A 57671-nucleotide genomic window follows, 5' to 3' on the forward strand; every position below is an offset into this window, starting at 1 on the left:
TTGTTCAGTTTTCAAAGATCAAAGTCTTTTTCATCGTCGCCGTGTCTCTCGGTGACAACTTTTATATCTTATCATGTCGGCAATCATCTGTCAACAACTTTTTTTGAAGAAGTTTTTGATGATGATTCAGCACATGGTGCTGTGTGCTTTCATGATGACCGGCTATTTCTTGGCCGGAATTAGAGTATAGCATGTGCGTATTTTTATTGCAACACCTTTTTTGAATTAATTTTATACTCTCTATTTCTGACTCTTTTTCTGTTGATGATTCAGCTTTTAGAGCTGCTTCGTTTAGCTGTCAAAGCTGCTTCTTAAATAATAAGGCATTCATTTCCTGCATGTAATAAATCGGTTCGATGTCCAATATGGTTTTCACAGAAGAACTGTGTTACATAGACTCTACTCTCATTTGTTGGCTTGTACTCTATTATAATCTGCCTATCACCCTCGGTTTGCTTATACCACTCTTCTGCTGCATATCGCTGTAGTATTCTTTTATGGATTAGCTATGCAGCATTGTGCTTTCACTTCAGGGTGGCAAGCAAAATAGCAGTGAAGCTATTATTACATAGTAAGTTGTTATGACTACGCGATATAAGCGTATATAAAAAGATACATCCACTTTGCTCTTCCGGCAAATCAAAGTGGATGTATCTTTTTATTATTTCTATAATGCTAATTGACGGATAGCTCCCGTATTCCTTCTATATACTGTAATTCCATATTTCTTATTATCCATATTCTGCTCTCTATTGCTGTTCAACAATCAGGGGCAGAGTGATTTTGACTTTGGTGCCTTCTCCTTTTTTGCTGGAGATGGTGACGCCGTATTGTTCTCCATATAGAAGAGTGATGCGATGGTGTACATTCTGGATGCCGATTCCGGTAAACAGCTGGCGTTTGCTTTTCGGATTAGGCAGTACGCTTTGCTCGCCCTGTTCGAGGCCTTCCATGCCGTCTCCATTGTCGACCACTTCACAGACGAGCGTATCCTCCAGCCTGGAGACGAGGATATAGATCACTCCGGCACCTTTTTCATTAAAGGCATGGAAAAAGGCATTCTCGATAAACGGCTGGATAATCAGCTTGGGTACATGATACTCCATGCAATCCGGGGAGACAAAGTAATTGACCTGTACCTTGTTGCCATAGCGCACATGATTGATGAATACATAGTTCTTCATATTATTCAGTTCCTGCTCGATGGTGATCGTCTCGCTGACGTTGCTGATCGTATTCTGCAGCAGCGAGATTAGCGCGTTGATCGTCTCAGCGGCGGTATCCTTGTTGCCTTTTTGCACCAGCATCTTGATCGATGCCAGAGTATTGTACAGGAAATGAGGATTGATCTGCCGCTGCAGGGCAGCCAGCTCGGCATTGCGCTGTTCTTTCTGTGTCTGGAGCAGACGGGCAATATAATCGTTCAGTTCATCGAGCATATAATTAAATGCACGGCTCAGCTCCTGCACTTCATAGCTGCCGGTCACATGCACATAATTGCCAAAGTCCTTTTCCGTAATGGTCGACATCTGGCGTACCAGCCGGGTCAGTGACTGGGTGAGCCGTCTGGAGATCAGGAAGACGGTCAGCAGCGCCGCCATGACGATGCCGATACAGATCAGCGCAATATCCCGCACATTGACGATCTGACCGACAGCATACTCGCGGTCGATCATATTGACCAGGTAGATATTATAGGACGGGATATAGTTGGACAGGATGATATGATTTTTGCCCATCACGTCAGCATTTTTATAATTGAGCTTTTGCTTGTTAATTTCTTTGGCATAACCGAGCAGATCCGGGGAAAAGGTGCCTATCAGCTGCTCCTGATTGCTGGAGATGATCCGGCCATTGGCATCCAGGATCAGCACATCGCTGCCGGTACTCGTAAAGTTACTATAGAAGCGTTTGAATTCCTGCTCCTTGATCGCGATATAAATGGTACCGTACAGAAATCCGCTGGTGCGCTCCATTAAGGCTTTGGAGGCTACGATATATCTGTCCTTGAGCATTCGGGACTGAGCGGATTCTTCATCATACTGGTACATCAGCCGCTTTGGTTCGGCTATTGTGCGTTCGGTCAGCTTGCTTTTGGCCAGTTGCGCCGGATCGACCGGCCAGTAGGACCAGTCAGACGAGTAGCTGCGTCCATTGACACCGCTCACGATTATGCCTACATCATAAGCATCCACGTTTGACTTGATCTGCTTCATCTGCTGTCCCATGGCGAAATAGGAGCTGGACATGGTAATGGAGTCGCTCTCTCCGCTGGTCAGGTAATTTTTGACGGTGCCGTTCTGGGAGGCATGGCTTACTCCATTTACAATCGAATCGTTAAATGATTCCATGCTGCTCTTGATCTGATTAAGCACTTTGGAATTGGTAATGCTGAATGTCTCTGTGAACAATCGTTCCGACATTCGTATCGTCACCAGTGAGGTTAGCAGGCAGACGGCGATAATGCTGACAACCATCACGATAAACAATTTGAAAAATAATCCCTGCTGCTCAAACCGGAGCACATATTTCTTCCAATTCATCTGGCTTCACACTCATTTTCTGTTCGGGTATGCGACGGCAGGCGGCAGGTCAGCCACGTACATGTTGACGGCGGTACTGGCTCGGGGATAATCCAGTCCACTTTTTGAATACTTTGGTGAAATAGCTGTGATCCGAATAGCCGACCTTGCCGCTGATCTCGGAAATGGAATAACTGTCGGTGCGCAGCATCTCGGCAGCCTTTTCCACCCGGATCTTGTTGAGATGCTCGCTGAATCCTTCCTTGGTATGCGTCGTGAAGTAGCTCGACAGATATGACGGATTGAAATGAAAATGCTGTCCCAATCCGGTCAGGCTAAGCGGCTCTGCATAATGTTCCTCGATATACTCCAGCAGCATCTTCATATTGGCACTGCCATTCTGGGAGGAACGGGACTGAATCTGCAGACTCACCCGATCCAGAAACTCGTTCAATACCGCCACAGTGGCCTCTACATGAACAGCATCGTTAATTTCCCGGAAATAGTCATATTTCTCTTCATCCAGCTGCTTGACGTCATAATCCTGGTTGCCCAGCAGCGTAATAATATTAAATATAATGTTGCCGAGAAAGGATTTGAGCTCGAACGGTGTGGCTCGGTAATTGCCGGCCATCGCCTGGACATAGGTGCCCAGCTCGGTAAATGCCGACTCAAAGTTCTCGCGCCGCATCTCCTCGGCAAACTGCTTCAGATTAAACGCTCCCGGAAGCGATACAGGTTCACCCAGCTCCGCTTCGACCATAAGTATTCGCTCCGGAAAATAAAAACGATATTCCAGCAGTTTGACCAGCTGATGGTAAACGACTCCCAGCTGGTCAATACGGGTAAAGGCCTCGCCCATCGCCCAGGCTGTCTGCTGCTCCTCCGCTCCCTGCGCCTGGGCAAGCTCCCGAATCTGCGCAGTCATAAAGTTCTCGTCACCCGAATTCATATTTAATAGAAATATAATCAGTTGAGGATCAGCTGCTACCGGGCGAAAACTGACCGGTACACCGGCGGACTCGATACATTCAGCCAACCGGCCGCTAATGGCGGAGACATAGCTGCTTTTTTGCTGCAGGGTAAGTTCGCTGCCGGATGTACGCAGCTGCTGTGGCTGAATGCCGACCAGTGTATAGCTGTTATATGGAAAATGAATGGCGATCATCTCGGGGTCATAGTCCATCTCGTATCCGGCAACCAGCTTCTCGATAATATGATCGACAGTTACCTGCTCATCGTCGGCCGCTTCGTCATAGGCAATGGAAGGGATGCGCCGGGCAGTCTTTTGCAAAACCTGCAGCAGCTCCTGCGTCTCCAGCTTGGGCTTGAGAATATAGTCGGCTACCCCACTCTGGAACGTGGAGCGCACATAGCTGAATTCCCCATAGCTGCTGAGCACGATCACTTCAATCTCCGGGTAGTTCTGCTTGACGATCCGGGTGAACTCCTCGCCGTCCATAACCGGCATTACGATATCCGTAATGACAATGTGAGGCTGCAGCTCATCGATCAGATCCAGTGCTTCCCTACCGTTGGAAGCTTCGCCGATAATCTGAAATCCATATTGTTCCCATACCAGATAATGCTTGATTCCCTGACGGACCAGCACTTCATCATCTACGATCAATATTTTGCATAATTCTTTCATTCAGACACTCCCTATATCACCAGATGCCTCGGTTGTACGTTCGATTACGAGCATGCCGAAAATTCCTGTTTATCTGCGGATCGCTCTGTCTATATGTCTGCAGCACTCACTGTACTGCAGTGTAATATGCACTTCGTCATATTGATAGCGTTTACATTATAGCTGTATCCCAAATGTCTGATTTTGTCTTTTTATGCTATCACATAATTCATATTTACGGGACAAAATGTTTTGCGTAACCCGGTTATGGGCAGGCGAATATGCTGCATTCGCAGCTGCTGATTTCCATGAAATTTTCACCTCATTGAAGCTTGTCCTAGATAGAGCAGCAGTCTTTATGATCAATGCATTGTCATACAAATCCATTTTACGGTTAAACATAATCTATATATGTATTCAGCCGCCTTTACTTCGCTTATCATACCAGAATGGAAAGCTTCGGGAAAAGACGCCGTTATTACTATAACTAAGGAGCGATACGTATGCCTGATTCCTCTCACACCGAACCGGCCAACGAATCGAAATATACCCAGCAGCACCTGGCCAATGAACGAACCTATCTCGCCTGGATTCGCACCAGTCTCGCCATTCTCGGCATCGGCTTTCTCGCACCGGGACTGACCTTTCGCTCGGAAATGTTTGCGCACACCGGTCATCTGATCGCTTCGATCGGCGGGATCGGTGCCGTGCTGATGGGCGGCTGTGTCTTCGGCCTTGCGACACACAGCTATTTCCGCAAGCGGCGCGGTATTAACAACGGGAGCTTTCAATCAACCAGTGTGCTGATCTGGTTTGTCGTGGCGGCGCTGGGATTCATCATGATCCTGCTGATTATGCTCGTTATTCTGATGCTGCTGTAACGATATAGAGTATAGAGATGCAGCCAATGATCCGGCCTACATTACAAAACCGCCAGCATATCATACTCTGGCGGTCATCATGCTTATCTATGATCTTTGTAAAAGCGTACCTGTCCCCGGCCGCATCGCTTGGCATTATATAGCGCCTTGTCGGCATAACGCAGCAGCTCTTCCGCCTCTACTCCATCCTGCGGATACACCGCTACTCCGATTGAAGATCCTGTCACAACCGGCTGCGATTGAAGCATCCATGGCTGCTGAAGATGCCAGCATATCCGGTTGGCGATTTCTTCAATGCAGCTGCGTGTTGTAATCAACGGCAAAATAACCACAAATTCGTCGCCACCAATCCGGGCAATCGTGTCCATGGGTCCGAGCTCTCCAGCTATACGCTTCACCAGCTGTACAAGCAGCTCATCACCCGCTTCGTGTCCCAGCGTATCATTCACTTCTTTGAATCGGTCAATATCCAGATAAAGAACTCCCAGCAGGGTTCCATTATCAATTGTGGTCTGCATATCCTGATGCATCTGGCTCACCAGATAGCGGCGGTTGGGCACACCGGTCAGCGGGTCCATATAGGCAAGCGAGCGCAGCTGCTGCTCATGATTTTTACGCTCCATAATGTTACGGGATACGATTAGCACATAATCGGTATCTTCTCCGCTGCGGGCTACATAGGTCATATTCATTTCAAACCAGATATAATGCCCTGATGCATGACGGTAACGACATTCTTCCTTGAGGTGGGCAGCACGTTCAGCCACAACCTTTTCAAAAGAGGCAATAAAGCGGTCGAGATCCTCCGGGTGCAGCATCGAAAAGCGCTCCTGTTGATAAAACTCCTCAGGCGAATAGCCCAGCATCGACTCCAGCGAAGGGGAGACATACTGAAGCCGCCGCTCCGGGGTCATCATGGTAATGACATCCGACATATTCTCGGCGATCAGTCTGTACTGTTCCTGGCTGGCGAGCAGTGCTGCTTCTGCCTTTTTGCGTTCGGTTACGTCCCGGCTCACGATGACCAGCCGATGCCGATTGCCATATTCATCGAAAATGGGCGTCTTCATGACTTCCCATATGCGGTGTACACCGTCAGGAGCAACAAATGACTTTTCGACCAGCAGCGGTGAGCCTTTGGCCCAAGCCTGCTCATCCGTTTGATGATTGTATTCGAAAATCGCCGTATACTGCGGGCGGTAACGGGCGATCTCCAGATCGGTACGATTCAGATAATCTTCCAGCTCCAGACTGTAAATATCCATAACCAGCTTATTGCATACGAGCCAGCATCCCTGTCCGTCCTTGAGCACGATAAATTCGGGAATCAGATCGATCAAGGTACGCAGCTGGGACTGGTCGTTCAGGCTGGAAAGCAGCGACTGGTGAAAATCCATATGTTATCCTCCTTTCAGATGAGATAGCAAACAGGGATGCGGCACAATCATCGCCTTCCCTGGTGAACCCCTATCTTTCCGTATTATTTATCCATTACAAGATATATCGGCTTCAAAGGTGAATATTGAGAGAACAGCGCTAGTTTAGAAGGGATTTTGGCAAAATTTTATGATGTATATGTCACATTATGATCAAAATGGAATTCCACTGCTGCTCTCTGCCCTGTACAGCAGTCATATCAACGATACCCATTGAAGAACAATTACATATTTTTATCAGATCACACCAATTTCATAACTTTCCAATGATATAATAAGGGGATATTAATTCCGACTTTATTGCAGGAGAAATGAACCCTATGGAACCTAGAGATACAACACATACAGATGCCGCTTTGCATTCTGATGGACACTCCGTCTCTATCTGGCATCAGCAGATGCAAAAGCAGCTAATTCCGCTGGAAGACAATATTCGCAATGTTCACTATACCGAGCAGGCGCTGCAGTTGCTGCTGCAGCATCAGCCAGAGCTGTCACCGGCAGCACAAACCCTATACCGGCTCAATGTACTGCTGCTGATCTATCGCAGCGTCATGCTGCCTACCCACAAAATTACCGGCTCCACTCCGCTCTCGCTCGGCTACCATACCCGGCTCGCAGTGACCGAAATGCAGAACCTGCTGGAAGCCCAGCTCACCCAGCCGCTGCCTGCTCTGCAAAAAGAGCAGGATAATCGACTGCTCACCGATACACTCTCGTATATCCGGCGCGAAATGCTGGCGGAAGTTCGGGATTCGTATGCGCTGCTGTCCTGCTACTATCGGTTCTGGCGCAGCTGGGTTCTCCCGCTGGATCGTGGACAGCAGCTGCTCGGCGCGGAGCTCTCTGCACTGGAACAGTCTGTTCCTCAGGAAGAGCCGCAGATGGGTATACGAAGAGTCAGCAGTTCATTTGAAGCTACATTGCTGCTGGCGCAGAGCTATATTTATTTCCAGCTGGGACAGGACGATCAGGCACTGGAGACGCTGCAGCAGGCTGCAGATCGGCATGACTTTTATCCCGAACGGCTGCCGGATGTACTCGCAGAGCTGGAGCAGGACGAGCAGTGGCCGCGCATGGTCAAATGGCTCATCGCGCTCGCTCCGATTCTGCGGCGGCAGTACTCGGATCTGCACCGCTACGGCGACTACTGGGAACAGGCAATCCGCCATCAGCCGGAAGCGGAAGGCCACATGTGGACCGTACTGGAGAGTCTGCTGCCGCTTGGCGGACGCCTTTACGAAGATAAGCTGCTGGAATACGGCAAATGGCAGCAGTGGATGGATTATCAGCTCTCCTCGGGCAAGGACCCGGCGGGTTACAAGGTGACCGAGCTAAAGCCGCTGGAAATGAATGCCCCGGAAATGCTTCTGCCCTTTTACCATCAGGCGGTGGAGCGTCATATGGCCCAGAAAAACAGGGACGGCTACAAAGCGGCAGTGAAGCTGCTCAAACGCCTGTCCAAACTATACAAAAAAATCAAACAGGAAGAGCGCTGGGAACAGTTCATGGAGCAGTTCACCGGACGGCACAGCCGCCTGCGCGCTCTTCAGGAAGAATTACGGAAAGGAAAACTGATTCCATGAGCCATTATTTGCAAAATATCACGATACAGGCGGGGATCAGCGAATACGGCGATGCTCTGATCTACGGTTCCAAAGAAGCGTACGGATTCGTCCCGGCGATGTATCTCAAGCATCTGCTGTTTGCCTGGCACGAGCCTTCCTTTTACGGTACAGAGCTTCAGGTGGAACATACGCCGGAGGTGGAGTTGATCATTCTGCCTGCGGAGCAGGTGATCTCGTTCTTTGCCGATCAGAAGCTGCTGCATCATGTGAACTGGCAGTGGGAAGGCGATGCCGCCCAGCTGCGTATGCTGGCTCCCTATCTGCTCTCCAGCCTCGACAACAAAAAGTATATGCCGAGCCTGACCGCCTACCGCCGCGGCAAACTGCAGTGGCAGTGGGATACGGATGAAGTGATCAAATCCGCCGGACGGAACCGCCAAAAGGCTGAAATCCAGACGATACTGAAAGAAGCGGATAACAGCTTTCTGCAGGGATTGCAGGCGGCGTTCTCGGCATCGGTATTTGAACGTTATTACAATAATGAAGCGGAAGCCGCAGATCTGCGCCGGGAATATCCGCAGTTATTTGACCGGAATAACAGCACCGCCGGGCTGGATGAGAATACCTGGCTCGTATCGATCGGCTGGAAAAGCGATACAGCTCCTTTCCGTCCGGCACTGCAACTGCTGGAACCCGAGGATACGAACAGCGGCTGGCGGCTGCGATTGGTACTGCAGGACAAAGCGGACGAGACCCATCTGGTACCCGTACGGCTGGAAATGAACGGCCATGCGGAAGGCGATTGGCCGGCGGGATGGGAACATCATGTGCGTGATCGCTCTGCCGGCTGGCGAGAGCAGCTGCGTGCGGTTCTGCCAGTGACGCAGTTTGCGACATCCGATGATATGATCGGCCGAACGCTCAATAATGAACAGGCGTGGCGCTTCCTGTCCCAGTACAGCAATCGGCTGCTGCAATCCGGCTGGCTGGTGCTGCTGCCGGCGTGGTGGGAAGCTGCCCGGCGCAAGCGGCCGAAGCTCAAAGCCAAGGTCAGCGAGGACGAAGAGAAACGCACCGGCAAATCATTCTTTGGACTGGATGCGCTGATCGACTTTGACTGGCGGGTCTCGATTGGGGAGACCGAGCTGACCGAAGAAGAATTCGCCGAACTGGCGGAGAAACAGGAGCGTCTCGCCCTGTTCCGCGGCCAGTGGATTGTACTCGATCCGGAACTGCTGGAACAGATTCGCCGCGCGATGAATGGAATCGACCGGCGGCGCGGGCTGTCCTTTCAGGATGTACTGCAGCTGCATCTAATGCGGCAGAGCCGTGCTGCCAAAGAGGAAGAAGTCGAAGCGGAAGAAGAAGAGAACCAGCGGATCGAGATCGAAGTGGAGCTGAATGAACATCTCGCCGGACTGATCAGCCAGATCAGCCAGCAAAATGACATGCCTCTCATCCCGGTGCCTGCCAGTCTAAACGCCCAGCTGCGGCCGTATCAGCAGGAAGGATTCTCCTGGCTGTCGTTCCTGCGTCGGTTCGGACTCGGTGCCTGTCTCGCCGACGATATGGGTCTCGGCAAAACGATCCAGCTGATCACCTATCTGCTGCATATCAAGGAAGATGCCGCTTCCGAGACGCTGCGGCTGTCCCGTCTGCTGAGGGAGACGGCTGAAGAAGAAATGCGGCATACCCAGCTGGCAGCGGCAGCAGAAATCACGCCTGTCTCGGATGAAAAAGAGCTTATCAGCAAGATGACCGATGCCGAACCGGTAAACGCAGTCGGCAGCCAGCAGACCATGGATACAGACCCAGCTGCATCTGCTGCCATGCTTCAGGTCAGCCCGGCGGTATCCAATCCGACCTCACTGGTCGTCTGCCCGACATCGGTTCTCGGCAACTGGCAAAAGGAAATTATGCGCTTTGCCCCATCACTTAAGGTCGCACTGCACTATGGCAGTAAACGCTTGTCCGGTGAAGCCTTTCACCGATTGGTTAACGATCATGATGTAATCCTGACGTCATATGCCACCGCATCGCTCGATCAGGAGCTGCTGCAGGGGGTAACATGGGCAACCATCTGTCTGGATGAAGCGCAAAATATCAAAAATGCCCAGACCCGCCAGTCCCAGACGGTACGCAGTCTGTCGGCATTGCACCGTGTCGCACTGACCGGTACACCGATCGAGAATCGGTTGGCCGAATTGTGGTCGATCTATGACTTTATCACTCCCGGCTATCTGGGCAGCATGAAAGGATTCCAGGACCGGTTCGCCCAGGCCATTGAAAAAGAGCAGGACGAGCAGCGAACACTGGATCTGCAAAAGCTGGTCAAGCCGTTCATGCTGCGCCGGACGAAAAAGGACCCGAATATCCAGCTCAATCTGCCGGAGAAAAACGAAATGAAAACCTACATCAATCTTACGCCGGAGCAGGGTGTTATGTACGATCAGGCGGTCAACCAGCTGATGCAGCATATGAACGATCTGGAAGGCATGAAGCGCAAAGGCGCGATCCTGTCTGCACTGACCCAGCTCAAGCAGATCTGCGACCATCCGGCACTGCTGCACACCCGCGTCCAGACACCGGACCCCGATGCGCCGGAAGTAGAGGATGTACCGGAAGATCTGGATGCGCTGGTCAGCCGCTCCGCCAAGATGGAAAGGCTGCTGGAAATGGTGCGCGAGCTGCGCTCCAAAGACGAGAAATGCCTGATTTTCACCCAATATATCGGTATGGGGCAGATCATTCAGCGGGTACTCAGCGAAGATCTGGGCGAATCGGTACTGTACCTGAACGGCAGTACTTCCAAAACGGCACGCGACCGGATGATCGAGCAGTTCCAGTCTCCGGGCGAACCGAATATATTCATTCTGTCTCTCAAGGCAGGCGGCGTCGGCCTCAATCTAACCGCCGCCAATCACGTCTTCCACGTCGACCGCTGGTGGAACCCGGCCGTAGAGAATCAGGCGACCGACCGGGCATACCGAATGGGCCAGACCCGGGATGTACAGGTACACAAGTTCATCTCTCTCGGGACACTGGAGGAACGCATCGACGAGATGCTGGAAAGCAAACAGCAGCTCAGCAACAATATCATCTCCACATCGGAAGGCTGGATTACCGAGCTGTCCAATGACGAACTGCAGAGCCTGTTCAGTCTGCGGCGCGAGTGGGTTGAGGTATAAAAAGTTAAAGGCATCTACAATTGAGTTTGCAAAAACGAATATGCAAAAAGCGTGATTTGTTCAGGAGAACAAGCACGCTTTTTTTACTTTATACGCATAGCCCAAAATGAAGATGTATTTACTCCTGATTGTCAGTTCACCTTAATCTGACTGGCTACATAGAGTAGCTGCTCCATAGTCGCGTTGCCACCAGCATTGTTTACCGCATAAAAGTAATCGTTTGTAAAAAGGAACACTTGTCTGCGGATATGATTCGTTTCTTCCGTAAGCACATGATGACCGTTGATCTCCAACTCGGTAAGCACGGTTGCCGGATCGTCAAAGCCCTTTTTCCACGCTTCGATCGTTACCGGCTTGCCGTTGGTACCTTCATTAAAAGATTGACTGACACGTATCTCTGATTTACCGTCTTGAAGTCCGTATGTAATTGTTACTAGTTGATTATCCTTGCCGGTGATTCCTCCATGAGTGCGCTTGAGCACAGTAATCGGATTGTCAGGATCATCCTGATAAAGTGAGCTGTTTTCTGCAGAAGTTGATCCTTGCTTGTTTGCCAAATTTGTCGGAATATTCAGCTTATAATCGGCGGTCACATTAAAATATACCGGCAGCGGGACATTGGAATCAATCATATTCGGGTAACGATCCGACTTTACGACCGGTGCCGTATACGTCTCGACCTGCTGCCGCGGAGCATGTGTCACCTGCTGCATCTCGGCTGCAAATGAATGGGCATAGACAAATATCGTTATTCCGCTTATCACTATTCCTGAGGTGAGTGAAATGATCCATTTTTTATTTCTCATTAATTATTCTCCTTTATCTTCGATGTAGTCGTATTTCATGCGGCTATTGGCGTATAAGACAATTTGATTTTACCATAAAGTACCATTTTGGTATCGTTTTTCTATTACATTACATTTACAATAGGGATCAAAAAATGGCAGCTTTATTAAAGAAGGCTTTCTCTTTAAGCAACATCCATCATTGCATTAAGAAAAAGCCTTCTTTTATTTGTATTTGTTTATTTGCACTTAGTATTCACTTTTCGTTCAGTGATTCGGAAAGACGGGGATCACGAGGAAGTCCCTTTTATCGGCGCTTGATAGCTTTATAAGAAAACTCACCGTTCTTTCTTTTCCCATGCCTTAAATATCCACCACAGCCATCACACCAAAATGGTCCGACACCACTGCACCATTCACACCGTTAAGAGCGACATGCGAAGATTGCACCTGTACAGGGCGGTTGGCATAAATGTAGTCGATCCGCAGATTGCGCGCATTGCCTTCCCAGCCGGCGATGGATTTGACGACAGTGTGGCCATCGTCTTTGACGGATGCGGCTGTGTAGGTATCGTGCCAGATCTGCTTCATCATATAATCGTACCCTTCGCCGCGAATCTCGGCTACATTGTTGAAGTCTCCGAGGAAGAACAGCAGTTGATCCTGATACGGCTCCAGCAGCTTCTCGGCTTCATCCCACTGCTGGCGGAACGGCTCGATCTCATCATTCCACCAGCCAAAGTGACCGTTCACCAGCCAGACTGGCTGTCCGGACTGCTCGGTCTGCACAGCCAGGATTTTGCGGGTTTTGGAATTGTTGTAGTCCTGCAGCTGAGATACATGTCCATACATATGATCAGTCAGCGGTGTTCTCGACAGAATCGCCAGCCCCTCGTCCAGTTTGCGCTGGGAAGCGGAATGCACGGGAATCCAGGTCCAATAATAGTCCACATCCAGCTGCTGAAGCAGCACATACGCATAGTTATCCCTGCGAATAATCGTCTCGGGATCTGCGGTGTAATACCGTCCCAGATCATGCTCGGCTACCACTTCCTCGGCAGCCAGCTGGTTCACTTCCTGCATCGCAATGATGTCAAACTGCTGTTCATTAATAAAGGCAGCCAGCTGGCCGATCTTCTCCAGCTGATTCTCTTCGTGCCAGGCATGGGTGTTCAGTGTAAGTAATTTCATTGGTTTCTCTCCTGTTTGGCCGGTATCGTCTTGCCAGATAATCTGTATGTATCCACTATACCATATGCCCTTACGGCTCCTTTTATAAAAAAGGTACTTTCGGCATGCTGCCGGGTCGTTCAATAGTAAAGAAGTACACAGCAAATTCGCCAGACCCTGCTGCCCGGTCTGGCGAATGGATTGCTGTGCAGGATGGAAATGAGACTCTCAATTCGAACTGTGCTCTTCATCCGAGCTTTGAATTCAGACAGGATGGTACTTCATCCTACAAATGTACGACACGACAGCCTATCTGTTTATTCTCAAGGCTTCCACCAGTTACCGGAGATGAACAGCAGGTTCAGCATATTATACGAATCACTGAAATAACTCTCCTTGTGCGTGACCATCCAGCCCCAGCCTTTGTTCACCCAGGCCTGGTGGCTGCTGTCCGTTACGCTGGCCGAGATGAACGGAGCTACGAATACAGCGGTCGCATAACTGCCGCGATCATTACCGTTCAGCTGGTAACCGTCCTTGATATTGTCCGGATTGCCGCCGGTTTTCTGCTTAATCCATACCGCCATTTTATTGACGATATTCTGGCCGCGTGTATCGCCATAGAGCGCATAATCCATTACGATACGCAGCGGTACACGGGAAGCATTGTAATTGTATTCATTGGTCTCCTTGAATTCGTCCAGGAACCATTCCGGTGCGGGCTTGGGCGGATTGCCAACAACAAAGTCGGAGATCAGGCCGGTCGTTGGGGAGTACGCTGCGCTGAACTGCGAGTACTTGTTGTACAGATTATTGATGACATTCAGCCAGGTCTGGTCACCGGTTACATCGTAATAGGCACGCAGATGACTGAGCATCCAGTCGGAAGGACGGGTATCATAGCTGGATTTGGAATCCCAGTCGCCCAGATTGATACTGTTATTGCTCGTAATGTAGCTGGCTTTGATCGCATTGATCATCTTTTTGGCTTCGGCCAGATAGTTGACTGCGCCGCCGGAGCCCCACTGCCGATCCGCCAGAATAAGCGAGTAGGCAATGTCCAGATCACCATCGGTCGCTGATCCGAAATGACCCTGGGCGGCTGGATCATCCGCCACCACCCAGCCCATCAGTGCCGGATTGCCGCTGCTGTGATACGCTCTGACCGTCTTGAACAGTCCATCATAAATGGTGCGGGCATTGGTATCATGCCCTGCCATCAGGGCAGTGATCACCATGCCATAACCCTGTCCTTCCGACGTACCCAGAGGCTCAAATCCTTCGGCATCGCCGGTAATATCACCGCGAACATAATACCCGCCCGGCAGTGAAGACAGATCATGTTTGAGATAGGTCGACTTCCAGTAATCATAATAACCCGCTACATCCCGGTTCATCTGGGCCTGGGTAATATGGTTGGGCTTGATCACACCCGGATAGTTAACCTGCTGCGGAAAAGGCTTCTTCTCTCCGGCTCCATAGGCAGTATCCGGGGCACCGGTCATACCTACGGACGCGATAATCATTGCGAAAACAAGGGAGAGATGGGTCAGACGTGCTTTCATCGTGTTCCTCTTACGGACAACATGTCGCATCATTTGAATTCCTCCTTCATTTTGGTAGGTGAAATGAACAGCCGTTTACCTTTTTATCAGACCAGCGCTTTGTCCACGTCAGCAGTTTCGCTATGGCAGAACTGCGGCAAATAAGAGCGATTCGCCTCCAGCATCTCTTCCAGCATGGCTTTGGCAGTGTCGACGGAAGGCACCAGCGGATGATGAACCATCGCCTGCAGTGCGATATCCCGGTCACCTGTAATGGCTGCCTCGATCGTCAGCTGCTCATACGTTTTTACCGCATGGATCAGCCCTTTGATGTGCTCGGGAACTGTGGTCAGTTGGATCGGCAGCGGACCATTCGCCGTTACTACGCAATTCACTTCAATACAGGCTTCATCCGGCAGAAAGTCGATAATGCCCCGGTTGGGCACATTCAGCGTCTGTACATCTCCGGTACCGTTATACAGGGAGCGCATCAGATTGACGGCAGCTTCGGAATAATAGGCGCCTCCGCGCTGCTCCAGCTGTTTGGGCTTCTCCTGCAAATGGGGATCGCTGTACAGCTGGAACAGCTCTTCTTCAACTTTTTTCACGACTTCGGCGCGGCTGCCTTCACCCTGAATGGCCTGCATCTGATCCTCCAGCATGACTGGCGTCATATAGAAGTATTTCAAATAATACGATGGCAGCGCCTGCAGCGAGCGCAGGAAATCTGCATCCCAATCCTGGTGGGAGACATTGACTGCGGCATATTCCTGACGGCTGTCCAGCAGCTCGGTCAGCTTGTCCTGTCCTTCCACGTCAATCCGGGTCACCCAGTGCAGATGGTTCAGCCCCACGAATTCGGCATATACACGGTCGGCAGTCACTTTGTACTGGGAAGTGAGCCATTTGATCATCCCGATCGGGGCATTGCACAGTCCCACACTGCGCACTTTGCTGTGTCTCGTTATCGCCTCGGTCACCATGCCGGCAGGATTGGTAAAATTGAGCAACCAGGCGTCCGGCGCCAGCTCTTCGATATCCCGGCAGATGTCCAGCAGTACCGGTATCGTACGCAGCGCCTTCATCATTCCACCCGGGCCGGTCGTCTCCTGACCGATCACTCCATATTTCAGCGGAATACTCTCATCCCGTGCCCTTGCATCCAACATACCAACACGCATCTGAGTGCTGATAAAATCGGCACCTTTGATAGCTGCTTTACGATCCGTTGTTAAATGAACTTTTATCGGTAATCCCGAAGCAGCTACCATCCTTTTGGCAAGTTCACCAACAATATTCAGCTTGTGCAGTCCCGGCTCAATATCGACCAGCCACAGCTCTTGTACCGGCAGTTCGCTGTAATAACGGATAAAGCCTTCCACCAGTTCGGGCGTATAGGAGGAACCGCCGCCAATCACTGCAATTTTCAATCCTTTTTGCATATCAGATCACATCCTGTATTATAGTCAAAATCCATAATTCCCTATTCCACGCGGCACAATATGTGATGATAAAAAGAATTTGTCCTTAATGGTTTATGGTTCAATCGTCTCTGCAGATACCGGATGCAGACTGCCATGCTCACGCAGCGTTTTGTATACGCTCTCATGGATCGTAGCACCGGTATGATCCATCGCACGAAGTATCGCTCCCACGACCGGTTCCATATCCAGCCGGACCAGCGAGGCATGAGGAGCACAGGACCTCATCGCTGATTCAATATGCGGGCTGATCCAGCCCCGGTCTCCCCGGGTCAGTAGACTGCCGGCCATCACCACATCGAATGTCTCCTCCTGCATACCGAGCCGGTGAACGATTGCCGTGACCGACCTGCCGATCTCACGACCTTGACGTGTAAGAATATCCAGTGCTGCCGAGTCTCCTCGTGCGGCAGCTGTAAATAATAGCTCCGCTGCCCGGAGCGGAACACTGCGATGATGATCCAGATAATCGTTGAACATCGTCGACACATCCGGATAACCGAGCATCTCCAGTAGCAGCCCGGTCAGCACTGTGGGCTGCTCCCTGCCATCCCATGCACGGATTACAGTGCGAAACACCTCGATGCTGAGCGATCCTCCACCTCCAAAATCGCCATACATGTAATCAAATCCTCCGCACTGAAAAATCTCTCCATCCGGCGAGACACCGGCACTGTTGGTTCCGGTCCCGCAGATAACGGATAGGCCATAAGGTCGGCGGGTTCCGGCACGCAGGCCGATAATCGTATCACATACAATCTCATAATTCACAAATCCCAGACCACGGATCATCGGGTGCAAAATGTCATAATCGGTCTGCCTGTCAGCTCCTGCCAATCCAAAGCAGCTAAAGGCCAGCTGTTCCAGCCGGATTCCGGCCTGCCGAAGCGCCTGATCCGCCGCCATCCCAATATGGTCGGCAGCGAGCTGTCCGGCGACCTGATGATTGCCATTGCCTGCAAGGCCGCGGCCGAGCAGATGACCATGGTCGTCGGTGACATAGGCCAGCGTTTTCGTTCCGCCAGCATCAATACCCAGGTAGTAGTTCACATTATTCACCTCTAGCGGCAGTCGATTTTCGTATAATCAGCTCCGGTTTTAATTTGAGTCCATTCATGCGTTTATTTTTGCTGTCTATTTTGCGCAGCAGCATATCGACGGCGGCCAGCCCGATCTGATCGGCAGGCTGGCGGATCGTCGTCAGCAGCGGATGCAATTGTGAAGCGAGCGTCTGGTCATCATAACCGATTACCGACATATCTTCGGGCACACGGATGCCCTCGCGCATCAGCGCATTAATAAATCCAATCGCCATATGATCATCCCCGGCGAACAATGCTGTCGGAAGCCTGCCGCTTTTCAGCCATTTCTGCGCGATCTCATAACCAAATTCCACCCCATATGTGCCCTGTTCCATCGCAAACGGTTCCAGTCCGGCTTCCTTCATCGCCCAGAGGAAGCCCTGTCGCCTCTCACGGGTACTGAGGAATACTTCCTGACCGCTTAGATGGGCGATCTCGCGGTGCCCGAGCTCCAGCAGGTGCCGGGTCGCTTCATAGCCGCCGCTGAAATTATCGACACTGATCGAGGCCGAATTGTTCTCCTGCAGCTGATTATCGATCAGCACATAGGGAATATTGCGCTTTTTGAGTTCTGCGACAAACCGGTCTTCCTCCACGGGTGACAGCAGGATCAATCCATCCACCCGATCTTCCTGGATCAGATAATGGCTCTCTTCATTGCCGAATCCGCTGGATACCGAGATCGCCAGATAATAGCCGTGCAGAGCGAGCGCATCATTGATCTCCTTAGCGATCGAGTCAAAGAAGGAATCATGCAGTGTCGTGACGATCAGGCCGATCGTTCCGGTCCGGCCGCGGGCCAGTGAACGTGCCGCCGCACTCGGGCGATAATCCAGCTCTTTGATCGCATCCAGCACTTTCTGGCGATTTTTCTCCCGTACGGTATCCGCACCGTTGAGCACACGGGATACCGTGACCACGGATAGACCGGAACGTTTGGCAACATCAAATATACTGGCTTTCATTGTGTATTCTCCTCGTTGATGCAGTCTTTCCTGTATCAGCGAACTGAATATGAGTTCCTTCACTGCAGTAAAGCTGACATCCGTTTTTGTGCTCATTATACAGGAAGGAATACGGTACTCACTACAGTTGCAGGTATTTATGACAGAATTTTATTTTTTGGTACGGGCGAGGATTTCTTCCATTTTCTTCTGGACCCCCGGCATCACATCCTCTACCCTGGCGCTGCCATTCTGGACCGGCTGCATTTCGTTGATCATCATATCGTTGATCTGGGAGTAGTTGGCGATCAGATGATTGAACGATTCATAGCCGTACTCGTAGGCGCCTTCGTACACATTTTTGAGGTCTTTGGGATCGATTGTATTGAAGTGGGCATAATAGTCCTCGGCCGCTTCCTGGTTGACCGGAGGCGTACCGCCGCTCAGTTCGATCGATTCCTTTTGAATATCGGTCTGGAGCAGGTACTGAATCCAGGTCAATGCTTCCTTCGGATGCTTGGAATCCTTGAGAATAAAGAGCGGATCGACGAACAATGTACTGCGGACTTTGTCATTGCCGCCAGCCGGCACCGCTGCTACACCTACATTGAAGCCGAAATCATTCGCTCCCGACAAAATCCACGATCCTCCGACCGACATGGCGACTTTGCCGGTGACAAACGGATCGCCGCCCTGACCGGCTACACTGGCCGACCATTCGGATGGCGGAGATACCTTGTCGTCAAATACCAGACCGAAAATTTTCTTGTAGGCTGCTATCGCTTCCGGGGAGTCAAAGTAGGTCTCTGACGGCATGCCGCCATTTTTCCAGGTATCATCCGAATACATCTTGGCGCCAAAGTAAAATGGGCGGTTATCCAGCTCTCCCCAGCCGAATTGCAGTCCATACTGCTGCTTGTTCGGATCATCGGAGAGCACGGTCAGCTTCTTCGCATCAGCGACCATTTTGTCAAACGTCCAGCTCTTGTCGTTATAATCCGATGGCGGATACGGTACACCGGCAGCGTCGAACAGATCCTTGTTGTACAGCAGCAGTGTCACATAGGAGCTGAACGGAATGCCGTACGTATGACCGTCCACCTGGTAAATGTCCATCAGGTTCTTGGGAATCTTGTATTTGTCTGCATCAAATCCCTCCTGCTTGAGCAGATCGGTCATATCCAGCAGCATGTCTTTGTTGTAGTACTCGGCAAACCCGCCGTAGCCGAAATGAGATGTAATATCCGGCGCATTGCCGCCTGCAATCATCGTCTGCAGCTTGCTGTCAAACTGCTCATACGGCGCGGTGGCGACTTTGACCTTGATATTGGGATGCTGCTTCTCAAAGTCCGGAATCAGCTGCTCGACAAAGGTACGATCCGGCGAATCAATCGTATAGTACGTAATCGTGACGGCCTCTCCATCTGCTCCCACGCTGCTGTTCCCTCCTCCGCAGCCGCTCAGCATCACAGCTATCGCAAACAATGCACTGACCACAGCCAGCATTCTGGTGGACCATTTCCCTTTTCTATTGACCATGCCTGACTCCCCCTTTATTTGATGCCTGTCAGCACAATGCCTTCGACAAAGCGCTTCTGGGCCAGGATAAACAGTATGACAATCGGCAGCAGTGCCAGTACGGACGCTACCATCAGCAGATGCCATGGAGCGACTCGGAATTTGGATGAAGTCAGCGAAGCCATGCCGACCGGCAGTGTGAACATATCCGACGAGTTCAGATACAGTACCGGAGTCAGCAGATCGTTCCAGCTATAAATGAAGGAAAAGATCGCCACCGTCGCCATCGCGGCACCGGACAGCGGCAGCGCAATTTTCCAGTACATCCCGATCTCGGTACATCCGTCCATCCGGCCGGCATCGAACAGTTCTTCCGGCAAATTGGCGAAAAATTGACGCAGCAGGAAGATGTTATACGCAGATCCGAAAAAGGCGGGTACGATCAGCGGCAAAAAAGTATCTACCCAGCCCAGCTTGCTGAACAGCACAAACTGCGGAATCATAATCGCCGGATAGGGCAGCATCATCGTACTGAGCAGCAGCATAAACATCAGATTGCGTCCTGTCCCGCGAAAACGGGCAAATCCGTAGGCTACCAGTGATGAAGACAGCAGCGTAGCCAGCACCGTAATTCCCGCAATCATCAGACTGTTCTGATACATCGTGCCAAACTGCAGCCGGGAGAAAATATCCACGTAATTGCTGAACTGCAGACTATCCGGGAAAAGGGTCGGCGGATACTGCATCGTCTCCCGCTGGGCCTTGAACGACGTCGTAACCATAAAGACCAGCGGCATCAACATGGTCAGCGTAATGAGGATCAGCAGGATAAAGCTGAGCACCCGGGTAAAGTCGACTTTGCGTCTCGGCCGGTTTGCTGTCCATACTTCCGACTCCTGCATCCGGTTGGATGTAATCATCGGCTTTTCCCTCCTTCATAGTACACATACCGGTTGGACAGCTTCATAATGATGTACGTGACGATAAGCACCACGATGAGCAGAATCCAGGCCATCGCTGATGAATATCCTGCCCGGTATTCCTTGAATGCGCTTGTATACAACCCATACACGTAGAACCAGGTCGAATAATTGGGGCCTCCATGGGTCATAACAAAAGCCTGCGTGAATACCTGAAATGACTCAATTACACCGAGAATCAGCTGAAACAGCAGTACCGGCGAGATCATCGGCAGCGTCACATGCCAGAAAATCGACAACCTGCCCGCTCCATCCAGTCTGGCCGCTTCCAGCAGGCTCGTCGGAACCCCCTGCAGTCCGGCCAGGAAAATGATCATCGCTCCGCCGACACCCCAGAACGACATAATGATCAATGAATACAATGCGGTATCCGGGTCCATCAGCCAGGCAGGCCCTTTGACACCGAACCAGGACAGCACGTAGTTGAACAGCCCGATCTGCGGATTGAACACCCAGTACCAGAGCAGTGACATCGCCACCCCCGACACCATACTCGGGAAATACATGGCTGTTCGGAAAAAACCTTTAAACGGCAATTTCTGATTCAGCAGCAGGGCGAAGCCCATCGCCAACAGCAGCTGCAGCGGCACGCTAATAAACGTATACTTGAGCGTGACCATCACCGAATTCCAGTACAGATCGTCTGCGAACATCTCCCGGTAATTATCCAGCCCAACCCAGCGCGGCGAATGAATAATGTCATAGTCGGTGAAGCTGTAATACAGCGAAGCCAGAATCGGAAACAGGGCAAACACCGTAAAGCCAATAATCCAGGGCGATATAAAAGCGTACATCAACCAAGTCTCACGTCTTATCTCACGAGTCAGCAATTGATCACTTCCCAGCTGTTGAATTTAAACTTAAAGTTATAGCGCTTTAATTTTTAGACAAAAGATACACCTGATGAATGATCGTAACAGGATATCCTTGCAGGAAAGAATGATATTACGCCGAGCCTCCTTTTGCAAAATGATGATACATACATTGCAGAGTAATAACTTTTAACATGCAGATGTCGTTATAATAGTACCTCTCTTGCGTAAGATTCTGTAGTGAGACAGCCAGTAGATCGTATCTGTCATTTACTTTTTTAAAGTTAAAGCGTTATAACTTTTTTAATTGGGTTTATCATAGATGATCTTGGTGCTGATTACAATAGGATTTTCCGATTTCCAAACTTTTTATGTGAGTATATTTAACTAAAAGGCTGTTGAATAGGCATTTTCTATTTTCATATGTTAGTAAATGTATCATATAGGGATATGTAATTAAATTTGATCCCAGTATATTGTTTAAATTGTTTGGGGTAAATCGGTCGATAGGTGCCGGGTAATACGAGGGTTGGTCAGAATTAGAGACAGCAGCATATGGACGGGTACGAGCTGCTTTTGCCTATTCCCAAGATGTATTAATAATATGATCTATAAATGAATACGCTTACATTAGAAAAGGCCAAATTTGTTTTTGAATTTAGAATGCCTTTTTAGCAGGGTATAAAACGAGTTTCCATTTCACGCCAAATAGTAATTTAAAAAAGAATGCTTCTCCTTTCAAAAAAAGGATGCTATCACATCTGGTATATGCTGTCTGTTCCGATGCAGCAGATGACTAATATCGTACATCTGCTGCATCGGTCTACAGTCTATCCGCCAGCCAATCATTGATCTTGCGCTGCTGCTCCACAGGCATCCGCCAACATCCTAATTCCTGCCGGATCTCTGCCAGCGTCACATGTCCACGGCTGTATCCATTCAGTCTGGCAGCCAGCGTGGATCGGAACAGCTCTTCCCGATCCGGATACAGTTCACCCAGCTGATCCATCAGCTCATGCTGTCTTTGCAAATAATACTTTTGATGCCGCTCTTCAGCCGGGTACCATGCATCATACGGCTGAATCTCGGTCAACCGCTTTTTCTCCGGCACATCTGGAGCGATTGGAGAGGAAGTATCCGACGATCCGGAAGTATTGGCGCCATTCCCGTTATTAATGGAAAATGCATGAGGCGGAGCTGCCGGCTGCTGCATCTGCTCCATCATATGACGCTGCTGTTCGTTCCGGTAAAACAGCAGTGAACGGTACTGGCGTCCTTTGTAATCATTGATCACCGCTGGATTGTGATGATTCCAGAACAGCTCCAGCAGCTGCTCCAGCGTAATAATGGACGGGTCGAATACGATCTCTATGGTCTCCGAGTGATCTCCGAGCTGACGGTATACCGGTGACTGTGTTGTGCCGCCTGCGTAGCCGGTTCGGGTATGCAGCACACCTGCCAGATAACCGAACAATGCCTCCGGTCCCCAGAAGCAGCCCATGCCGAGAGTAAGCGTCTCGGTCTCTACAGCATTTGGTTCCGTCGTCATTTCATGATGTTCTGCATCCTGCTTCTCTGCACGCATATTCATCCCTCCTCTCTACCTATAAACCACTACTGCGCCGGATGATTCTCTCTTCTCATCACAAAAAGCGCATGTTCGCTTCAAAAGAAACCGACCATGCGCTTATGATGCTGGACCATATATCCAATCAGGAAACGGTGATTGTCAGTACTTTATCCTGCGCAGCAGTGACACTGCCGGTATATTCTTCCACACCCTGGAGTGCATCCTGACCGTCAGGGATAATGACCGGCGTGATAACCGGATAGCCTGCCGCCTGGATCTGGGCGATATCGAACTCCAGCAGCAGCTGGCCTTTTTTGACCTGGTCACCTGTCGCTACATGAGCCTGGAAGCCTTCACCCTTGAGTGAGACGGTATCCACACCGACATGGATCAGCATCTGAACACCGGAGCTGTGCTCCAGCATGATCGCGTGCTTGGTCTTGAACATCTGGGCTACATTGGCATCAAATGGAGCGAATACTTTGCCTTCGGAAGGTTCAATGGCGATGCCCTGACCCATCATTTTTTGGGCAAAAGCCGGGTCCGGTACATTGGACAGATCGACCGCTTTCCCTGTGATGGGTGCAGGAATGTCTATCGTCTGTGTTTTATTTTTTTTGAAAAATGACAGCATGGTTGTACTACCTCCTTGTTTTGTGCCGGATCATGGGTGAGTGGAATCGCAGATTGTGGATTATCAACGAATTGGATATGCTGCTCCGCAGCGACCGGGAATACACGGCCAGCGCAGCCTCCCAGGATAAGCCAATCTGCGCAGCAGAGCGGCTGCCCACCACTATACTGATATGCTGATCCATGGTTGCCTGTGTATCTATATATAGGACAGGCGCTGGTATCAATTAATCATATAAGGGCTACAATCGCCATGTCAAACAAGCCCGGTATTATACGTTGGAAGCAGCTGGTATGCTCCGGGAAAGTGGATAGTGGAAATCTTTATTTGTATTCGGTCGACCTGCCCCTTTTAACTTTCAACTTTTAAAATTTGACTTTCAACCAAAATAATATAAAGACTCCTGTATACGAATTGGATTTCATACATAATAGACTCCGTTGTTCTTCTTTATCGTTGTATTTCCAGCACGATTCCTGCTCTTATCCACGCCTGATCGGGATTTGGTCAAAGTTGTTATCCTTTTTTCTGTTTGCTCTTCCCTCTCTTGTCCAAAGTTAATTTCATTTTGGTAAAAAGATGGTATACTGAACAGAGTAGAAAAGGAGACGGTGATGAAGAAACCACACAGATATTCATTCAACATACTGCTGGAGCTATTTCTTGTCTTTTTCAAAATAGGCCCTGCCACTTTTGGCGGCGGCTATGCCATGATTCCGATGATTGAACGCGAGATTGTCCATAAGCGGCGCTGGATCAATGAACAGGAGCTGGATGATCTGCTGTCGCTCGCAGGCTCGGCTCCCGGGGGGGTCGGGGTAAATGCTTCGACTTTTATCGGTTACCGAATGGGACGGGTTCCCGGCGCGATTGCAGCGCTGCTCGGGATTACCTTTCCCACCTTTCTGATTGTGTTTGCGATCAGCCTGTTCTATTCCCGGTTCGGAGACGTGCACAAGGTACAGGCCGCTTTCCTGGGAATCAAGGGAGCGGTGATTGGTCTGATCGCTGTGGCCGCTTACCGGATGGGCAAAAATGCACTGTTCGACCGTACAACGATCATCGTAGCGGCAGGTGCGCTCATCCTGCTGCTGCTCACCGGGCTGAATCCGGTTATTCTTATTCTGTGCGGTCTGCTGCTCGGCATCCTGATTATCCGCGTCAAAAAGCATTTCGGACTGAATGCCCGGACGGAAAAAGAAAGACCTGCCGATCAGGATCGCCAGGCGCAGATTGAATATTATATTTAAGGAGGTGCTCCGGTGATACTGTGGCAGCTGTTTGTCTCATTTCTCAAAATAGGCTTTGTTTCCTTTGGCGGCGGTTATGCGGTCATCCCGATGATCCAGCATGACTCCGAGCGTTACGGCTGGCTGACCCCGGAGCATCTGCAGCAGACTGTATCGCTTGCAGGTATGTCCCCCGGCCCGATCGCGACCAACAGTGCGACACTGATAGGCTACCAGACTGCGGGAATCGGCGGTGCGCTCGCGGCAACCGGCGGTATTGTGCTGCCTTCGCTGGTACTCGTCGTGCTGATCGCCAGCTTCTTTTACAAAATCAACAACAGTCCGATGGTGAAATCATCTTTTTACGGCCTGCGACCGATCATTACGGGGCTGATCATCTATGCGGCAATTCACTTTGGATTCGCCAGCGGCTGGACTTCCCTGCTGCAGCCGGTCAACTGGATGATTCTGCTGATTGGAGCGGCCGCTTTTATGGGAATTGTCAAATATAAACTTCATCCGCTGATTGTTATTGCCGGATCGGCTGTGCTGGGGATGGCGTTCTTTTAGACTTTGAACTAGCCCAGATTCTCTTCCCACAGCAGATCATTATGATTGTCTTCATACTGGCTCATCGGAATCGTAAAGTAAAACACCGACCCTGCTCCTTCGACAGACTGGACACCGATCTCTCCGCCCATTAGCTCGATCAGATTTTTGCAGATGGCCAAGCCGAGTCCGGTTCCCTCGTACATACGGCTGATTCTGGAGTCAATCTGATAAAATGGCTGGAACAGCTTCAACTGATCTTCCTCACTAATACCGATCCCCGTATCCTGTACCGTAAAGTTGAAATGCCACATCGGTTCATCTGCAGCGACCTGTGCATCCTGAGCCGCCTGTACCCGGATTTGGATACCTCCTTTTAGAGTGAACTTGACCGCATTACTGATCAGATTGATCAATACCTGACGTATGCGCTGTTCATCTCCGAGTACGATATCCGGAACAGACTCCCCGGATGCAAAATCGATATACAGATTTTTCTCCTGTGCCTGTATAACAAACAGACCTGCTGTCTCTTCCATCAGCTGCCGGATACTGAAAGGCTCCCGGACCAGATTCATTTCGCCGGCTTCCAGTTTGGAATAATCCAGAACCTCGTTAATGACGTGCAGCAGTACAGTCCCGCTGTGATGGATATGACCGACAAATTCCTGCTGCTCTTCATTCAGCCCCATTTCCAGCAGCACATCACTCATGCCCAGCACCCCGTTGAGCGGTGTTCGCAGTTCGTGACTCATCATGGCCAGGAAGTCACTCTTAACACGAAGCGCCTCTTCCAGCTCATGCTTGGTCTGCAGCAGATCATGTTCCGCCTGCTTGCGGCTGGTAATGTCTTTGGATATGGTGTAAATGTCCTTAACCCCATCACTTTCCACCCAGGGAACCATCGTCGTACTCAACCAGAGCTCCCTCCCATCCTGATGGTAGATCGTCAACTCAATGGTATGGGAAATGCCTTCCATTGCATCCTGGAAGCAGCTCCATACCTTATCCACATATGGCTCTGTAACCATATTCAAAAAGGAAAGCCCTTTCAGCTGGTTCATGGAATAGCCCATAATCTTCTCGGCTGCCGGGTTGGCACGAAGCAGCTCACCCCTGCGGTTAAACAACAGCACCATATCAGGGTTGTGTTCAAAAATCGAATCATACCGGCGCTGATTAATATGCGCCTGCCGCAGTGCAAAACGTTTGTCAACAACCTGGCTGATCATCAGCAGCAGCAGAATAAGCAGCATGGCTCCGCCGATCATAATGGCAAGGGTAATTTCATTCGTTTTATTGGCAGGCATCTCTGGAGGCATACCCGGCAACGGATGCATCGTATGTTGATCATGGACATGCAGAGCTTCCATCCCGGTATAATGCATGCCCGCAATCGCACTGCCGAGCAGCAGCGCCATATACAGCTTGGCTCTGCCGGTGATCACATGTTTCTGATGACGGTGACGGGCGGAGATTTTGAGTGCAGCAAAAGAAGCTCCGCAGGCAATCAGGACGGACAGACAGACTTTCCACCAGTCATAATGCTGCTGAAGAGGCATCTCCATCGCAGCCATTCCGGTAAAATGCATCGCCACAATCGCAAAGCCCATCCATAACGAGCCCATAAGCAGACTACTGGTTTTCATAAAATCCACACTGATCATCCAGAAAGCAGCCAGTACCGCTATGATGGGCAGCAGTATGGAGATCAGCAGCCAGACCGGATTATAATGCACCTCTGCCGGCAGGCTGTAGGAGAGAATACCGATAAAGTGCATCGACCAGATGCCAAGCCCCATTATGATCGATCCGAACAAGATCCAGACCAGCCGAGAACGTCCATGAAGGATCAGGACCCTCTCATATATATACAATGCACAATAAGAAGCAAAAAACGAGATAAACAAGGAAAGTAGAACAAGCGGAGTATTATAGGTTCCCTGCAATTCTGTCATATGCATGTTCCTTCCTGATCGTTAGTAGACAGCGTTCTACATGGACACATCTATTTTATTTGTTCCTTATAAGCTTAATTTAACCTAAAAATCGAAATACTCAAGCCATTTGGTACGAATTGTAAAGCGAACGCAAATAAATTTAATATTTTTGCATATTTCGTGCGTTAACCCTATGAAATCAGGTGAAAATTTTTCAGAGCTATGCTATCCTAAAATATTAGAAGAGATCATTGATTTTGTTACGCCTATATGAATGTTGGTGGTATGACACTGGTACTTGTCGGGTGGTGAAATATACACCCATTTTGCTGTGCAAACTTCATGTTCGTCCCGTGCAAATATTTTGATTTCATAATGCGTTGGTTCTGACGCTGAATTATACTGTGTTTCTAACTTTAGGGAGGTTTATTCAAACGCCATGCTCATTATTGGTATTGCCGGTGGTACCGGCTCAGGCAAAACAACCGTCGCCCGCTCCGTCATCGAACGTATGGGAACGAGAAAAGCAGTTACTTTCATCTCTCAGGACAATTATTATAAAGATCATACGCATCTGAATCTGGAAGAACGGGCGCTGATCAATTATGATCATCCGTTCGCTTTTGATAATGAACTGATGATCCAGCATCTGGGTGAGCTCAAGGAAGGCAAAACGGCCCATGCACCTGTGTATGATTTTACGACACATGCCCGTTTTACCGACAAGACGCTGGAACTTCAGCCCAACAATATTGTGATTATCGAAGGACTGCATGTGCTGTCCGACGAGAAGCTGCGTGAACAGCTGGATATCAAGGTATTCGTCGATACCGATCCGGATGTGCGCATCCTGCGCCGTGTGCTGCGCGATATCGAAGAGCGCGGACGCAGCATCCAGTCGATTCACCAGCAGTACATGACAACGGTGAAGCCGATGCATGAAGCCTTTATCGAACCTTCCAAAAAATACGCCGATCTGATCATTCCCGAGGGCGGACATAACGAAGTCGGTATCCAGCTGCTGTCGATTCTGACCGAGAAATACCTGAACGGCGACCGCAAATGGGGAACGCTGTAATCAAAGACTATCTATCGAATAGAGCTGTCCGGGCATGAGCCCGGCAGCTTTTTACATAAGGAGAGGAAATTGCGAAATGAACCGTAAAATTGTAGCTGTCGACATGGATGACACGATCTGTCATCTTCTTCCCAGAGCCATTCACTACCACAACGCCCTTTACCCGGATCTGCCGCTGACGATGGAGCAGGTGAACAGCTTTGACCTCAGCCGGATCTGGCATCACGAATGCTCGGAAGAAGTCTTTTTCGGAAGACCGGGATTGTATGAAGAACTGGAGATCTTTGATGAGCATACGGTAGAGGAGATGCGCCGTATTCATGAGCAGCACGATCTGATCGTCGTGACGGCCGCACGTCCTTCTTCGGTACCGGAGAAATGGAGATGGCTGCAGCAGCATCTGCCCTTTATCTCCTATGAGAATTTCTTTGTGGCCAAGCGTAAATATTTGCTGCAATTCGATCTGCTGATCGATGACGGTCCGCATAATCTGCTGGCGGCCCGTGAAGCCGGCAAACGCACGATCGGCATCCCGCGCCCGTGGAATCTGGCGCTGCAGCAGGACTTTCTGATGAAGGATTCCTGGAAAGGCATGAGCGAGCTGGTCAATGAAGTACTGATCGGGCAAGCGAAATAAATATTCGGCCGGAACCGCACAGGTCTCCGGCCTCTTTTTTTGCAAAATTTTACAATGGCGTCTGGAATGGATATCCTTAAATCATGGCGATATACACGACATCAATAATGAAAGAAGGAACCCTCTATGACTCAACAGCCTCAAGGGAATGATCCTGTATCATCTGCAGAACCGGATACTCATCATCCAACGTCCTCTTCAACTGAGCACCCTCCCAAAAGCAAAAAAAGCGAAGTCAAGGAATGGCTGATAGGAATTATTGTAGCCGTCTGTCTGATTTCCATCGTACGTCTCTTCCTGTTTGAACCCTTTGTGGTAAGCGGGCAATCGATGGAACCTAATTTTCATAACGATGAGCGTCTGATCGCAAACAAGCTGCTGTATGATCTGCGTTCGCCTCAGCCGGGTGAAGTGATCGTGCTGAAAGTACCTTCCCAGCACAGAGACTTTATCAAACGGGTGATCGCAGTCGGTGGAGATACGGTCAAAGTGGAAGGTGACCGCCTGATGGTCAACGGAAAGGCGGTTGATGAGCCTTATATCCAATCCGCGGTCGCTGCAGCACAGGCACAGGGCAGCCCTTATAATATCAATGACTTTCCCACTCCAGCACTGCCGGACGGCAAAGTGCCGGAAGGATACCTGTTTGTAATGGGTGACAACCGCTCCCACAGCCAGGACAGCCGCATGATCGGCTATATTCCGGTGAACGATGTGGTCGGCCGGGCGGAGATGATTTACTGGCCTTTCTCGCATTTCCATTGGATACAAAGCTAATCTTGTATCCGTATATGAAGTTCTCTAATGGCTCGTGTACGAATTTCTTCAATAGTTCTAAGTTCTATCCAAAAAGCCGGACTTTTGCGATCTGTTCCGATGAACAAGTGGCAAAGCCCGGCTTTTGTGCTGTATCCCCCGGATATATAAGGGCAGTTGGCGGATGCTGCATGCATTTACCGCATCAGTCTTGTATTGGTACAGTGACGCTTCAGCCAGGCGCTGATGCCCTGGAGACCCGGATAGATGATTCGCTCATTGACGTTCGCCTGATCGAGTTTGTCCCTGACTTCCAGCTTCAATTCCGCCGGGATAATAATCTTCTTGTACAGTCCCGGGTACTGCTGAAGCCAGTTGTCGAGCCCGCGATCACGGTTGCTCATAATCGTGAACATGGCATACTGGTTCACGATGCGCTCATCGATCGATGGGGGATCGAGGCAGATCACAAAGTCATCGTCGCCTTTCAGACTGTCAAAATCCTTCATATCGGTGAACAGCTCATCCAGCAGCTCTACGGTGAAAACAAGCAGATCCTCTTCATCCAGACGGTGTCTCAGCTTGGCCGGCAAGTGGGAATGCACCTGGTCCGTATCCAGACACCAGACTGCCCCATCCTCGTGATACCGCTTCAGATCGGACGTGGCAAAATGCAGGGCCACATACGGGGAGAACGACCAGTCCAACATCCGTGTCGGCAGCCCGTGATGCTGAGCGACGGCCAGCAGCTCCCAGTCGTTGCGTTCATATTTCAGCGACGCGCGGGCGAACTTTTTGAAATTGCGCAGCAAATGAGACTCCATCCCTGTATTTTCGATCCTCATCAGACTGGTACTAAGATCAAACGAAGCGCTATCCATGCCCCGGTACGCATAGGGAGAATGGAAGCGGCCATGTTCAGGATGAGGAGGAAAGTTAAACAGTTCTTCATGGAGGTCCAGCCAGCTTTCTGCAATGCTTACTCCATCCTCAATATATTTCAAAGGGAACACCTGCCCATTGTATTTGTATTTGACTCCTATCTTTCATTACACCACTTTTGCCCTTTTTAATGGGTGGTACAGGTATTTTTTACATAATCCTGCTGGATTCGGTAAAATCAATTCCGTCCTGGGATCATCATTTATTCCGAAAAGAAGAGAATCTACATGTTCCCCAGTATTATGATGACGCTGGTTGCTGCTGCATCCGCTAAAAAATATTCAGCATGGTGCTATCGGCAGGCTTCTTTTGCGGCTATAGGCAGTTATATTATGTGGATTCGTCGGCTCCGATATCTACAGCCTTACCGGAGACTCTGGGCTGTCCGTCCATATCCTCGGTATCCTGCAGTACAGGATCAGGAGACCCACTATCTACCGCCGGTGATGCAGGCTGGATATGGTAATCATCGGCCATTTCATTCAGGAACTGCGGATTGGCCCAAAGGGAATGAAGATCATTGCCGCTGCCCGTGCGGTACGCCTGCAGTCCGCTGTATTCCCTGCCTTTCCAGACCCAGGTGGAGCCAGAGCTGCCGTCCTGTGAGAAATACAGATTATGGTCTACAATATTGCCGGAATTGCGGGTGTATTCGTTGTAGATCAGCACCCCGGAAGTCCCGGCGACCATTATATTATTGCGAATCACATTGTTGCGGGTATCATACTGGAGCAGCAGCTGTCCATTGCCTGCTCCCAGTGAATCATTGTGATACAGCGTATTGTTCACGATCCGGGAATCTGTCGTGGAGCCCCGCTCCTCATCGTAACCGCCCATGGCAATGCCCGTCTGCCGGTTGTTGTAAATGACATTGCTGCGCACCGTAATATGGCTCGTGCTCCGGCCTGCATGCTCGGAAGCAATCTCGATGCCGATATCGTTGTCATAGGTATAATTTTGCTCGATAATGCTGTCCCTGCCCCCATCGACATAGATACCGCCCGCCGAGTTGCTATGATTTGGCAGCTTTGGCCCATAGGAAGGATTATGGTTGGACGAAATATGATAGATCCGGTTGCCGCGGACAATGCCGCTGCGCGCTTGGTCATACCGTACATCCGGAGATGTTCCCTCGAACCCGATCAGATCAATTCCGATATTGTCGCTGTTGTAAATCCGGTTGTTCTCTACCCGAAACCCGTCTACATTACCGTTAACGACCAGCGACTCGCTGCTGCCGAGCACCAGATGATGCAGCTCATTGCCGTCAATCGTGATCTGCTTCAGCGCTGCGGGTGCCCGGTCGCCATACACCGCGATCCCGTGCGCGTCCCGCCCTGTAAGATCCGGACCGGTCGGGACAGCCGTATTGGCGATATGATGTACATGATTGACGGTCAGCTGAATCTGCTGTCCGCTGCCATGCACATAGATACCGACCGGCACCGCACTGCGGGAATGGGTCTTGTAATTGCGTACTTCCAGACCCTGGATACGGATATAACTGGCGTCAGCGATATCGATCAGTCCCTGCAGCCCGCTCACCTTTACCCCGGTGCCATCCAGCACTGCCTGCTCTCCCGGATAACTCGCAAATGTAATATAGCCCGCTGCTGCCGAGCCGGAATGACGAATCTTCACCCGCTCTTGATATACACCTTCGCGAATATAGATCGTACTGCCAGGACCCGCCTGATCGGCAGCATGCTGTATCGTCTTCCATGGCGCATTCATACTACCCGGTTGGGTGTCCCTGCCTCCGGGCGCGACATAATATACCGTTCCCTGACTGCCTTCTGCAGCTGCCGCCTCTATACCTGCCGAATTTTGCGAAGAGGAACAGGCTGTCATTCTGGCTCCAAGGAGAAGTACGATGAGCAAACGGGCTGCCTTACTGGAATACCGAATCATAAGCCGCACCCTCTCTTTTAACAAATATTTACTTTTTGTTCGGTTTCCATATACAATGAAGTATATAATGCACTCGCAGGGCAGCGAACGATACAAAATAATGAGCGATACATAATTGCCCTGTACTCTGTTCTAACCCACAATCAGGAGGAATGCTTGCTGCTGTACAGCTTTATTTTGCCTTGAGTACATAAGGATAACGCGCCAATAGACCGTATATAATCAGCGCCGGAATAATGACCCATAGCAGCCCGGGAGCGCTCCAAATCAGCATTAGCCATACGATAGCTATAACTATAGTAAGCATACCGGTCACATGACGCTTGGACCAGCGGTACATCACATGTCCCAATATCGCTACGAGCAGCGCCAGAATCAGAATCATGCCAGCCATATAAATGATGCCCATCAGAAAGCATCTCCTTTAACTCGGAATATCCCCAGTATAGCATTCCACTTTACAATTTGTGGAATTTGCAGGTGTATCCATAGATACGACAATACAAAAAATGCCAAAGTTTACGTTATACATACGTCACTTTGGCATTTCATATTATGATCCAGAAGCTGTTTTTGTACAGAAATAGTATCCTTTTAAAAATGAATTGCAATAAATTTGACCCTAAAGGAATGTATACAATGACCAAACTTTATAAAAGAAAAGCTATACAATTATCCTGCTTTATTATTTGTCTGTCTCTAGCTGCTTGTAGCTCTCCTTCAAATTCACCAAAAGATACTCTCTCTAGTGCTGTTCAAAGCAATTCTTCAAACGATATTAGTGAACAGAGCCAAAACACAGAAAGTCCACCAAGCTACCAGGCGAAGTCAACTCAAACTGGGCCTCAAATTGTAATTGATGAGGAACTGCAAAAATGGTCGAGCCCCCAATCTCAATTTACAGTATCTGAAGGAAATGCTAAGTTGAAGTTAATCATTAAAAACAAGAGTGAAAATCCTGTTGTCCTTACCTTATCTTCACTTACTACTAATGAAGTTTATACGCAGCAAGAAGTTCCACCACATCTTACTATGTCTCCTCCTATAACCCGTCTTCTTCCAGCAGGAGATTATAATATCCTATGGCGTTCTAATGGCAAAGCTGTAATTGCTCATGTAAAAGGTACACTCTATTATAAATAACGACGATCATTAGATACTATCCGAATGATGAAACAGCACGTAACAAAAGAAAAGAAATAAGAGCAAAGGACGACACTTAAGCGTTTCGCTTTTAAAAAGCGTTGCCTAATAAAAGTGAATTTTACGCAGCAAAATATCTTAAGCAACTTAAGTCTGGAGATCCCCTGTTACTTATACCAATCCAGGCTTAACCGGAGGACGTGCTCTTATTCTTTTCTGGAGTGCATGATGCATCCAACACCGTACCATACGATGCATCAGACTCCATATCACACCGTACTCTCCGCAGCACCCGCTAGATAATCCGATGCTGCAGCCACCTATTCCCATAAAACCGTTTCATGAAAATAATCCCGCGCACTGCCCATTCGCAGTCCATCGCGATCCATACCCCGAGAACACCCCAGCCAAGCGTAACACCCAGCACATACCCGAGTACGACCCGGAACAGCCACATCGACAGCATCGACACCATCGAAGTAAACTTGGCATCCCCGGCCGCCCGCAGTGCCGACGGTGTAATAAACCCAATCGCCCACAGCGGAATCTGAGCAAGCGTATTAATGAGCAGCACCCAGAAGATTTCATCCACGATCTCTGCCGGCGGATCGAACAGTGAGATCAGCGGATAGAACAGCGGCAGAATAATCAGCCCCATTAACACAAAGGACATCGACGCCAGCACGAGGAACGACTTGGTGAACTTGCGCGCTTCGTCAATATGCCCGCTGCCGATACACATACCGACTACCGTAATAATCGTCAGCGACAGCGCATTGGCCGGAATCTGCATTGCTCCTGCGAGTGCGGAACAGATCGCATTGACGGCAATCGCATAGGTGCCCATACCGACGATAAAGATCTGGGTCAATATTTTCCCGCCGTTAAAGAACATCTGCTCGGTTGCAAAGGGGAAGCCGATAAACAGGATCTTTTTGAACATCTCCCATTTGACCTCAAACAGCTCGCGTACCCGTACTTTCAGGTTCACGTCCATTTTGAACAAATAATACAGCGCACACGCGGCGCCGCCATACCGGGCAATATTGACCGACAGGGTCATTCCGAGCACACCCATATCCAGCCCATTGATAAATACAAAGTTCAGCAGCACATACAGCAGGTTCATAATCAGCGACAGCACCAGCGAAGCCCTTGTACTGCCGACACCGCGCAGCGCTCCGCAGACCGCTTCCACAATCGCAATCCCGACAAAGGAAATACAGCTCCCGATCAAGTATGTACGTGCATGATCCATAACTTCCGCTTCGGCCGAGCCAAACAGCAGACTGAGCAGCGGCCCGTGAAAGGCAATCCCGATAATCGCCACAGCCAGTGCCAGCACCGAGACCGATGATACCGCGCCTGCACTCGCCTGCGATACTTTGAGCTCATTGCCGTTGCCCTTGTACTGGGCAACGACGACCGTACCGCCTGTCGCTACCGCGATAAATACACTTAACAGGAAAATATTCAGCGAATCCACCATATTGACTGCACTGACCGCAGCCACACCTGCCGAGCTGATCATGGCGGTGTTGATCAGATTCAATCCCATCACAAATGCCTGGTCGATCAGGATCGGAATAAACAGCGAGATCATCTGGCGGTAGTTCATTGTTGCTCCGGAAAAATACTTTTCCAGCAGCCGTTGTACCCAACTTGCCCGCATACTCTCTTGCATTCGTATTCACTTCTTTTTTTAGAATGACTTCCATTTAACTATAGTCTATAGTGCTGTTCCAGCGATTGTATTGTCAACCCATATCTGACAATTAGGAGTCAAATTCAAAGAAAGCTCAACATTATGTGGCATAATGTTGAGCTTTTCCGAGTGATATGAAGTGATCCATCTTAATTGTACAAAGGCAGTACTTCCGCAAACATACTTCCTTCTTCTTTTATCTTGCTCTCATTTCCGATCGTACATAGGCTGCCGGATGCCAGTACAGCCTCGACCAGTGGAGCCAGATCGGTAATATGCTTGGCGGTCGTATCCAACACTTCTTCCCGCTCCCTTTGCACATCCTCCGGACCGTAACTGGTCATGTACAGCGACAATCCCCGCAGGCCGGCCTCATACGGACTCATCGGCGTATCCAGATCCTTGATGGCTCCCAGAATATAACGGGTCATCTCCGTCTCTGTCGCGGTAAAAGAACGCACATAATCGGCAGTTCCGGCATATACCTCGTAGGTACGGGCCAGATTCGGGTCCCTGTAGGAGGCCAGGAAACTGCTGCCATTACGCTGGAACTGGATCATGCTTCCGTAGGCACCGCCTTCTACCCGTATATTTTGCCACAGGTAATCAAAGGCGATGATTTGGGACAGCACTCTCAGTGACCCGTGATAGGCAAATCCCTGCTGCAAAAAGCTGCCGGTCTGGGCTACATACTGCACTTCAGAAGAGGTAATGAACCCTTCGTTGCGCAGCAGGGGAGACAACCGGTATGGCTCCGACACTGTAGGCTCGGTATGCAGATGTGACTTCAACTGCTTGACGAGCGGTACGAGTCCCGGGTAGCTGTTGTTCTCAGCGGTATAGTTGACCGTCATATTCTCCGGCCGGAAAATATGGATCATCAGTTCTTCCAGTGCAGCAACCAACGATTCCTGCTCCTTCTCGTAATTCCGTTCCAACTGATCAATTAACTGGAAATAGGCAATACCCTCTACCAGTTCTTCAAACACACCGGCTTCCGTATGATACGAAAATGCCCGGGTGATCGCTGTCTGATGTCCTTCAGAAATCAGATCCATTTGCCGTCTGGATTTGATCTCGGCGATAATCTCATAGATCCGCCGCGTATTGGCAAATGACGACGTACAGATGACCTCGCGAATAATATCAAATACAAAATCCAGTTTGCTGTACAGCACTTTGGCATGCAGCTCAAAAGTAGTGGCAAAACGGTCTACCCGCCGGGTATCCGCATAACTGGACACCTGTGTGAAAATACCGCCGGAATGAAGATTGATCTCATTGGACAGCTTGTTATAGCTGTAACGGTCGGTATCCACAGTGCCCAGCACATCTCTCAATATGCCTACATAGGGAAGCAAATGACCCGGTACGCGGCTCAGATCGAATAGTATCTGTACATAGGCGATTCCATTTGTAGACATGCGGTTGTGCAGAATCGTCGTACCGTCTGCTTCGTGCACCACCGGATAGGCCAGGGATGCCTGAGTCTGGATGTCCTGTCTCGACAGCAATGGAATCCGGCTGCGCTGTTCCGATGGAGAAGGTTGATTACGATAGGCTGTGAGCATTTCAGTCTGACGTACCAGCTCCTGAATCTGTCCGCTGGTCAGGCTGTTTTTGTACACCTGCAGCTGCTCCTTGAGCTGCTGTTCCTTTTGCATATTCAGCCCGCGAACCGGCAGTAGCGTCACGATGGAGGCATGTGTATTGTTAAGCAGATATTTCTCCACCAGCTGCTCAAACCATCCATCGTTCATCTCTGTCTTGAGCCTGTCAAAGATTCGGTTAGCCTCCAGATGAATAAAAGGCTGCTGATCGTCATACAGCCAGCTATCCAGAATCTGCATTCCATATACCAATCCTTTAGGGAAACTGCCAAAATCGGCTTCCCGATACTGGAATTCCATGACATTGATACAAGCCAATAGCGCTTCCCTGTCGATACCCTCCTGCACCGCTTTTTGCAACACGGAGGTGAGCGTATCGATAAATTGCTGCTTGTCCGGTCGTTCCCCATTTTTGGCAAAAATGCTGAACACGGGTTGGAAGAGGCTATCCGTAAATGAAGCATAGGTTTCCCGGGCCAGTCCGCTTTCCAGCAGTGCCTGCTGAACAGGCGCCCCCGGTGCGTTGAACAGCACATACTGCAGAATTTTGAAAGCGATTCTCAGTTCGCTGTCCAGATTGGTGCCAATCACCGCATTATAGGACATTATGACACGCCCCTGTTCAGACTCCTGGCTGCCGATGGAATAGAATTTCTCGACCTCTACGCTATGGGAAAATGGAGCCTGATGCTTGACAGCGGAATCGATCCGAACCCGGTCATACTGGCTGAGGTAATTCTCATCGAGCCAATCGAGCTTGGCATTCATGTCCATATTTCCATACAAATAAATATAGCTGTTGGAAGGATGGTAATACTTCTGGTGAAAAGCCTGCAGATCTTCGTACTTCAGCTGTGTAATCTCTTCCGGCAGTCCGCCATACTCATACGCATACGTCGTATCCGGGAACAGCGAGCGGGAGATTTCTCCCTGCATCACACTGTCCGGATTGGAAAATGCGCCCTTCATCTCATTGTAGACGACCCCATTATAGTGAAGTTCGGCATCCGCTGATTCCAGGCTGTAATGCCATCCTTCCTGCATGAAGATTTGTTCCTGCTGGCGAACATTCGGCTTCAGTACCGCATCCATATAGACCGCCATCAGATTCTGGAAATCCTGATCATTCTGGCTGGCTACAGGATAGATCGTTTTATCCGGAAAAGTCATGGCATTCAAAAAGGTATTCAGCGTTCCTTTGGCCAGTTCCACAAAAGTGTCTTTGGCCGGGAAGCGCTCTGATCCGCAAAGAACAGAGTGTTCCAATATATGTGTCATTCCATTGTTATTCGTAGCTGGAGTGCGGAATCCGATGCTGAATACTTTGTTATCATCATCATTGCCCAGCAGGACGATTCGGGCACCGGACTGGATATGTTCCAGCAGCACTCCCTGTGACTTGAGATCTTCCAGCTCGCAGCGCTGAATTACACGATATGCTGTGGATTCATAATTCATTTGTTATTTCCTCCTGTCATTCAAGCCTGGATATATAATGGTCTACCGGAATCAGTACAGATATTTGGCGATTTTCTCTTTGATGGCTTCGGCACTCATCAGACCTGCATGACGATCCACAATCTCGTTATTTTTATAAAATAATACAGTCGGTACCGCCATAATATTGAATTCCTCGCCCAGCTCGAAATGCTGGGACGTATTCACTTTGACTACATTAACAAATGGCATTTCGAAATCAATGTCGTCCAGTACTTTGGATAGCATTTTACACGGTGAGCAGCTCTCTCCATAGAAATCGACGATAACAAAACCTTCCTTAACCAGCTCTTTATAATTGTTCGGTGTACCTGCGTGAATAGACATATTTATACCTCCTGAATGTGTTTTTTCAAATGTTGACTAACTTTATTGTAATAGTAATCTTGGATTTCCCATGATTCGAAAAGCTCAAATGCCATAACTTCCCTGGCCTCTTCGATCGTATAATTGTAATTTGTGCTGTACTCGGCCACTGCTTTCTCATATTTATCCCGCGACACCGTTACTCCGTCCTGCTCCATATGCTTCACTCCCAGCAGGAAAGCGGGAAAGCTTTTTTCCGTTTCTTCGTATACGAGACTTTGCAGTTCTTCAAAAGTATGGACCGGTATTCTGCCGTCGAACTGTTCGGGAGTCATATCTTCCAATACGAATCCTTCCTTTTTGGCAATCATCCGAGTGCGCTGCAGTTCGATCTCGCTCAGAGCACGTACATCCTGCGGATCAATACTAAATTCACTCTGTTCGATCACTCCGGCAATAACTTCTGTGATGACAGGATACAGCTTCTCATCAATAATCGGCTCAGCCACTTCCCGGTAGACATGACGCTCAAATGCCCTGGTTGTGGATATGCCCCGAATGCCTTCTCGCGCTACAATATCATCATCCAACTCGGGAATGACATTGTGCAGGATCTGAGTCAGCTCGGCAGTCACCCGGTGTCCGTCTACGGTCAAATCTATTTTTTTACCGACAGGAACACCTATCAGGCGCTGTTCCAATTCACGATGAAACAGACCAAGACCGATTGTGAGACTCAGATTCTGCTGGTTGAACCGTTCGTGCTGACTTTCCAGATTGCAGGTTATCATATCCTGAAGTGCGGCCTGCTCTGTTTTTACCTGAACCCGATATTTGCGGCGTATACGTTCCAGTTCCGTATGGAGTGCCAGAGAAGTCTCACAGATCAACCGGGATGGATCAACCGGGATTTTTTTGTAATCAAATTCGGATACCACATGGGATTTTATCGTTTGCATTGACATAGATTCCTCCACATTCTAATTTTTCTGCAGCTGCAGAAATGTTCTCAGGGTCGCACTGCCGTTCACCACTTCTTCGTAGGTACCTTCTTTTTCCACACAGCCATCTTTTACCAGAATGATATGATCTGCTTTGCTCAGAATCTCCATATCATGCGTAATAATAAGTGTCGTGCGTCCATGCACCATATTATCCAATCCGGCCAGCACCTCATCCTTGCTGATCCAGTCCAGATTGCTGGTCGGTTCATCCAGCAGCAGCAGATCCGGGTTTTTCATAATGGCTCTGGCGATATTAATCCGCTGCATTTCGCCCCCGGATAGATTGACATCCATATCCAGCATCGTATTCAGACCTTCCGGCAGCATGGTAATAAAATCATACGCATTAGCCCGCTTGGCTGCCTCAATCAGATCTTCGAGTGAATAATCCTCGCTCATCCCATAGGCAATATTGTCAGCCACCGTTCCCGGAACCAGCTGACAGTACTGGGAGACATATCCACTCTGATAACGCCATTCATCCAGTCTGACTTCATTCAGATTCATATGGCCTATTCTGATCTCGCCGCTATTCGGTTCATAGAAGCGCTGCAGCAATTTGAATATGGTCGATTTGCCGCTGCCATTGGCACCAATCAAGGCTGTCACCTTGCGGTGGGGAATTGTAAAGCTCACTTCTTTCAAGATGGACTTCTCATCGTCATAACGGAACGCTACCTTATCAAACACGATATCCGCCTGTACTCCATCCATAGGCAGCTGTGCATGATCCGTCTCATCTTTGATATCCATCAGATCCGCGATTTTGTAGGTGGCACCATGAGAAGACTTGATCGCCTGCCAATTCATCAGGATGTCAAAAAATCGCGGTACCAGTAACAACGAATACGTATAGAATTCCACCAGATGACTCATGCTCATCTGACCGTTTCTTACATAGTAGGCACCGCCCAGCAACGCAATAATCTGAACGGGATAGTTAATAAAGAAGCCCATCAGCTGCTGCAGCATTCCCAGCACTGCGGCACGAATCTCTACCCTGTATTTGAGTTCACTCGCTCTCGCGCCCTGTTCATATTCACCATTTTCTACATTGGATGCCTTAATATACTGTATGTTGGATAGCCGCTCCGAGAAGAAGCCGGTTAGTTCAGCCTGTGCTCTGGTGAGCAAATACTGTATATAATAGGTCAATTTGCCGACTGCATAAATGATCAGAAAAATGACAGGAACAACGTATATAATCAGCCGGGCAAGCTCGGAATAGATTCGCGTCATCTCCAGATAGGCAACGATCAGAGCATACATCGCCGAGAAAAAGGTGATCAGGGTAAGCGGCGCCTGTACAGCATCCTCCGTATCGCTGATTACCCGTGAAATAAGTGTCTGCGGCTGTTCCCGATCATGCACCGCAGAAGGCAGTCTTAACACCTTACTCCATATTTCAGTACGCATATTGCGTACCGAGATCAATTCACACCAACCGGATACCAGCGTAGTGAGTATGGTGCTTCCATTTGCAATCAGGGTAACCAGGATAAATCCGTACAGAAATGTCGTCGCTGTAATCTGCCCCTGATAAATCTGTGAAGTATACGGAACCAATAGCAGATCGGCTTTGGCCGATGCAAAGCTCAGCAGAGCCGTCAGAATAAATAAATACCAGGGCAGCTTGATACGGGTATAGAATTTCAGGAATTTTTTCCATGATAGTTTTTCCGTTCTGGGATTTCGAGACCGGAATCTGCCAATCCGGGTTATCCCCCTTTTCCTTGTATCTGTCCGTTTATCCATCTTCTATTGCTCCTCTTCGTTCATCATCTGTCTGTAAAACGAATTACTCATTGATAATGTAAAAGGAGTCCCGGAAGACAGGGTACCATCTTCATTGAATACGATCAGATAATCTGCATGCTGGATAGCCTGTTTATCATGAGTGATTACAATTACAGTTCGCTCCGTTTTCAGACTTTTCAGTCCCTGGATCACTTCAGCGGCGGCTTTAGCATCCAGACTGGAAGTCGGTTCGTCCAGAATCAGATATTTGGGATTTTGTAAAATGGCCCGGGCAATACCGATTCGCTGCCGCTGTCCTCCGGAGAGTCTGCAGCCAAACTGACCGACTTCCGTATCGTAACCCTCCGGCATGTCCATAACCATCCGGTGCGCATTAGCCAGCTCAGCGGCATGCGCAATTTCCTCATTGGTGTAACTGCCCTGCAGTCCAAACAGCATATTTTCCCGGATCGTTCCGGTCATCAGCGGCACATCCTGAAACACATAACCGATCTCCCGGCGCCAGTTTTGAATATCATACTCCTGAATATTCGTACCATTCAGAAGAATCCTTCCCTGATCCGGCTCATACAGTCGTTCCAGCAGCTTCAGTATGGTGGATTTGCCTTTGCCGCTTGGTCCGATAATAAACGTCAGTTTATGTTTGGGAATCTGCAGGGTGACATTATTCAGAACGGGGCTATCCGGCTCATAGCCGAAGCTCACCTGATCAAAATGAATATTTCCTGACTCCACTTTATCCTTGGCATAAGAACGGGCACCTTCTTCGGGATTCTCCATGATGTTGGCTACCCGAAGCAGAGATCCCTGTGTCGTTTTGATCAGAGTCCATTGCCCGCTCCTACTTTGAATGCTTTCAAGCAGCGTATTGGCAAATATATAAAAGGCATACCACCCAGCCACTGTGAGCTGGCCGCTGTTCAGCAGGTAGATACCAATTAAGATCAGCACCAGATTTTGAACGAGGCTCTGGATATTACTGAAGACACTATCGAATATTGATACATACAGGGCCTTCTTTTTGGCTTCATATAGACTCTGGATCGCTTGTTCGCCCCGCTCGGCTTCCACTTTTTCCTTGTTAAAAGCCTTGATCGTAGGAAGCGCGACAATCAATTCACTTAGAAACATCGCCAGATTGGATGTTTTGTCCTGTACTCTGACAGCAACACGCATGTACAGGCGCCCAAATACAAAGGCCAGAATTAACATAACCGGGATGACTCCCAACAGCAGATAGCTCAGGCTCTGATTGTACTGAGATACCTGACGAAGCGTAATATAAAATGTGTAGATCCCCAGAAGTTCACCAATAACCACCTGTGAAATGAAACTTCGCAGCAGCTGGGTGTCTATCGTAATCCGGCTGATTAGACTCTGAGCCGGCAGCTTGTCAAAAAAACAGGGCGGCAGTTTCAGAATTTTATCCCATAATACATTTCTGAAATTCCTGTCAATCCGGGCATTGATAATATCCAGTCCCAGACCGTTAATCTGACCAGCTGCACTGGACACAAGGTCATAAATAATGACCAGACTCACAATCTGCACCGTCACATTGCCTCCAAAAATCTGTCCTGTCAGATCCGGTACCATTAATCCCAACCTGGCAGCGATCATCGCAACCAGCATATATCCCAGAATCCACAGGATCGGCAGTCTTGCCTTGATGCACAGATGAAAAAAGGTTTTCCAGATTCCCCTGTTTGGATGGGATAATTCAGGTTGTACCGCCTGCAAATTGACTTCATTTAACATTCCATGCTTTCCTCCCCAGTTGTTTCGGCCATTCTTCCACACAGAAATCGTATTTTTCCAGCTTCCGATAAAGGGTGGAGAGGGAAATCTGCAGCTCGCTGGCTACTTTTCCTTTATCGTTGCGGTACTCTTCCCGGTCGAGATAGCTTTCCAGTATTTTCTTCTCATACTGGGACAGCAGCTGTTCCAGACTGGCATTGTCCATTGATTCCACCTGTTCATGCAGATATTCCGGCAGATCCTCAAAAGACACCATATCCGTATCCACCATATTGACCATATATTCAATGGCATTTTCCAGCTGCCGAATATTGCCTGGCCAATCGTAACGCTTCAGCCACTCTTCCAGTGCAGGATTCAGCAGCAGTGGGCCCTTGCTTAGAATCGCCGCATGTTTCCGGATAAAATAATCACAGAACAGCGGAATGTCCGATCTTCTTTCCCGCAGCGGTGTCGTATGCAGCGGAATCACATTCAGACGGTAATACAGATCCTCGCGGAATTCGCCTTTTTGCACCATTTCGTCGAGATTGCGATGTGTTGCCGCGATAACCCGTACATTGATCGGGATCGACAGGCTGCTACCAATCGGCTCAATCGAACGCTCCTGTAGTACCCGCAGAATCTTCGGCTGCAAGGACAACGGCATATCGCCGATCTCATCCAAAAACAGCGTCCCCTGATCGGCCAGCTGGAACTTTCCTTTTTTGCCGTCCTTTTTGGAACCTGTAAAAGCGCCCCCTTCATAGCCGAACAATTCACTTTCCAGCAGGGTATCCGGAATCGCCGAGCAGTTGATCGCGATAAAAGGCTGCCGGCTGCGATTTCCTTCGTAGTGGATCGCTTTGGCGAGCAGTTCCTTGCCGGTGCCACTCTCTCCTTTGATCAATACGGTGGATGGACTGTTGATCACTTTTCGGGCTTTGAGGATTACATTTCGGATACCGGTATCATTGCCGATAATATCCTCGAACAGTACATCATGAGGAGATGTCCGTTCCCGTTTTGTGTTCATTTGGACTTTGGGACGCAGCATTACGCTCAGTTTCTGTTCCAGCCGAATACCGGTCTCTGCCAGATGGGTAAAGTAAAACTCGGTATCCTGTGCGATGTTTTCCTTGTATTTCTCCATAAAACTGGTAATCGAGAGGATACCCAGCAGGGTATGACTACTGGAATACACCGGAAAATAAATGGCTCCATAGCCGCTGCAGGTATCATTGGATTTACAATTGGCGCAGCCGAGTTCGCTTGTCTTGGAGTCATAGACCACATACGGCTGCCCGGTCTCAATGACTCTGGCAATGGCACGTTCATGCTTTTCTTCCGTGTGCCCGTAGCTGTATTCGCCTGTGCCACCTATGAACCGACCAGCCTCATCATACAGCTCTGCTTCCAAGCCGAGCTGTTGTTTGACTTTTTGCAAAATGGCGTCGATCCCCAGTTCATGACGAGCTCTCACTTCATACTTTTTTACATTTTCCAGAAATTCAGAAAAGTAAGACATCTATATCCCTTCCCCCTCATATGCGGTTTCCCTGATGATCAGACACAAGCGGGAGACCGAAGAACGAATGGATGCAGCAATACGGCAATACGGCGCCGGTATTTTGCTTTTTTCAATCATCTGATTTCCTCCCCACTTTTATTAATGCAATAACCGTGCCAACTCTGAACAAAAAAATATTTTTCTTCAAAAACCCTGTACCAGCAGCATTTATTTTTTCTGATTCTGTCGTATTATTGCAAACTATCCTTTCAGTACCCTTTATTCTTGTCAGGAATGAAAAAACGTTTGTCAGAGTTGGGAATGGCTAACGCAGCCGCCGCATGGATGCAGACAGAATACGCTCTTCGTTTCTGTATTTGGCTACTGTACGCCGGGAGATTTCGATTCCCTGCGCCTGAAGTTCGTTCGTTATTCGCTGATCGGACAAAGGACTTTTTTTATCTTCATCGGCAATCATATTGCGAATCTGCTGCTTGACCGATTCTGTGGAGGTCTCTCCCTCAGCTGTAGCTATCGTATTGGATAGAAGCTTTTTCATTTCAAATAACCCTCTGGGCGTATCCATGTATTTATGACGAACCGTCCGGCTGATCGTGGATTCATGCAGTCCCGTTCTGCCGGCAATCTCCTTGATATTCAGCGGCTTTAGACTGTGATCCTGACCAGACAGGAAGGCAACCTGCTCTTTGGCGATCACCGAGGCGACTTTCAGGAGAGTATTCCTCCGGTAGGCGACACTCTGTACCAGCCATTTGCCGGATTGTATCCGCTCCTTGCAGTATGAGCGCACTTCTTCCGAGCAATCTGATGCAGCAGGAATATAATCGGCATTTATGGAAATGCGAGGCGAATACATATCGCGAATCGTAAATTTCTGCGGTGTATCCGGTGTATATTCGACGATGACGTCGGCTGTGACAGGGGCTGCGGCTGTACCTTGCAGCGCCGAACATGGACGGGGATTCAGCGTTTTGATGTAGAGGATCGCTTCTTCCACACTTTTCCTGGAAGCACCGATAGAGCGCCGAATCACATCCAGATTACCACGAGCCAGATCATGCAGATGACCGGTAATAAGCTTCAGTGCCAACGGGTGGCTGGATGGGTCCATTTCCGCCTGCAAAAGAAGACATTCTGTCAGATCACGCGCACCAACGCCCGGTGGATCAAGCGATTGCAGCAGCTGCAGGGATTGCTGCATAATTTCCGGCGGAAGATGAAGCTCTTCCCCGGCTTCCTCCAGGGAGACTACCAGATATCCGCGTTCATCCAGATTACCGGCCAGATACGCTGCAGCCCGATAGATCTCCGGTGAAGTTACTCTCATACGCAGCTGTTCAAGCAGCAGTGACTCGATCGTCACCGTATCGTCTGCAATCCCGTTTAGTTCATCCCAGTCTGCACTGCTGGATATCCGGGTTGTCCTGGCGGCATATTCACCTGTTTTCCATTTAATCTCGATAAATGGATTCTCTGCTTCCTGGCTTTCCAGAAACTGCTGAAGCTCTTCCCAGGAATATTTCAGCATATCGATCGACTGTCTTAATGCTGGTGTTACATGTAATTGTTGAGACAGATTCTGTTCCAGATTCATGGAATTCGACAAATTGGATTCCCCCAGTACGCCTATCAGGCAAAGCGCAGCGTATATGATGCAGCTGCGCATCTATTTCTTGTTCCTCATTTGAAAGGACATGTTCATATTCTGATCTACCTTATATATCGTTGTCTGTTGTATTTAATCATAGTCCCGGCAGAGAAATAAAGAAGTGGACTTATTGAAGGGTACAAACTGAAGGAAGCGTGTGCGTCTGTAGCGGTGTGTTTATTGCTGTGAAAGAACATGGGGAGTGATACATTTACTATTTTTGAAAACAAAAAAACTCATGAATCTCTACAAGAGAAATTCATGAGTCTATTTGTTAATGCTTAGGAATGCGGTCGAGAGGACTCGAACCTCCACGGGGGTAAGCCCACACGGACCTGAACCGTGCGCGTCTGCCAATTCCGCCACGACCGCAAATTAGTTAGTGAGCTGCGTTACGCAATCACAAGGAATAATATATCATGCTTTTTCCAAAAGCACAAGCTTTTTCGCAAATTATTTTTAATACAGGCTGTAGACCTGATAGTAAAATTCATTCCAGACCCGCGTCTCGCCTGCCTGTACATAGTCCAGCCGGATCGTTACATGACCTTTGCCTGCCGTATAGGCGGCCGGAATCTCGTATTCATCCTCCAGCCAGCGCTTGTACGGATTGCGGTCGGCGGTATACCAGCTGCGCTCCTGCACGAGGATACCATCGACATGGACAGTCGCCTTCTGCCGGCCGGTCATCTGATCGGAGCGGCGCCGCAGCCGAACGCCCCGATTATCCGGGCGGATCGATACCGTAAATTCGCTCCAGCCTTCCGTCTCATGGCCGGTATCCGTGATCAGCACATCATCCTGGTCGCCTTCATAACAGGAGGTCAGCGTATAATACCCGCGGCTGCCTGATGTCCGGTACTGGTGTATGCCTTCCGAAGCCTTGCAGCCGATATCCAGCTCATCCGTCAGCTCCATGCCCGGTTCATCCAGCCCGTAATAAAGCAGTATGCCCGAATGACGCAAATACTGATTGTTATACTCTCCCGCCTCTATGCCAAACACCAACTGCTGCTGAAAAGGATACACATCCCCGCTGCACAGCCGCACCATCGACCAGGGACTATCCGGCAGGCCATCATAACCGCTGGACGGATTCATCTCTGGCGGTGTCGGGAAGCCCCAGCCATAGTTAACCCAGCTCTCCGATCCGTCACTCTCCACCTGCGGAGTTGCCCTGCCGTCGATATGGACGCGTACATCGCCTTCACAGCTGATCTGCCCGCTCTCCCTGCTAAATGCCGTCACCTGCCCCGCAACGAGATGTCCACGTCCCCTGATCTGCCCGATAATGCTATCTGTTCCATGACTCGCTTGGGATGGATAATAATCGGATGAGCGAAAATAACCCGTCCGGCCCTGTGGATACAGCGGCTGAGGCCCTGCATGATAGCGGATCTGCCAGCTGCCCAGCTCCACTGCTGCCGTTCCCCGGTTCACCAGTTCAATACGAGCACTTTGCCAGTACGGCATCGGAAAATACTGATACCACTGCCCATCCGCCGCCTGACCGTGGGACAGCAGACCAATCCGATTATAACCCAGCTCATTACCGAAAAAGGCTCCCAGCGGGCATTCCACATCCGCCTGTTCATGATCATCCCAGGTCATACAGATCCATATCTGCATCAGCTCCGGCCTGGGGAAATCATTGATCGGCTCTGCCGGCTCCGATTCCCATTGTGCCAGAATGGCGGTAATGCAGCCAGCATCATGCTCATCCAGCAGTACCTCGCGCTCGCCTGCAGCCAGTGTCAGCTGCTCAACCGTGCCCTCTCTCGCATCCCTGCCAGCAGGCTTGGGATCTTGGCCGGGATGGCGCCACATTTCCAGCAGACCGCTCAGGTCTTCGTGTCCGGTAAAGGTTACGACACCCTCGGCTTCCCGGTAGGAGTGGTAGATCACATGCCCCCAGCCTCCGTCGCCTTTGGCCGCTCCTTTCAGCCGGATATCCGATGTGATCCGGCAGGAATGTTCATATTCCATCGGGACCCAGCTGCGCACGACCCGGATCGGCCCTCGCCCATTATCATCCGGTCCCATATAGGCATCAGCCAGTGGTGCGGTAAAAGGAGCCTTATGACCAAACTCCGAATGCCGGATACGGAACCTCGGCTCGATTTCTCCATCAAAATAAAACGAAAACGTCGGCTCTTCACTCTCCGGATACCGGTGCTGTACAAAGTTATAAATACAGCCGGGACCATCCACATCGAAAATCACCCATTCCTCGCCTTCCCGGTACAACCACCAGTCCCAGTCGGCGTTCAGCCCCTGCTTGTCAATGCTGCCTTCATAGTGAACCTGCACGCCTTCACGCAGCAGCGGCAGCAGCTCGAATCGCTCCATTGCCTTCAGACCTTTGGGTACGTTATGTTTGTATTCCCTGTTTGATTCCATTCTGCTGCTCCTGTTCTCCGTATATATGAACGGATAATAATGGATGGGACAATCGTATCTCATTGGTTGATTGGCATTCTTACATTTGGTTGGCATTACTGCAATCCATACTTTCCTCTACTTATTATAAAAGGTACGCTCTTCCCCCGGAATTGAACAATTTTCAGATGAGTTGAACATTTTGGTTTTCCGATTTACTTTTCGCATGCAAAAAGACAACGATCCGGTTACAGATCGTTGCCTCTTTATTCCTATCGCTCACTATGCAGATGCAGGCGATTTGCCTGGCATACTGTTCGTTATTTGGAGGACAGCTCAGCCAGCTGGGCTGGTGTCAGGCCGCCTTCGAATACTTGCAATTCATCCAGTTCCCCTTTGAACGGAGCATCCCAGAAGTTGACGCCGAGTCCAAAGCTCGCGTTGTCCGTAGCCGAGAAGCGATCCGGGAAGCCGGTGCCGGTAAAGGTTTCTTTGCCGTTCACATATACGCTCACCACGCCTTGATCAACCGAGAAGGCCAGATGGCTCCACTCTCCTGCCGGAATCTTCATGCCGGTGCTGGCATCGTACCATGGCGCACTGCCGGCCCACAGCATGGTGTTATCTCCAGATGTGCCGCGCGGCAGCAGGCTGATCCAGTGCTCACTGTCTGCTGCACCGAAGAATGCCGGTGAATACACATTCAGCTGCTCCGGCTTCACCCACATGGATACCGAATACGAATTGCTGTGAATCAGTCCATTCGGCAGGCGAATGCCTGTCGTGCCATCCAGTACAGCGGATTGTCCGCGCACGCCTTCACCATACGTGATGCTGCCCACGGTTGCCGGACGATCGAGACGATCACCTGTCAGTTCACCTGCGCCATGCTGGCCGGTGCTGTCGTTTAGATTCCGATCGAAGCTGTACTGTGCCGTCAGTTCTGCATTGACGTAAGGCAGTACAGTAACGTCAAATGCCTTGGTACGTGTCTCATTGCCGCGGGTAATACGCGCCGTCAATGTTACCGGTACAGCGGAGCTACCGGATGCCGGACGTGTCACCTGACCGTTCGCAGCAATCACTTCTTCATTGGAAGACGTCCAGCTGATGACTGTACCGCGGCTGCCGACTGCGGGCAGTTCCAGATTGGCTGTAATGCCTTCTGTACCATCCAGCTTCAGTTCACCATATACATCTGCGATAACCTGCGTATCCGAAGCATCCGGCAGACGGCTGCCCCAGCCCATCGTCGCCTGATCGGACAGTGCGGTGAATGTCATGACATACTGCTCGGACATCGGGTCCCAGTCCTTGACGAATACACCGGTATACTTTTTGCCGCCAATCGTCAGTTCTGCATCATTGGTGCCTTTTTTCTTCCAGGTGCCCTGCAGTTCGCCGGTGATTGTATGATCTTCATTGAGACGGATTGCGCTCGCTTCCTTGATCGCCGCGGAAGAATCGCTGCCATGATCGACAAACTGATAATCGCCGGTGATCATTTTATCGCTGACTTTGGCTTCCTTCTCGCCTGCATAACGATATGGTGAGACGACTGGCCAGCCTTCTTTATTGATAAACATCTGGTGGATGCGCAGTTCATGCTCTTCGCCGCGTCCCGGGAAGCGGGTATGGAAGACGAGGAACAGCTGTCCGGTCTTCGGATCGGTGTAGACGGAGTTGTGTCCCGGAGACACATAGCCGTAATCCTGCTCTTTGCCCGGATCACCTACCTTGCTGTCGAACTGGAAGTTGCCGATCAGCTTGTTGCCGTACTCGTCATTGCTCGTATTGGCCGGCCAGGTCGCCTGGTGACCTCTGGCATCTACATATGGACCATCCGGGGACTTGGAGCGGAATACGCGCATATTGTAACCGCCGTTCGCGGCCAGTCCGCCGTATGTCATGTACAGATAGAAGTAACCGGTATCCTTGTTGTACTGAATGTACGGTCCTTCACCGGACTTGCCGTAACCGCCGGCAATCTTGGTGCCAAAGTAGCGGTCGATCATGCGGCCGTCCTTGGTTTTGCCGTCTTTGCCCGGATAGATCGGCTTGCCGGTCTTCTGGTCAACTTCCATTACGAAGATACCGCCGGACCATGAACCGTAGGTCATCCACATTTTGCCTTTGGCATCGTAGAAAATAGTCGGGTCGATGGCATTCGGATACTGCTGATTGGCATAGGAGCCGTTTTCGTTAAACCAGGCCGGATTCTCGGCACTGATTTTTTGCTGGTCGATCAGCGTTTTGATATTCGTGTTGGTCCACTGCTTGTCCACCTGGCTGTTGGCATCAAATGCTTTGTCCTTGGTGAACCCGGTATAGATAAAAGTATCTGTGTATTCATATGGCCCTTCGATATTCTTGGATACCGCCATGCCGATCGCAGAACGGATATACGTGGATGAAGTAGAATAATACAGCGTATAGGCGCCTTTGGAGCCATCTTTATTTACATACTTGGGATTCCAGATCACATCCGGTGCCCATACGGCAAAGCCGCCTTTGCTGTCGGCATCATTTTCACCGGCCCATTTAAAAGAGCCTGCGAGCGTTTTGGACAGATCACCGTAGAGCGTATTGCCCGGCGTGGTGTAACCGTTTGCAAAATTGGACCAGTGCATCAGGTCCGTTGACTTGGCTGCCGATATGTGGGAACCGAATACATAGAACGTATTGCCTGTTTTGATAATGGAAGGATCATGGACAGTGGCATTGGAGAATGTCGGCTCTCCCGGTGGATTCTCTGCCTTGGCTGCAGATGCCTGTTCGTTGGCGGTTACTCCTGTTACAGATACCGCGAGTGAGAAAGCCAGTGTTGCTGCTGCGAGCCTTTTAGTTACATTTTTGCGCATTCGTTAATCCCCTCTCGTCTTGCTCATGATTGATAATCTATGACTGATTCATATGACTGTTGATATCGGTCTGACTGCTCGTAGTAACTTGGAAAATGAACTGCCTCCATAACTCTAAATGATTGAAATCAATTCTCTTCTTCTCATATCGAAGCTTATGAAGGCAGTATATCTTAACTACCCTGGTTCAGTTGATGCTTATTGGTTCAGACGCAGCACAAGCACATTGACCGAGCTTGCCGGCAGATCCAGTACAACGGTATCGCCATTCAGCTGAATAATCTGCTCGGATGGAACGACCTGTTCATTGTTTTTCTTATTCACATTCGGTGTATGCAGCAGGGAGACGTCACCGGTCAGTGTGATCAGCTGCGCCTCTGCCTGCACGTTCAGTTCCTCCAGATTCAGACGGGTGGCCTTGTCAGCGGCATCGGCATTGACCAGCTTCACATACACATGCTCATCATCCTGGGTCACAGAATGGAACACTTCGCGGTTGTAGGCTTCCAGCTTGTAATCCAGCACTTTGCTGCTAGTCTGGCCATCGGTGTAGGAACAGATCAGATTGCGACCAGTCTCGCCACCGTAGTTGACAGTGATTATATACTCCGTACCATCGGTGAGCGGCTCATAGCTTGCCGCTCGCAGGTTGCCGGCTGCCGTACTGGAGGAATAGTCGCCCAGTGTGTAGCCTTCGATGCCCTGCTTGTACACTTTGACCCCGGTCGCATCGCCATTGTAGCTGATTGCGTACTCGGTCACGTCCTTGGTATCCGGGTGAATATCGGTCAATCCGGCACCGATATAGAACCCTTCCGGGCCACTCAGACGAGTAGCGGTCACTTCGACTTTGTAGTTGGTCCAGTCGTCATTCAGCAGGTACAGACCGTTCAGACCGCTGCTCTGTGCGGACAGAATCAGTCCCTGCTCCGCATCCACCGTGTATCCGGCAGAACCCGGAATAACCTGCCACGCCGGATTGAGTTCGGCGGTAAAGTCCTGTTCCAGCAGCACACTGTCATCGGCGTTGGAAGTGACTTTGACATGCTTGACAGCGATCTTCGCATTGCCTGTGGCGATCTCGATACCACCGCGCGGGATCAGCTCCAGCTGACGGCCGTGCTTGTAAGTCGAGAAGGATGTATCCAGTACTTTGTGTCCCAGATATTTGGCAAACAAATGCTGTACATAATAGTTGGGTGTATACCATACGGTCTCGTCGTCGAACCAGATGCAGTCCGGTGTCCAGCGGTAGGTGCCATCGGTCAGCACTTTGTTGAACAGCGGCGCATAAGCGGCGAGACGCACCACATCGGCATTTTTCTCAAATCCAGTCATAACAGCCGCTTCGCCGATCGCACCGGCCAGTGTATTTTTGTCGGTCGATGCATATTCACCGACGAATACTTTGGATGTCTCCTGCCAGTTGATGCTGCCGTCGGCGTTGTACGCTCTGTAATAGTAGTTATAACGGTCTGCATTATTGAGCAGATATTCGTTGGAACGGTAATAGTGCTCATCCGCAATCGTATCCATATAGTTGTCTTCCTTGGCATACCAGGTGACCGTTTCTTCAATTACCTTGTCCCGGTCGGCAAAAGCAACTTCAGCCGATCCTTCCAGATTGCCGCTCAGGAATTTCCAGCCCTGCTGGTACGCATCATCATCGGCCTGTGCGCCAACGGTAGAGATAATGTTCAGCTCATGATCAGGATAATGCTGTGCCATATATTCGTCGATCGATGTCTTGAACACCTCAAAGTTGGCAAAGAACTCGGTACCCCAGTTCTCGTTGCCGACTCCCAGATAGCGCAGATCAAATGGAGCTTCATGACCCATATGCTTGCGCATCGCTGCCCATTCGTTATGTTCAAAGTCCATGCTGATCGCAAAGTCGATCAGATCGGTAAAGTTCTTGATATAGTAATCACGCAGCTCGCCGCCGGCCGGATGTGCATAGTCGGAGCGTGCCTGGCAGAGTACGCCGCAGGCCATAACCGGCAGCGGTACCGCATTCAGATCCTCAGCCAGCTGGAAATATTCCATATAGCCAAGTCCCATCGTCATCATGTAGCCCCAGACGTTGAAGTTCTCTTTGCGCAGCTCGATATCGCCTACGGAATCTTTCCAGTCATATACATTGTCCCAGATAAAGGAACCTTCCGAGATACATCCACCCGGGAAGCGCAGGAATGTCGGATGCATGTTCACCAGTGCGTTGACCAGATCCTTGCGCAGACGGTAGTTCGGATTGCCGGTATAGTTGGCATGAGCGGATGGAGAACCTTCTTCTTCGCTCGCTCCCCATACATCCTGCGGATACAAAGAGACCATATCGATCGAGATTTCCCCGTCAAAGGTCAGTGCCAGCTGTCCAAGCACCTGCGTGGAGCCTGTCAGCGTCAGCTTTTGCTCCACTCCGTATTTGCGCCAGGTTCCGTCGCCCTGTACCTGTACAGTCACCGAGTCACTCGCCGGCTCGCCGTCCGGTGTCTGCAGCTGCAGCGTGATCGTTCCGGCATTCTCTGCCTTGGCCCAGATCGTAAAGTCATAACGGGCATCACGCTGGATAAACATCGCGCAATTGTTGTTCGTATCGTTGAATCCGCGGTTGATAATCGTCGCTCCATCAGCCACGGTCACATAGTAGGAGTTCACATCAGGATCACTCACACCAAAATGCTCGTTCAATCCGCCGCTGCTCTGCGGGGTCATTCGGTCGGTATCACCGTACCAGGCGAATAGGGGCTCACGGTTGCGGCCGGTCGAGCAGCCGCATTCGCCGGAGGCATGGGAATACGTATCAAAGGCAAATGATTCAAAGGAGCGGTTCTGCACCATTTCCGCATAGATCCCGCCATCTGCCGCATTGTTGATATCCTCGTAAAACAGACCATACATTACTTCGCTCACATCGAGCACTTCACGGCTGCCATGAATCGTCAGCGTATACGGCGGCAGATCCTTCGGCAGCACCGAGACATCAAAGCTCTTCTCCAGCGTGCTCTCTCCGCGCGTCATCGTCGCTGTAATCGTTACGCCTTCGGCAGCACTGACCTGCTGTACCTGACCGTTATGCCCCAGAATCTCCGGACGGCTGGATGTCCAGCTGACCTGTACTCTGCCGCCCATGAGAGACTGCGGAAGTGTCAGATCACGTGTAATGATCGTCGTTGGAAAGTCCAGATATTTGTCCCGTGCCAGACGGGTCACTTCTTCATCGGTCAGCGAGTCGCACATGACCTCGATCACTTCATCTTCGGACAATCCGGCCTGGTACACCCGGAAATCTGCGATCGCGCCGGTATAATCATCATCCGCCGCGAACTGGGAGCGTCCGATGTAATTGCTGTTGTAATTGCCTTCTTCGGTAAATGTAGCGAACCATGCACGCAGACGGGCATAATTACCGCTCGATGTCTGGCTGATCGTGCCATCTACAGCTACTTCGCCGTTAACGTAGACGACCGGACCGGCACTGCTGAGTGTTCCGCCTTCGGTGCCTTTGACCGAGATGGCGACATGCATCCACTCGTCACGTACAAATCCTTTACCAGGATCGACTGCCAGATCCCCATCTGCTGTCAGGGTTCCGCGCATCTGACGGGTGAGGAACAGGGATGGCTTGCCCTCTCCGCCGCCAAAGTCAAAAATCCGTTCCCAAATGCTCACGCCCATGCCAAAGTTCACCCATGCGGTTACCGTCAGACCTGTGTTATCGCTTACATCTTTGAGCAGATCAGCAGGCAGCTGGATGTACGATGAACCATTGGCTCCACCGGAAAATTTGGCTGCCTGACGTCCATATACCTCTTTTACTGCAGGAAGCGAATTCCCGGAAGCGGTTGCATCATTGCCCATTGGGGAGCTGTCTTTGCCAATATGACTGGCATTGTCGAATTTGTACTGTGCAATCAGTCGATCCTGGATATGTGTCATTTGCAATGCTCCTATACTTTATATTCTTAATATTTATATTAATATATTAATGTAATTATATTCTATAAAGTCATACTACTCTATATTGAGGGTGTTTTTCAACTCTTTTTCAGTAGAAGAGCGGTTTTTGTGGAAATAATCGTTTATACATTTGCTGATGAGTGGATGCCCTGTTGAACAGGTATAGGCGCCTTGGTTAGTTCGTTTAAACGGCAGCAATTTAAAAGGGACTTCATTCAGCCGCTCTGGAAAGGGATTGGTCCACGTCCTCCGGTTAAGACTGGAGATCTTGAATAACCGCTGTTCGCGGTTGATTTCCAGTCTTAAATGTCGTCCTTTGGACCAATTCCCTTTCCTCCGCTCTGTGCGTGAACTATATTGGGTGTTGTCTTGGTCAGTTGGGGAGAACGTTAAAGAGCCTTTCGCTGGTTAGGCGAAAGGCTCTTATGTGTATGGATACGCTGTATTGCAAAGTCACCTGGTGTATACGAGCGATTACACACGTTTGAGTTCGATCCACTCAATCTGCATGCCTGGCTTGACGAATTCGAAAGTCAGTTCGTAGACGCCGGTTGCCAGTTCGGCTTTGACCAGCTTTTGACGCAGCCATCTGCCTTCGGTGCCATTGGTCTGGATGGTGGTGACGACTTCGCCGTTTAGCATCAGATTGCAGGCGCTTTGAGCCAGTTCGGTGTCCGGGGACATGACATGGGCGAAGAGGCGATAGACTCCCGGCTGGTCGATATGGATGAGCGTAGCGCCAGCGGTATCAACCGGAATCTGACGGTCTTCTGTCGCTGGCTGGGCCTGATCGACAGTGAGTGCTGCATTTGCCTTATACATGTTCACCGTCTCCTCGATCACCTGATTGCGGGTAAATACCGGGGCCTGGATCAGGAAATTGCAGATATTGATCGCACTGCGCTGAAGTTCGCCGCGGGTCAGTGTGCCGTTCGCCAGCGATTCGATCGTGTTATCGCCCCATACATTCGTCTCGGCGCCATAGTTGCTGACGACCATGTACAGATCATTCTGGGCGCGTACCATGGCATTGGTGTTTTTGCGATCGGCCGGTCCGCCATTTACGACGTCGTTCATAATCGCCCACCAGTCGGTCATAACGATGCCATCGACGCCCCATTCGCCGCGCAGGATCGTCGTATTCAGATCATAGTTGGAAGCGGCCCAGTGTCCATTTATCGGATTATACGAGGTCATGATGCAGTTGGAACCCCCTTGCTTAACTGCGATCTCATAGCCTTTCAGATAGATTTCGCGCAGCGCACGTTCGGATACGACCGCATCGACTTTGCTGCGATAATGCTCCTGGTTGTTGCAGGCGAAATGCTTCAGCGTGCCATTGGAGCCGCCCTTCATAATACCGCGCACACAGGCAGCGGCCAGCTGTCCGGTCACCAGCGGATCTTCGGAAAAGTACTCAAAGTTCCGTCCATTGAGCGGACTGCGGTGAATATTCATACCCGGTCCGAGCAATGCATCGACATTGTTGCGTACCAGTTCCTGTCCTTCCAGCACGTACATTTCCTCGACCAGTTCAACATTCCATGTCGATGCCAGCAGTGTACCGATCGATACCTGGGTGGACTTGTCTCCGCTGTCCATCCGGATGCCGGAAGGGCCATCTGCCGTACAACCGACCGGAATCCCGTAGCCCAGCAGACTGTCACTGACCCCGCCAAATGCGGATGCCGTACCCGGTGTAACGAGCGGACTGCTCATGCCTTCCCCGCGTACGATTGCAGCCA

At 50.0% G+C, this 57671-nt stretch carries 39 protein-coding genes and 1 tRNA gene (1 of these 40 running past the window's edge); 9 read left to right on the forward strand and 31 right to left on the reverse strand.

The annotated features are described in order from the left end of the window. Nucleotides 1-749: 749 nt before the first annotated feature. Together WH45_RS20045 and WH45_RS20050 are read right to left on the reverse strand one after the other, a co-directional pair. The gene (locus WH45_RS20045) at nucleotides 750-2543 is read right to left on the reverse strand and encodes a sensor histidine kinase (RefSeq protein WP_046216208.1); all 1794 of its coding nucleotides are present in this window, start codon (nucleotides 2541-2543) and stop codon (nucleotides 750-752) included. 49 nt (nucleotides 2544-2592) lie between these two features. Then, nucleotides 2593-4173 carry a response regulator transcription factor gene (locus tag WH45_RS20050; RefSeq protein WP_046216209.1) on the reverse strand — a complete coding sequence of 527 codons (1581 nt, stop codon included), beginning with the start codon at nucleotides 4171-4173 and terminating at the stop codon, nucleotides 2593-2595. 482 nt (nucleotides 4174-4655) lie between these two features. On the opposite strand from WH45_RS20050, the gene WH45_RS20055 reads away from it, so the two are divergent. After that, a complete protein-coding gene (locus WH45_RS20055; RefSeq protein ID WP_046216210.1) occupies nucleotides 4656-5033 on the forward strand; it encodes a YidH family protein in 378 nt (125 codons plus the stop codon). 83 nt (nucleotides 5034-5116) lie between these two features. Here WH45_RS20055 and WH45_RS20060 read toward each other — a convergent pair whose 3' ends face one another. Then, complete coding sequence (locus WH45_RS20060; protein WP_046216211.1) at nucleotides 5117-6430, reverse strand: diguanylate cyclase domain-containing protein; 1314 nt, start codon at nucleotides 6428-6430, stop codon at nucleotides 5117-5119. 359 nt (nucleotides 6431-6789) lie between these two features. Between WH45_RS20060 and WH45_RS20065 the strand changes: the two genes are divergently transcribed. Both WH45_RS20065 and WH45_RS20070 read left to right on the forward strand, forming a co-directional pair. Then, a complete protein-coding gene (locus WH45_RS20065) occupies nucleotides 6790-8055 on the forward strand; it encodes a hypothetical protein (RefSeq protein ID WP_052723884.1) in 1266 nt (421 codons plus the stop codon). After that, on the forward strand, nucleotides 8052-11225 hold the full coding sequence (locus tag WH45_RS20070; protein WP_046216212.1) for a DEAD/DEAH box helicase: 3174 nt from the start codon (nucleotides 8052-8054) through the stop codon (nucleotides 11223-11225). Before WH45_RS20065 ends, WH45_RS20070 begins: the two co-directional genes overlap by 4 nt. Nucleotides 11226-11356: 131 nt before the next feature. On the opposite strand, the gene WH45_RS20075 is transcribed toward WH45_RS20070, so the two are convergent. The 11 genes from WH45_RS20075 to WH45_RS20125 form a co-directional block, all read right to left on the reverse strand. Continuing rightward, the gene (locus WH45_RS20075) at nucleotides 11357-12031 is read right to left on the reverse strand and encodes a hypothetical protein (RefSeq protein ID WP_046216213.1); all 675 of its coding nucleotides are present in this window, start codon (nucleotides 12029-12031) and stop codon (nucleotides 11357-11359) included. Between the two features lie 342 nt (nucleotides 12032-12373). Next, nucleotides 12374-13201, reverse strand: a complete 828-nt coding sequence (locus tag WH45_RS20080) for an endonuclease/exonuclease/phosphatase family protein (protein WP_046216214.1) — start codon at nucleotides 13199-13201, stop codon at nucleotides 12374-12376. A gap of 302 nt (nucleotides 13202-13503) precedes the next feature. Further along, nucleotides 13504-14775: a family 8 glycosyl hydrolase gene (locus WH45_RS20085; RefSeq protein WP_046216293.1), complete on the reverse strand. Its 1272-nt coding sequence runs from the start codon at nucleotides 14773-14775 to the stop codon at nucleotides 13504-13506. Between the two features lie 56 nt (nucleotides 14776-14831). Next, complete coding sequence (locus WH45_RS20090) at nucleotides 14832-16166, reverse strand: 6-phospho-beta-glucosidase (RefSeq protein WP_046216215.1); 1335 nt, start codon at nucleotides 16164-16166, stop codon at nucleotides 14832-14834. 93 nt (nucleotides 16167-16259) lie between these two features. Then, nucleotides 16260-17255, reverse strand: coding sequence for an N-acetylglucosamine kinase (locus tag WH45_RS20095; RefSeq protein ID WP_046216216.1), 996 nt, complete (start codon nucleotides 17253-17255; stop codon nucleotides 16260-16262). 1 nt (nucleotide 17256) lies between these two features. After that, nucleotides 17257-18252, reverse strand: a complete 996-nt coding sequence (locus WH45_RS20100) for a LacI family DNA-binding transcriptional regulator (RefSeq protein WP_046216217.1) — start codon at nucleotides 18250-18252, stop codon at nucleotides 17257-17259. 150 nt (nucleotides 18253-18402) lie between these two features. Continuing rightward, nucleotides 18403-19770, reverse strand: a complete 1368-nt coding sequence (locus WH45_RS20105) for an ABC transporter substrate-binding protein (RefSeq protein WP_046216218.1) — start codon at nucleotides 19768-19770, stop codon at nucleotides 18403-18405. A gap of 14 nt (nucleotides 19771-19784) precedes the next feature. Further along, the gene (locus WH45_RS20110; protein ID WP_046216219.1) at nucleotides 19785-20669 is read right to left on the reverse strand and encodes a carbohydrate ABC transporter permease; all 885 of its coding nucleotides are present in this window, start codon (nucleotides 20667-20669) and stop codon (nucleotides 19785-19787) included. Then, the gene (locus WH45_RS20115; RefSeq protein ID WP_152663611.1) at nucleotides 20666-21523 is read right to left on the reverse strand and encodes a carbohydrate ABC transporter permease; all 858 of its coding nucleotides are present in this window, start codon (nucleotides 21521-21523) and stop codon (nucleotides 20666-20668) included. Before WH45_RS20115 ends, WH45_RS20110 begins: the two co-directional genes overlap by 4 nt. Nucleotides 21524-22364: 841 nt before the next feature. Next, nucleotides 22365-23126 (reverse strand): peptide-methionine (S)-S-oxide reductase MsrA, encoded by a 762-nt coding sequence (locus WH45_RS20120; RefSeq protein WP_235338434.1) that lies wholly within the window; start codon nucleotides 23124-23126, stop codon nucleotides 22365-22367. Nucleotides 23127-23253: 127 nt separating this feature from the next. After that, nucleotides 23254-23745, reverse strand: a complete 492-nt coding sequence (locus tag WH45_RS20125; RefSeq protein ID WP_046216221.1) for a PTS sugar transporter subunit IIA — start codon at nucleotides 23743-23745, stop codon at nucleotides 23254-23256. Nucleotides 23746-24359: 614 nt separating this feature from the next. On the opposite strand from WH45_RS20125, the gene WH45_RS20130 reads away from it, so the two are divergent. Together WH45_RS20130 and WH45_RS20135 are read left to right on the forward strand one after the other, a co-directional pair. Further along, on the forward strand, nucleotides 24360-24995 hold the full coding sequence (locus WH45_RS20130) for a chromate transporter (RefSeq protein WP_046216222.1): 636 nt from the start codon (nucleotides 24360-24362) through the stop codon (nucleotides 24993-24995). A 12-nt stretch (nucleotides 24996-25007) separates the two neighbouring features. Next, nucleotides 25008-25544 (forward strand): chromate transporter, encoded by a 537-nt coding sequence (locus WH45_RS20135; protein ID WP_082096997.1) that lies wholly within the window; start codon nucleotides 25008-25010, stop codon nucleotides 25542-25544. An 8-nt stretch (nucleotides 25545-25552) separates the two neighbouring features. Here WH45_RS20135 and WH45_RS20140 read toward each other — a convergent pair whose 3' ends face one another. Then, nucleotides 25553-27481, reverse strand: a complete 1929-nt coding sequence (locus WH45_RS20140; RefSeq protein WP_046216223.1) for an MHYT domain-containing protein — start codon at nucleotides 27479-27481, stop codon at nucleotides 25553-25555. 421 nt (nucleotides 27482-27902) lie between these two features. Between WH45_RS20140 and udk the strand changes: the two genes are divergently transcribed. The 3 genes from udk to lepB all read left to right on the forward strand — a co-directional run bounded on the left by udk (nucleotide 27903) and on the right by lepB (nucleotide 29955). After that, a complete protein-coding gene (gene udk / locus WH45_RS20145) occupies nucleotides 27903-28541 on the forward strand; it encodes a uridine kinase (RefSeq protein WP_046216224.1) in 639 nt (212 codons plus the stop codon). Between the two features lie 76 nt (nucleotides 28542-28617). Further along, nucleotides 28618-29178, forward strand: coding sequence for a 5' nucleotidase, NT5C type (locus WH45_RS20150; protein WP_046216225.1), 561 nt, complete (start codon nucleotides 28618-28620; stop codon nucleotides 29176-29178). Nucleotides 29179-29304: 126 nt separating this feature from the next. After that, the gene (lepB, locus tag WH45_RS20155; RefSeq protein WP_082096998.1) at nucleotides 29305-29955 is read left to right on the forward strand and encodes a signal peptidase I; all 651 of its coding nucleotides are present in this window, start codon (nucleotides 29305-29307) and stop codon (nucleotides 29953-29955) included. 176 nt (nucleotides 29956-30131) lie between these two features. Here the strand turns inward: lepB and WH45_RS20160 are convergent, their stop codons facing one another. The 3 genes from WH45_RS20160 to WH45_RS20170 form a co-directional block, all read right to left on the reverse strand. Continuing rightward, nucleotides 30132-30938, reverse strand: coding sequence for an FRG domain-containing protein (locus WH45_RS20160; RefSeq protein ID WP_046216226.1), 807 nt, complete (start codon nucleotides 30936-30938; stop codon nucleotides 30132-30134). Nucleotides 30939-31206: 268 nt separating this feature from the next. After that, nucleotides 31207-32787, reverse strand: a complete 1581-nt coding sequence (locus WH45_RS20165) for a right-handed parallel beta-helix repeat-containing protein (protein ID WP_082097000.1) — start codon at nucleotides 32785-32787, stop codon at nucleotides 31207-31209. Between the two features lie 172 nt (nucleotides 32788-32959). Further along, the gene (locus WH45_RS20170; RefSeq protein ID WP_046216228.1) at nucleotides 32960-33196 is read right to left on the reverse strand and encodes a hypothetical protein; all 237 of its coding nucleotides are present in this window, start codon (nucleotides 33194-33196) and stop codon (nucleotides 32960-32962) included. Nucleotides 33197-33426: 230 nt separating this feature from the next. On the opposite strand from WH45_RS20170, the gene WH45_RS23475 reads away from it, so the two are divergent. Continuing rightward, nucleotides 33427-33930, forward strand: a complete 504-nt coding sequence (locus WH45_RS23475) for a hypothetical protein (RefSeq protein WP_152663612.1) — start codon at nucleotides 33427-33429, stop codon at nucleotides 33928-33930. A gap of 295 nt (nucleotides 33931-34225) precedes the next feature. Here the strand turns inward: WH45_RS23475 and WH45_RS20175 are convergent, their stop codons facing one another. The 13 genes from WH45_RS20175 to WH45_RS20235 form a co-directional block, all read right to left on the reverse strand. Further along, nucleotides 34226-35614 carry an MATE family efflux transporter gene (locus tag WH45_RS20175; RefSeq protein WP_046216229.1) on the reverse strand — a complete coding sequence of 463 codons (1389 nt, stop codon included), beginning with the start codon at nucleotides 35612-35614 and terminating at the stop codon, nucleotides 34226-34228. A 170-nt stretch (nucleotides 35615-35784) separates the two neighbouring features. Continuing rightward, complete coding sequence (locus WH45_RS20180; RefSeq protein WP_046216230.1) at nucleotides 35785-38703, reverse strand: insulinase family protein; 2919 nt, start codon at nucleotides 38701-38703, stop codon at nucleotides 35785-35787. 51 nt (nucleotides 38704-38754) lie between these two features. After that, nucleotides 38755-39069, reverse strand: coding sequence for a thioredoxin family protein (locus WH45_RS20185; RefSeq protein WP_046216231.1), 315 nt, complete (start codon nucleotides 39067-39069; stop codon nucleotides 38755-38757). A gap of 2 nt (nucleotides 39070-39071) precedes the next feature. After that, complete coding sequence (locus WH45_RS20190; protein WP_046216232.1) at nucleotides 39072-40007, reverse strand: trigger factor; 936 nt, start codon at nucleotides 40005-40007, stop codon at nucleotides 39072-39074. A gap of 21 nt (nucleotides 40008-40028) precedes the next feature. Further along, entirely contained in the window at nucleotides 40029-41807 is a 1779-nt protein-coding gene (locus WH45_RS20195; protein ID WP_046216233.1) for an ABC transporter ATP-binding protein, read from the reverse strand. 3 nt (nucleotides 41808-41810) lie between these two features. Continuing rightward, the gene (locus WH45_RS20200) at nucleotides 41811-43568 is read right to left on the reverse strand and encodes an ABC transporter ATP-binding protein (RefSeq protein WP_046216234.1); all 1758 of its coding nucleotides are present in this window, start codon (nucleotides 43566-43568) and stop codon (nucleotides 41811-41813) included. Next, entirely contained in the window at nucleotides 43558-45075 is a 1518-nt protein-coding gene (locus WH45_RS20205) for a sigma-54 interaction domain-containing protein (protein WP_082097002.1), read from the reverse strand. Before WH45_RS20205 ends, WH45_RS20200 begins: the two co-directional genes overlap by 11 nt. Before the next feature lie 307 nt (nucleotides 45076-45382). Beyond that, entirely contained in the window at nucleotides 45383-46684 is a 1302-nt protein-coding gene (rpoN, locus tag WH45_RS20210) for an RNA polymerase factor sigma-54 (protein WP_052723885.1), read from the reverse strand. 330 nt (nucleotides 46685-47014) lie between these two features. Beyond that, a tRNA-Leu gene (locus tag WH45_RS20215) sits at nucleotides 47015-47098 on the reverse strand. Between the two features lie 87 nt (nucleotides 47099-47185). After that, entirely contained in the window at nucleotides 47186-49126 is a 1941-nt protein-coding gene (locus WH45_RS20220; RefSeq protein ID WP_162198455.1) for a DUF2961 domain-containing protein, read from the reverse strand. A 299-nt stretch (nucleotides 49127-49425) separates the two neighbouring features. After that, entirely contained in the window at nucleotides 49426-51966 is a 2541-nt protein-coding gene (locus tag WH45_RS20225) for a LamG-like jellyroll fold domain-containing protein (protein WP_046216235.1), read from the reverse strand. Between the two features lie 198 nt (nucleotides 51967-52164). After that, on the reverse strand, nucleotides 52165-55905 hold the full coding sequence (locus WH45_RS20230; protein WP_046216236.1) for an alpha-L-arabinofuranosidase C-terminal domain-containing protein: 3741 nt from the start codon (nucleotides 55903-55905) through the stop codon (nucleotides 52165-52167). Between the two features lie 495 nt (nucleotides 55906-56400). Further along, nucleotides 56401-57671, reverse strand: partial view of a glycoside hydrolase family 3 protein gene (locus WH45_RS20235; RefSeq protein WP_082097006.1) — the 3' end only. The gene runs 1525 nt beyond the window's last position; the window shows 1271 of its 2796 coding nt (coding positions 1526-2796); its start codon lies beyond the right edge, outside the window; it ends in the stop codon at nucleotides 56401-56403.

The sequence above is a fragment of the Paenibacillus wulumuqiensis genome, from assembly GCF_000971965.1.
Classification (GTDB): Bacteria; Bacillota; Bacilli; order Paenibacillales; family Paenibacillaceae; genus Saccharibacillus; species Saccharibacillus wulumuqiensis.

Coding starts and splice junctions, on each gene's coding strand:
- WH45_RS20185 (WP_046216231.1), bottom strand. CDS start 39,069: ATGTCTATTCACGCAGGTACACCGAACAATTATAAAGAGCTGGTTAAG.
- WH45_RS20120 (WP_235338434.1), bottom strand. CDS start 23,126: ATGCGTGCAGAGAAGCAGGATGCAGAACATCATGAAATGACGACGGAA.
- WH45_RS20150 (WP_046216225.1), top strand. CDS start 28,618: ATGAACCGTAAAATTGTAGCTGTCGACATGGATGACACGATCTGTCAT.
- WH45_RS20055 (WP_046216210.1), top strand. CDS start 4,656: ATGCCTGATTCCTCTCACACCGAACCGGCCAACGAATCGAAATATACC.
- WH45_RS20065 (WP_052723884.1), top strand. CDS start 6,790: ATGGAACCTAGAGATACAACACATACAGATGCCGCTTTGCATTCTGAT.
- WH45_RS20165 (WP_082097000.1), bottom strand. CDS start 32,787: ATGATTCGGTATTCCAGTAAGGCAGCCCGTTTGCTCATCGTACTTCTC.
- WH45_RS20070 (WP_046216212.1), top strand. CDS start 8,052: ATGAGCCATTATTTGCAAAATATCACGATACAGGCGGGGATCAGCGAA.
- WH45_RS20175 (WP_046216229.1), bottom strand. CDS start 35,614: ATGCAAGAGAGTATGCGGGCAAGTTGGGTACAACGGCTGCTGGAAAAG.
- WH45_RS20085 (WP_046216293.1), bottom strand. CDS start 14,775: ATGCGACATGTTGTCCGTAAGAGGAACACGATGAAAGCACGTCTGACC.
- WH45_RS20220 (WP_162198455.1), bottom strand. CDS start 49,126: ATGGAATCAAACAGGGAATACAAACATAACGTACCCAAAGGTCTGAAG.
- WH45_RS20090 (WP_046216215.1), bottom strand. CDS start 16,166: ATGCAAAAAGGATTGAAAATTGCAGTGATTGGCGGCGGTTCCTCCTAT.
- WH45_RS20050 (WP_046216209.1), bottom strand. CDS start 4,173: ATGAAAGAATTATGCAAAATATTGATCGTAGATGATGAAGTGCTGGTC.
- udk (WP_046216224.1), top strand. CDS start 27,903: ATGCTCATTATTGGTATTGCCGGTGGTACCGGCTCAGGCAAAACAACC.
- WH45_RS20080 (WP_046216214.1), bottom strand. CDS start 13,201: ATGAAATTACTTACACTGAACACCCATGCCTGGCACGAAGAGAATCAG.
- WH45_RS20115 (WP_152663611.1), bottom strand. CDS start 21,523: ATGTACGCTTTTATATCGCCCTGGATTATTGGCTTTACGGTGTTTGCC.
- WH45_RS20100 (WP_046216217.1), bottom strand. CDS start 18,252: ATGAAAGCCAGTATATTTGATGTTGCCAAACGTTCCGGTCTATCCGTG.
- WH45_RS20170 (WP_046216228.1), bottom strand. CDS start 33,196: ATGGGCATCATTTATATGGCTGGCATGATTCTGATTCTGGCGCTGCTC.
- WH45_RS20060 (WP_046216211.1), bottom strand. CDS start 6,430: ATGGATTTTCACCAGTCGCTGCTTTCCAGCCTGAACGACCAGTCCCAG.
- WH45_RS23475 (WP_152663612.1), top strand. CDS start 33,427: ATGACCAAACTTTATAAAAGAAAAGCTATACAATTATCCTGCTTTATT.
- WH45_RS20105 (WP_046216218.1), bottom strand. CDS start 19,770: ATGGTCAATAGAAAAGGGAAATGGTCCACCAGAATGCTGGCTGTGGTC.
- WH45_RS20205 (WP_082097002.1), bottom strand. CDS start 45,075: ATGTCTTACTTTTCTGAATTTCTGGAAAATGTAAAAAAGTATGAAGTG.
- WH45_RS20140 (WP_046216223.1), bottom strand. CDS start 27,481: ATGACAGAATTGCAGGGAACCTATAATACTCCGCTTGTTCTACTTTCC.
- WH45_RS20225 (WP_046216235.1), bottom strand. CDS start 51,966: ATGCGCAAAAATGTAACTAAAAGGCTCGCAGCAGCAACACTGGCTTTC.
- WH45_RS20075 (WP_046216213.1), bottom strand. CDS start 12,031: ATGAGAAATAAAAAATGGATCATTTCACTCACCTCAGGAATAGTGATA.
- WH45_RS20130 (WP_046216222.1), top strand. CDS start 24,360: ATGAAGAAACCACACAGATATTCATTCAACATACTGCTGGAGCTATTT.
- WH45_RS20230 (WP_046216236.1), bottom strand. CDS start 55,905: ATGACACATATCCAGGATCGACTGATTGCACAGTACAAATTCGACAAT.
- WH45_RS20195 (WP_046216233.1), bottom strand. CDS start 41,807: ATGGATAAACGGACAGATACAAGGAAAAGGGGGATAACCCGGATTGGC.
- WH45_RS20125 (WP_046216221.1), bottom strand. CDS start 23,745: ATGCTGTCATTTTTCAAAAAAAATAAAACACAGACGATAGACATTCCT.
- WH45_RS20045 (WP_046216208.1), bottom strand. CDS start 2,543: ATGAATTGGAAGAAATATGTGCTCCGGTTTGAGCAGCAGGGATTATTT.
- WH45_RS20180 (WP_046216230.1), bottom strand. CDS start 38,703: ATGAATTATGAATCCACAGCATATCGTGTAATTCAGCGCTGCGAGCTG.
- WH45_RS20190 (WP_046216232.1), bottom strand. CDS start 40,007: ATGCAAACGATAAAATCCCATGTGGTATCCGAATTTGATTACAAAAAA.
- lepB (WP_082096998.1), top strand. CDS start 29,305: ATGACTCAACAGCCTCAAGGGAATGATCCTGTATCATCTGCAGAACCG.
- WH45_RS20200 (WP_046216234.1), bottom strand. CDS start 43,568: ATGTTAAATGAAGTCAATTTGCAGGCGGTACAACCTGAATTATCCCAT.
- WH45_RS20110 (WP_046216219.1), bottom strand. CDS start 20,669: ATGATTACATCCAACCGGATGCAGGAGTCGGAAGTATGGACAGCAAAC.